At 60.1% G+C, this 55,964-nt stretch carries 49 protein-coding genes and 11 pseudogenes; 37 read left to right on the forward strand and 23 right to left on the reverse strand.

Annotation, left to right across the window (positions count from 1 at the left end; genetic code table 11):
- The 4 genes and pseudogenes from B4968_RS01240 to B4968_RS01255 all read left to right on the forward strand — a co-directional run.
- Nucleotides 1–544 (forward strand): annotated as a pseudogene (locus B4968_RS01240) (aminotransferase class I/II-fold pyridoxal phosphate-dependent enzyme); the annotation flags it as partial.
- 175 nt (nucleotides 545–719) lie between these two features.
- A complete protein-coding gene (locus tag B4968_RS01245) occupies nucleotides 720–926 on the forward strand; it encodes a hypothetical protein (RefSeq protein ID WP_241525491.1) in 207 nt (68 codons plus the stop codon).
- A gap of 127 nt (nucleotides 927–1,053) precedes the next feature.
- The gene (locus B4968_RS01250; protein ID WP_083095934.1) at nucleotides 1,054–4,509 is read left to right on the forward strand and encodes a chromosome segregation SMC family protein; all 3,456 of its coding nucleotides are present in this window, start codon (nucleotides 1,054–1,056) and stop codon (nucleotides 4,507–4,509) included.
- Between the two features lie 159 nt (nucleotides 4,510–4,668).
- The gene (locus B4968_RS01255) at nucleotides 4,669–5,142 is read left to right on the forward strand and encodes a YbjN domain-containing protein (protein ID WP_083095936.1); all 474 of its coding nucleotides are present in this window, start codon (nucleotides 4,669–4,671) and stop codon (nucleotides 5,140–5,142) included.
- 195 nt (nucleotides 5,143–5,337) lie between these two features.
- Here the strand turns inward: B4968_RS01255 and B4968_RS01260 are convergent.
- From B4968_RS01260 to B4968_RS01275, 4 genes and pseudogenes are all read right to left on the reverse strand, one after another.
- Nucleotides 5,338–6,507, reverse strand: a pseudogene (locus B4968_RS01260) (lytic murein transglycosylase).
- 40 nt (nucleotides 6,508–6,547) lie between these two features.
- Nucleotides 6,548–7,459: an adenosylcobinamide-phosphate synthase CbiB gene (gene cbiB, locus B4968_RS01265; protein WP_083096009.1), complete on the reverse strand. Its 912-nt coding sequence runs from the start codon at nucleotides 7,457–7,459 to the stop codon at nucleotides 6,548–6,550.
- 24 nt (nucleotides 7,460–7,483) lie between these two features.
- On the reverse strand, nucleotides 7,484–8,479 hold the full coding sequence (locus B4968_RS01270; RefSeq protein ID WP_083095937.1) for a threonine-phosphate decarboxylase: 996 nt from the start codon (nucleotides 8,477–8,479) through the stop codon (nucleotides 7,484–7,486).
- A 152-nt stretch (nucleotides 8,480–8,631) separates the two neighbouring features.
- Nucleotides 8,632–9,606 carry a glutathione S-transferase family protein gene (locus tag B4968_RS01275; protein ID WP_083095940.1) on the reverse strand — a complete coding sequence of 325 codons (975 nt, stop codon included), beginning with the start codon at nucleotides 9,604–9,606 and terminating at the stop codon, nucleotides 8,632–8,634.
- A 262-nt stretch (nucleotides 9,607–9,868) separates the two neighbouring features.
- Here B4968_RS01275 and B4968_RS01280 point away from each other — a divergent pair.
- Nucleotides 9,869–10,236: pseudogene (locus B4968_RS01280) on the forward strand (hypothetical protein).
- Between the two features lie 268 nt (nucleotides 10,237–10,504).
- Here B4968_RS01280 and B4968_RS01285 read toward each other — a convergent pair.
- On the reverse strand, nucleotides 10,505–11,677 hold the full coding sequence (locus tag B4968_RS01285; protein ID WP_083095942.1) for a MalY/PatB family protein: 1,173 nt from the start codon (nucleotides 11,675–11,677) through the stop codon (nucleotides 10,505–10,507).
- 168 nt (nucleotides 11,678–11,845) lie between these two features.
- Here B4968_RS01285 and def (B4968_RS01290) point away from each other — a divergent pair.
- The 6 genes and pseudogenes from def (B4968_RS01290) to B4968_RS01315 all read left to right on the forward strand — a co-directional run bounded on the left by def (B4968_RS01290) (nucleotide 11,846) and on the right by B4968_RS01315 (nucleotide 14,846).
- Nucleotides 11,846–12,363, forward strand: a pseudogene (gene def / locus B4968_RS01290) (peptide deformylase).
- Nucleotides 12,364–12,368: 5 nt separating this feature from the next.
- Nucleotides 12,369–12,875, forward strand: a complete 507-nt coding sequence (def, locus tag B4968_RS01295; RefSeq protein WP_083095944.1) for a peptide deformylase — start codon at nucleotides 12,369–12,371, stop codon at nucleotides 12,873–12,875.
- Nucleotides 12,872–13,369 carry a peptide deformylase gene (def, locus tag B4968_RS01300; RefSeq protein WP_083095946.1) on the forward strand — a complete coding sequence of 166 codons (498 nt, stop codon included), beginning with the start codon at nucleotides 12,872–12,874 and terminating at the stop codon, nucleotides 13,367–13,369. Before def (B4968_RS01295) ends, def (B4968_RS01300) begins: the two co-directional genes overlap by 4 nt.
- Before the next feature lie 15 nt (nucleotides 13,370–13,384).
- Nucleotides 13,385–14,305, forward strand: a complete 921-nt coding sequence (gene fmt, locus B4968_RS01305; protein WP_083096011.1) for a methionyl-tRNA formyltransferase — start codon at nucleotides 13,385–13,387, stop codon at nucleotides 14,303–14,305.
- Between the two features lie 13 nt (nucleotides 14,306–14,318).
- Nucleotides 14,319–14,555, forward strand: coding sequence for a hypothetical protein (locus B4968_RS01310; protein WP_083095948.1), 237 nt, complete (start codon nucleotides 14,319–14,321; stop codon nucleotides 14,553–14,555).
- A gap of 54 nt (nucleotides 14,556–14,609) precedes the next feature.
- Nucleotides 14,610–14,846 (forward strand): GlsB/YeaQ/YmgE family stress response membrane protein, encoded by a 237-nt coding sequence (locus B4968_RS01315; RefSeq protein WP_083095950.1) that lies wholly within the window; start codon nucleotides 14,610–14,612, stop codon nucleotides 14,844–14,846.
- A 28-nt stretch (nucleotides 14,847–14,874) separates the two neighbouring features.
- Here B4968_RS01315 and B4968_RS01320 read toward each other — a convergent pair whose 3' ends face one another.
- The 5 genes from B4968_RS01320 to ispH all read right to left on the reverse strand — a co-directional run bounded on the left by B4968_RS01320 (nucleotide 14,875) and on the right by ispH (nucleotide 18,532).
- A complete protein-coding gene (locus B4968_RS01320) occupies nucleotides 14,875–15,498 on the reverse strand; it encodes a trimeric intracellular cation channel family protein (protein WP_083095952.1) in 624 nt (207 codons plus the stop codon).
- 43 nt (nucleotides 15,499–15,541) lie between these two features.
- Entirely contained in the window at nucleotides 15,542–16,009 is a 468-nt protein-coding gene (rnhA, locus tag B4968_RS01325; protein WP_083095954.1) for a ribonuclease HI, read from the reverse strand.
- Entirely contained in the window at nucleotides 16,002–16,595 is a 594-nt protein-coding gene (locus B4968_RS01330; RefSeq protein ID WP_083095956.1) for a class I SAM-dependent methyltransferase, read from the reverse strand. The genes rnhA and B4968_RS01330 overlap by 8 nt, the downstream gene beginning before the upstream one ends.
- Before the next feature lie 93 nt (nucleotides 16,596–16,688).
- Nucleotides 16,689–17,303, reverse strand: a complete 615-nt coding sequence (locus B4968_RS01335) for a LysE family translocator (RefSeq protein ID WP_083095958.1) — start codon at nucleotides 17,301–17,303, stop codon at nucleotides 16,689–16,691.
- 263 nt (nucleotides 17,304–17,566) lie between these two features.
- Nucleotides 17,567–18,532 carry a 4-hydroxy-3-methylbut-2-enyl diphosphate reductase gene (gene ispH / locus B4968_RS01340; protein ID WP_083095960.1) on the reverse strand — a complete coding sequence of 322 codons (966 nt, stop codon included), beginning with the start codon at nucleotides 18,530–18,532 and terminating at the stop codon, nucleotides 17,567–17,569.
- 319 nt (nucleotides 18,533–18,851) lie between these two features.
- On the opposite strand from ispH, the gene B4968_RS01345 reads away from it, so the two are divergent.
- Complete coding sequence (locus B4968_RS01345) at nucleotides 18,852–21,122, forward strand: ATP-binding protein (RefSeq protein ID WP_083095961.1); 2,271 nt, start codon at nucleotides 18,852–18,854, stop codon at nucleotides 21,120–21,122.
- Nucleotides 21,123–21,421: 299 nt separating this feature from the next.
- On the opposite strand, the pseudogene B4968_RS01350 reads toward B4968_RS01345, so the two are convergent.
- Nucleotides 21,422–21,993 (reverse strand): annotated as a pseudogene (locus tag B4968_RS01350) (LabA-like NYN domain-containing protein).
- A gap of 124 nt (nucleotides 21,994–22,117) precedes the next feature.
- Here B4968_RS01350 and folK point away from each other — a divergent pair.
- The 12 genes and pseudogenes from folK (at nucleotide 22,118) to recO (ending at nucleotide 31,465) form a co-directional block, all read left to right on the forward strand.
- Nucleotides 22,118–22,699 carry a 2-amino-4-hydroxy-6-hydroxymethyldihydropteridine diphosphokinase gene (folK, locus tag B4968_RS01355; protein ID WP_173907522.1) on the forward strand — a complete coding sequence of 194 codons (582 nt, stop codon included), beginning with the start codon at nucleotides 22,118–22,120 and terminating at the stop codon, nucleotides 22,697–22,699.
- Nucleotides 22,700–22,793: 94 nt separating this feature from the next.
- Nucleotides 22,794–23,147: a DNA-directed RNA polymerase subunit omega gene (rpoZ, locus tag B4968_RS01360; RefSeq protein ID WP_083095963.1), complete on the forward strand. Its 354-nt coding sequence runs from the start codon at nucleotides 22,794–22,796 to the stop codon at nucleotides 23,145–23,147.
- A 36-nt stretch (nucleotides 23,148–23,183) separates the two neighbouring features.
- Complete coding sequence (locus B4968_RS01365) at nucleotides 23,184–25,316, forward strand: RelA/SpoT family protein (RefSeq protein WP_083095965.1); 2,133 nt, start codon at nucleotides 23,184–23,186, stop codon at nucleotides 25,314–25,316.
- 32 nt (nucleotides 25,317–25,348) lie between these two features.
- The gene (locus B4968_RS01370) at nucleotides 25,349–26,059 is read left to right on the forward strand and encodes a DUF2062 domain-containing protein (RefSeq protein ID WP_083095967.1); all 711 of its coding nucleotides are present in this window, start codon (nucleotides 25,349–25,351) and stop codon (nucleotides 26,057–26,059) included.
- A gap of 84 nt (nucleotides 26,060–26,143) precedes the next feature.
- Nucleotides 26,144–26,890 (forward strand): pyridoxine 5'-phosphate synthase, encoded by a 747-nt coding sequence (locus B4968_RS01375; RefSeq protein WP_083095968.1) that lies wholly within the window; start codon nucleotides 26,144–26,146, stop codon nucleotides 26,888–26,890.
- Nucleotides 26,887–27,330 carry an ABZJ_00895 family protein gene (locus B4968_RS01380; RefSeq protein WP_083095970.1) on the forward strand — a complete coding sequence of 148 codons (444 nt, stop codon included), beginning with the start codon at nucleotides 26,887–26,889 and terminating at the stop codon, nucleotides 27,328–27,330. The genes B4968_RS01375 and B4968_RS01380 overlap by 4 nt, the downstream gene beginning before the upstream one ends.
- Complete coding sequence (gene acpS / locus B4968_RS01385) at nucleotides 27,327–27,818, forward strand: holo-ACP synthase (protein WP_083095972.1); 492 nt, start codon at nucleotides 27,327–27,329, stop codon at nucleotides 27,816–27,818. Before B4968_RS01380 ends, acpS begins: the two co-directional genes overlap by 4 nt.
- 61 nt (nucleotides 27,819–27,879) lie before the next feature.
- Nucleotides 27,880–28,716 (forward strand): signal peptidase I, encoded by an 837-nt coding sequence (lepB, locus tag B4968_RS01390; protein ID WP_083095974.1) that lies wholly within the window; start codon nucleotides 27,880–27,882, stop codon nucleotides 28,714–28,716.
- Complete coding sequence (gene rnc / locus B4968_RS01395) at nucleotides 28,713–29,399, forward strand: ribonuclease III (protein ID WP_083095976.1); 687 nt, start codon at nucleotides 28,713–28,715, stop codon at nucleotides 29,397–29,399. The genes lepB and rnc overlap by 4 nt, the downstream gene beginning before the upstream one ends.
- Nucleotides 29,396–30,304, forward strand: a complete 909-nt coding sequence (era, locus tag B4968_RS01400) for a GTPase Era (RefSeq protein WP_083095978.1) — start codon at nucleotides 29,396–29,398, stop codon at nucleotides 30,302–30,304. Before rnc ends, era begins: the two co-directional genes overlap by 4 nt.
- On the forward strand, nucleotides 30,301–30,630 hold the full coding sequence (locus tag B4968_RS01405) for a DUF1491 family protein (protein WP_083095980.1): 330 nt from the start codon (nucleotides 30,301–30,303) through the stop codon (nucleotides 30,628–30,630). The genes era and B4968_RS01405 overlap by 4 nt, the downstream gene beginning before the upstream one ends.
- A gap of 110 nt (nucleotides 30,631–30,740) precedes the next feature.
- Nucleotides 30,741–31,465 (forward strand): annotated as a pseudogene (gene recO, locus B4968_RS01410) (DNA repair protein RecO).
- A 13-nt stretch (nucleotides 31,466–31,478) separates the two neighbouring features.
- Here the strand turns inward: recO and B4968_RS01415 are convergent.
- From B4968_RS01415 to B4968_RS01425, 4 genes and pseudogenes are all read right to left on the reverse strand, one after another.
- The gene (locus B4968_RS01415; protein ID WP_338153184.1) at nucleotides 31,479–31,979 is read right to left on the reverse strand and encodes an META domain-containing protein; all 501 of its coding nucleotides are present in this window, start codon (nucleotides 31,977–31,979) and stop codon (nucleotides 31,479–31,481) included.
- A gap of 9 nt (nucleotides 31,980–31,988) precedes the next feature.
- Nucleotides 31,989–32,429, reverse strand: coding sequence for an SGNH/GDSL hydrolase family protein (locus B4968_RS23925; RefSeq protein ID WP_241525492.1), 441 nt, complete (start codon nucleotides 32,427–32,429; stop codon nucleotides 31,989–31,991).
- Between the two features lie 30 nt (nucleotides 32,430–32,459).
- Nucleotides 32,460–32,741: a hypothetical protein gene (locus B4968_RS23930; RefSeq protein WP_241525494.1), complete on the reverse strand. Its 282-nt coding sequence runs from the start codon at nucleotides 32,739–32,741 to the stop codon at nucleotides 32,460–32,462.
- Between the two features lie 215 nt (nucleotides 32,742–32,956).
- A pseudogene (locus B4968_RS01425) lies at nucleotides 32,957–34,643 on the reverse strand (acyl-CoA dehydrogenase family protein).
- A 159-nt stretch (nucleotides 34,644–34,802) separates the two neighbouring features.
- Here B4968_RS01425 and B4968_RS01430 point away from each other — a divergent pair.
- The 3 genes from B4968_RS01430 to dgt all read left to right on the forward strand — a co-directional run bounded on the left by B4968_RS01430 (nucleotide 34,803) and on the right by dgt (nucleotide 38,051).
- Nucleotides 34,803–35,594 (forward strand): sulfite exporter TauE/SafE family protein, encoded by a 792-nt coding sequence (locus tag B4968_RS01430; RefSeq protein ID WP_083095981.1) that lies wholly within the window; start codon nucleotides 34,803–34,805, stop codon nucleotides 35,592–35,594.
- Nucleotides 35,595–35,654: 60 nt separating this feature from the next.
- Nucleotides 35,655–36,551 (forward strand): cation diffusion facilitator family transporter, encoded by an 897-nt coding sequence (locus tag B4968_RS01435; RefSeq protein ID WP_173907523.1) that lies wholly within the window; start codon nucleotides 35,655–35,657, stop codon nucleotides 36,549–36,551.
- Between the two features lie 129 nt (nucleotides 36,552–36,680).
- Nucleotides 36,681–38,051 carry a dGTP triphosphohydrolase gene (gene dgt, locus B4968_RS01440; RefSeq protein WP_083096018.1) on the forward strand — a complete coding sequence of 457 codons (1,371 nt, stop codon included), beginning with the start codon at nucleotides 36,681–36,683 and terminating at the stop codon, nucleotides 38,049–38,051.
- A gap of 95 nt (nucleotides 38,052–38,146) precedes the next feature.
- Here dgt and B4968_RS01445 read toward each other — a convergent pair.
- Nucleotides 38,147–39,744 (reverse strand): annotated as a pseudogene (locus tag B4968_RS01445) (phosphoenolpyruvate carboxykinase).
- A 387-nt stretch (nucleotides 39,745–40,131) separates the two neighbouring features.
- Between B4968_RS01445 and B4968_RS01450 the strand changes: the two are divergent.
- The 7 genes and pseudogenes from B4968_RS01450 to B4968_RS01480 all read left to right on the forward strand — a co-directional run bounded on the left by B4968_RS01450 (nucleotide 40,132) and on the right by B4968_RS01480 (nucleotide 45,574).
- Nucleotides 40,132–40,836 carry a response regulator transcription factor gene (locus B4968_RS01450; protein ID WP_083095983.1) on the forward strand — a complete coding sequence of 235 codons (705 nt, stop codon included), beginning with the start codon at nucleotides 40,132–40,134 and terminating at the stop codon, nucleotides 40,834–40,836.
- Nucleotides 40,837–40,869: 33 nt separating this feature from the next.
- Nucleotides 40,870–42,583, forward strand: a pseudogene (locus tag B4968_RS01455) (sensor N-terminal transmembrane domain-containing protein).
- A 3-nt stretch (nucleotides 42,584–42,586) separates the two neighbouring features.
- On the forward strand, nucleotides 42,587–43,039 hold the full coding sequence (locus B4968_RS01460) for an HPr kinase/phosphorylase (RefSeq protein WP_083095985.1): 453 nt from the start codon (nucleotides 42,587–42,589) through the stop codon (nucleotides 43,037–43,039).
- Nucleotides 43,040–43,071: 32 nt separating this feature from the next.
- Nucleotides 43,072–43,950, forward strand: coding sequence for an RNase adapter RapZ (gene rapZ / locus B4968_RS01465; protein WP_162843556.1), 879 nt, complete (start codon nucleotides 43,072–43,074; stop codon nucleotides 43,948–43,950).
- 21 nt (nucleotides 43,951–43,971) lie between these two features.
- A pseudogene (locus B4968_RS01470) lies at nucleotides 43,972–44,378 on the forward strand (PTS sugar transporter subunit IIA).
- Entirely contained in the window at nucleotides 44,379–44,648 is a 270-nt protein-coding gene (locus tag B4968_RS01475) for an HPr family phosphocarrier protein (RefSeq protein ID WP_083095989.1), read from the forward strand. It begins immediately after the preceding pseudogene.
- Nucleotides 44,649–44,680: 32 nt separating this feature from the next.
- Entirely contained in the window at nucleotides 44,681–45,574 is an 894-nt protein-coding gene (locus tag B4968_RS01480) for a lysophospholipid acyltransferase family protein (protein WP_083095990.1), read from the forward strand.
- A gap of 112 nt (nucleotides 45,575–45,686) precedes the next feature.
- Here B4968_RS01480 and B4968_RS01485 read toward each other — a convergent pair whose 3' ends face one another.
- On the reverse strand, nucleotides 45,687–46,562 hold the full coding sequence (locus B4968_RS01485; RefSeq protein WP_083095992.1) for a 3-hydroxybutyryl-CoA dehydrogenase: 876 nt from the start codon (nucleotides 46,560–46,562) through the stop codon (nucleotides 45,687–45,689).
- Nucleotides 46,563–46,719: 157 nt separating this feature from the next.
- Here B4968_RS01485 and B4968_RS01490 point away from each other — a divergent pair, with 157 nt between their 5' ends.
- Nucleotides 46,720–47,559: a DUF6473 family protein gene (locus B4968_RS01490; RefSeq protein ID WP_083095994.1), complete on the forward strand. Its 840-nt coding sequence runs from the start codon at nucleotides 46,720–46,722 to the stop codon at nucleotides 47,557–47,559.
- Nucleotides 47,560–47,672: 113 nt separating this feature from the next.
- Here the strand turns inward: B4968_RS01490 and B4968_RS01495 are convergent, their stop codons facing one another.
- From B4968_RS01495 to B4968_RS01520, 6 genes are all read right to left on the reverse strand, one after another.
- Nucleotides 47,673–48,602 (reverse strand): electron transfer flavoprotein subunit alpha/FixB family protein, encoded by a 930-nt coding sequence (locus B4968_RS01495; protein ID WP_083095996.1) that lies wholly within the window; start codon nucleotides 48,600–48,602, stop codon nucleotides 47,673–47,675.
- Nucleotides 48,602–49,360: an electron transfer flavoprotein subunit beta/FixA family protein gene (locus B4968_RS01500; protein WP_083095998.1), complete on the reverse strand. Its 759-nt coding sequence runs from the start codon at nucleotides 49,358–49,360 to the stop codon at nucleotides 48,602–48,604. The genes B4968_RS01495 and B4968_RS01500 overlap by 1 nt, the downstream gene beginning before the upstream one ends.
- Before the next feature lie 419 nt (nucleotides 49,361–49,779).
- On the reverse strand, nucleotides 49,780–50,352 hold the full coding sequence (locus tag B4968_RS01505) for a cob(I)yrinic acid a,c-diamide adenosyltransferase (protein WP_083095999.1): 573 nt from the start codon (nucleotides 50,350–50,352) through the stop codon (nucleotides 49,780–49,782).
- A 3-nt stretch (nucleotides 50,353–50,355) separates the two neighbouring features.
- Nucleotides 50,356–50,562, reverse strand: a complete 207-nt coding sequence (locus tag B4968_RS01510) for a twin transmembrane helix small protein (protein WP_083096001.1) — start codon at nucleotides 50,560–50,562, stop codon at nucleotides 50,356–50,358.
- 71 nt (nucleotides 50,563–50,633) lie between these two features.
- Nucleotides 50,634–51,464: an SDR family NAD(P)-dependent oxidoreductase gene (locus tag B4968_RS01515; RefSeq protein ID WP_083096003.1), complete on the reverse strand. Its 831-nt coding sequence runs from the start codon at nucleotides 51,462–51,464 to the stop codon at nucleotides 50,634–50,636.
- 49 nt (nucleotides 51,465–51,513) lie between these two features.
- Complete coding sequence (locus B4968_RS01520; protein WP_161492543.1) at nucleotides 51,514–52,179, reverse strand: SH3 domain-containing protein; 666 nt, start codon at nucleotides 52,177–52,179, stop codon at nucleotides 51,514–51,516.
- Between the two features lie 504 nt (nucleotides 52,180–52,683).
- On the opposite strand from B4968_RS01520, the pseudogene parC reads away from it, so the two are divergent.
- Both parC and B4968_RS01530 read left to right on the forward strand, forming a co-directional pair.
- A pseudogene (parC, locus tag B4968_RS01525) lies at nucleotides 52,684–55,027 on the forward strand (DNA topoisomerase IV subunit A).
- Nucleotides 55,028–55,184: 157 nt separating this feature from the next.
- Nucleotides 55,185–55,793 (forward strand): hypothetical protein, encoded by a 609-nt coding sequence (locus B4968_RS01530; RefSeq protein ID WP_083096007.1) that lies wholly within the window; start codon nucleotides 55,185–55,187, stop codon nucleotides 55,791–55,793.
- Nucleotides 55,794–55,964: the final 171 nt, after the last annotated feature.

The following is a 55,964-nucleotide window of genomic DNA, read 5'->3' on the forward strand; positions in this document are numbered from 1 at the left end:
TCTGGCGCTTGAGATCCCGCGGCGGGGAAAAATTTAAGCCTGCCGCACGGTCTATTGCGGCTCCGTTTTGAAAACCCTGTCACCGGGGCTGCGGGTGGGCTGGGTGGTGGCGGCAAAGCCGGTGATTGCGCAGCTGGTGCTGATGAAGCAGGCGGCAGACCTGCATTCCCCCACGATCAACCAAATGGCGGTGCATCAGGTGGCAGAACAGGGCTTTGCCGCCCATGTTGCAACGCTGCGGCGGGCCTATGGCAGCCGCCGCGATGCCATGCTCGCAGCCCTGCAAGAGACTATGCCAGAGGGCGTGAGCTGGACGCGCCCCGAAGGTGGGATGTTTGTCTGGCTGACCCTGCCAAAGGAGAGTGATGCGGCAGAGCTTTTGACGCGGGCGCTCGAGAGCGAAAACATCGCTTTTGTCCCGGGTCAGGCCTTTTTTGCCGATGGAGCCGGGCGCAATACGCTGCGCCTCAGCTTTTCGGCTCTGAATGAGGCGGACATCCGCACCGGCATCAGTCGTTTGGCGCGGCTGCTTCGCCACCCGTGAGGCGCGGATTTCCCAAAGGGCGGCATGTTTTTGTGGTATTCTCGCTCTGATTGCATCAGGGTTCAGGGGTCATGCGTATCCTGTCGTTCATCCTGCCCATTGGTGTGCTGTGCAGCCTTGCTGCCTGCACCGACCCCTCGCCGCATTTTCAGGGCGTCAGTCCACGCGGGTGAGCGTGGGGGGCAGCACCTTTGATATCCGGGTGCGGGGCAACCTGGCCGAGGCGATCCGGATCAATCCGCAATATGCACCGCGTCTGGGACCCCTGCGCCAGCAGGCCGCGCAGGCGATGGCGGTGGTTAGTGGTTGCCCTGTTACGGGGGTGCTGGGGGATCAGGCGCTGATGACAGGGGTGCTGGACTGCCCGGAAACAGCGTCCTGACATCAGCGTTTTCCACCAGATAGGGCCGACTTCGGGCGCCAGACAGGCCTTGGCCCCACCGTTAGCGTTGACAGCTGCGCTGAGAAGCTGCTGGACTCATGGCAATAAGAATCAGGCAGGGGCGAAATTGCGCTTTTCCAAACTCAGGCTGACGGGCTTTAAGAGCTTTGTAGATCCGACCGATTTGATTATCGGCGACGGCCTCACGGGTGTGGTGGGTCCAAATGGCTGTGGCAAGTCAAACCTGCTGGAGGCGCTGCGCTGGGTGATGGGCGAGACCCGCGCCAAGGCGATGCGCGGCGGCGGCATGGAGGATGTGATCTTTGCCGGCACCACCTCGCGCGCGGCGCGCAATTTTGCCGAGGTGAACCTGCTGATCGACAATTCGGACCGGCTGGCGCCCTCTGGGTTCAATGAGGCGGATCAGCTGGAAATTGTGCGCAGGATCACCCGTGATGTGGGCAGCGCCTATAAATCCAACGGCAAGGACGTGCGGGCGCGCGATGTACAGATGCTCTTTGCCGATGCCTCAACGGGGGCGCATTCCCCGGCGCTGGTGCGTCAGGGGCAGATCTCAGAGCTGATCAACGCCAAACCCAAGGCGCGCCGCCGTATTCTGGAAGAGGCGGCAGGCATCTCGGGTCTGTACCAGCGCCGCCACGAGGCCGAGCTGAAGCTGAAAAACACCGAGCAGAACCTGCTGCGGGTTGAGGATGTGGTGGAGCAACTGGCGGGCCAGTTGGGGCAGCTGTCGCGGCAGGCCCGTCAGGCGCAACGCTACCGCGACATTGGCGAAAAGCTGCGTCTGGCTGAGGGAATGCTGCTGTACCGCCGCTGGCGCGAGGCGGATGACGCGCGCCTGAGTGCAGAGCAGGATCTGACCATTCGCCTCACGCAGGCAGCCAAGGGCGAGGCACTGTCGCGCGCCGCCGCTGCCAATCGCGCCGAGGCCGAAGAAGGCCTGCCGCCGCTGCGCGAGGAGCAGGCGATTGCCGCCGCCATCCTGCAGCGACTGGTGGTGCAACGGGATTCCCTTGGTGATCAGGAAGCGCAGGCGCGCCAAGCCATCGAGCGGCTGGTCAGCCGCATCCAGCAGCTGGGCAATGACATCGACCGCAAAGGCAGCCTCAACCGCGATGCCGGCGAGACCATCGAACGGCTCGACTGGGAGCAAAAGGAGCTGGCAAAGGCGGCAGAAGGCCATGACGACCGGCTGAGCGAGGCGGCAGAGCTGGCGCGCGAGGCGGCTAAAATCCTGGAGGCCCGCGAGGACCATCTGACCCAGCTGAACGAGGATGCGGCGCGGCTCTCGGCGCGCTACCAGTCGGCGCAGCGGCTGGTCGAGGATTGTCGCCGCACCCTGAGCCGCGCTGAAACGGAAGGGGCGACAGCCCGGAACGCACAGGATCAGGCCGGTGAGGCGCTGGAGCTGGCAGGCGAGGCGTTCGAGGCGGCTCTGGCGACCGAAGAAGAGGCCCGCGAGGCTGTCGAGATGGCAGAAGAGGCGCTGGCGGCGGCAGATGAGACCCGCACCGAGACCCAGTCGCTTGAGTCGGCGGCACGGGCGCAACGCTCTGAGGCCGAGGGCGAGCTGGGGGCGATCCGCGCCGAGGTGACGGCGCTGGCCAAACTGCTGGAACGTGACACTGCCGAAAGCGGCCAGATCCTCGATGCACTCAGCGTCTCACCCGGCTATGAAAAGGCGCTGGGAGCCGCATTGGCGGATGATCTGCGCGCGCCGCTGGCAGCTGTGGACGGGCCAAGCGGCTGGATAGAGCTGCCAGGCTATGCGCGTGATGTGCCGCTGCCGGACGGGGTCGAACCCCTTGCCAAACATGTCTCGGGCCCAGCGGCCCTGGCGCGGCGCATCGGCCAGATTGGTCTGGTCGACAGTGATACCGCCCGCGGGCTGCAGGCAGATCTGCAACCGGGCCAGCGGCTGGTGACGCTGGAGGGCGATATCTGGCGCTGGGACGGCTACCGCGCCTGGGCCGAAGATGCGCCAAGTGCTGCCGCCCTCAGGCTGGAACAGCTGAACCGGCTGGAGCAGCTGAAGCAGGAACTGGAACGCATCAGTGCCAGGGCGGAGGGCACCCGTGCCGCCCATGAGGTGCTGATGCGGCGCCTCGAAGAGGTCACTCAGGCGGATCAGAACGCACGGCAAGCCCGCCGGGTGGCGGACCAGCGGGTTGCCGATGCCGCCCGCGCCCTCAGCCGCGCCGAAGCCGAGCGCAATCTGGCCGAGGGCAAGCTGGAAACCCTGGGGATTGCCGTGGCGCGCCACAGCGAGGATGCAATGGGGGCGCGGTTGCAACTGGCCGAGGCCGAAAGGGCGCAGGCGGATCTTGGCGATCTGGAGGCTGCCCGCGCAGCTGTCGAAGACAGCAAACATGCGGTTGAGGCGGCCCGGATCACCATGCTCACCCATCGCTCAAGCCATGATGAGCTGCGCCGCGATGGCGAGGCGCGCACCAAGCGGGCGCAGCAAGTGACCAAGGATCTGTCGGGGTGGCGTCACCGGTTGGAGACCGCCGAACGCCGCATCGCTGAGCTGGCAGAACGCCGTGAGGCCTCGCAGGAAGAGCTGGAGGACGCCCATGCGGTGCCGATGGAGATTGCCGAAAAACGCGAAGAGCTGAGCGAAGCGATCGAGGATGCGCAAGAGCGCAGGACTGCGGCCTCGGAGGCGTTGATCACCGCTGAGGCGGAGCTGCGCGAGCGGGTGCAGATCGAACGCGACGCCGAGCGTCTGGCCTCGGAAGGGCGCGAGGCGCGGGCCCGTTCAGAAGCGCTGTGTGAAGCCGCGCGCGAGACCGTGACGCATGCCGCCGAACGGATCAGCGAGGATCAGCACTGCACACCGGAGGCGCTGCTGCAGCAGCTTGCGGTGAACCCGGATGAGATTTCGGGGGCTGATGAGCTGGAAGCCGAGGTCAACCGCCACAAGCGCCAGCGGGATGCTTTGGGGGCTGTGAACCTGCGCGCCGAAGAGGACGCCCGCGAAATTCAGGTGGAACATGATGAGCTGGTTTCAGAAAAATCCGACCTGGAAGAGGCGATCAAAACGCTGCGCAGCGGTATTGCCAGCCTGAACCGCGAGGGGCGCGAGCGGCTACTGACGGCCTTTGAGGAGGTGAACGCCAGTTTTGCCAATCTCTTTACGCATCTGTTTGGCGGCGGCGAGGCGAATCTGGTGATGGTCGAAAGCGATGACCCCCTTGATGCCGGGCTCGAAATCATGTGTCAGCCGCCGGGCAAGAAGCTATCGACCCTGTCGCTGCTGTCGGGCGGCGAGCAGACCCTCACGGCCATGGCATTGATCTTTGCGGTCTTTTTGTCAAACCCGGCGCCGATCTGCGTGCTCGACGAGGTGGACGCGCCGCTGGATGATGCCAATGTGACGCGGTTTTGCGATCTGCTGGATGAGATGTGCCGCCAGACTGACACGCGGTTTCTGATCATCACCCACCACGCGGTTACCATGGCGCGGATGGATCGGCTTTTTGGCGTCACGATGCAGGAAAAGGGTGTAAGCCAGCTGGTTTCCGTGGATCTGAAAAAGGCCGAGGCTCTTGTCGCCTAGGCCGCCGGGCAGGGATGTAAAGAGAGAGTACGGGCTTGCTCCCGGAAGTGCTTTTGGGGAAAACAGAGAAAAACAGACCCTTATCTTTTACGTTGAAAGCTTTGTATGGAAGGCGCAAGACATCAGGGCCAGCGTTGGAAAATCCTATTGGAGGAAACTATGAAACTTGCGAAACTCATCGCAGCGGCAATTCTTGCGGTCAGCCCTGTCGCCAGTCAGGCTGAGACGCTGACGGCAAGAACGTCCAGCAGCATTGAGGGCTTTTTTCTGAACGAAGGCGCCGAGGTTGAGGTGCTGGAAGACAATGTTGGCGACCCGCAGCTGGAGGTTGACTACTATGGCACCGAGTTCACGGTTTTCTACTATGGCTGCGACAATGGCGCGGATTGCGATTCCATCCAGTTCTACTCAGGCTATGCAATGGGCGGCAGCGTACGGCTGAAAACGCTCAACGAGTATAATGCGGAAAAGCGCTGGGTGCGCGCCTATGTGGCGGAGGATGGGGCGGTAAAGCTGGAAATGGACGTCTTTCTGGGCAAGGACGGCGTGAGCGCCGATGATTTTGCCACCATGGTCAGCCTCTGGTCGCGGCATATGGCCGATTTTGAAGGCGTTATTGGCTTTGTAAACTAGCACCGCTGGCGGTCTTGATCAGAGCTTCGGCGCCCGGGCGGCGCTGTTGAGCCTTCTGATTTACGCGCGACGGTCCACGATGGCACAGGTGATTTGGGGGGGGCATGAGAGATTTCATGCCCTTTGTTTGTTTGGCACTGAGGACACAAGGATCAGCTGCAAAACGCACCGTGCCCTCGAGGGGGCACAGCGCTGCTAGAGGCGTTTGAGCAGAGCAGGTGTTGGCCAGGCATCGGCGGGCAGGCCGAGGCGCTGCTGTTCGCGCTGGATCGCGGCCCGTGTCTTGGCGCCAAGAATACCATCTATCTTGCCCACATCATGGCCAAGGCTCTGCAGTTTTTGCTGCAACTGCTTCATCTGGGCGCCGTTTAGCCCCTGTTCGGGGTTACCCTCATCCTAGATCGCCGCGCCCCCCAGGCGATTGGCAAAATAGGCCGCCGTCAGCACATAGGTAAAGCTTTGATTCCACTCAAAATAGACGTCAAAGTTTGGATAGGCGAGAAAGGCCGGCCCCCGGTGGCCCTGTGGCAAAAGCAGCGAGGCCTGCATGTTTCTGGCGGCCAAAGAGCCGTGCTTGGCGCGCAGCCCCAGGTGCTGCCAGTCCTTGACCGAAAGTTTGCTATGGGTGCCTGATTTTGCCAGATCAAGGCCCGCAGGAATGGTGACCACCGGCAGCCAGGGCTGCCCCGCCTGCCAGCCCAGATGCGACAGCATTTTGGCACCAGACATCAAGGCATCCGGGGCCGAGGTCTTGAGGCTGACCTGGCCATCACCGTCGGCATCGACGCCATTGTCGATGATGTCTTGCGGCAGCATCTGCACCATGCCGATCTCGCCTGCCCAGGCCCCCGTGGTGCGGGCCGGGTCAAAATTGCCCCGTTTGTACAACTCCAGGGCCGAAAAGATTTGCGGGCGGAACAGCTCGGGCCGGCGGCAATCATGGGCCAGGGTGATCAGCGCGTTGCGGGTGTTGAAATCACCCTGAAAGCCGCCGTAATCGGTCTCAAAGGCCCAGAAGGCCAGCAAAACCCCCCGGTCGATACCATAGGTCGTCTCAATACGGCGAAAGGTGCTGTCATATTTTTTCGCCATGGCACGGCCCTGATCAATGCGGTTTTGCGAGATCAGGCGGCGGGAGAAATCAATGAAGGGTTTTTGGAACACACCCTGGGCACGGTCGGCCTTCAGAACCTTGGGATCCTGCTGCGCGCCTTTGAAGAACCCATTGACCGTGGCGGTGTCATAGCCTGCAGTGACGGCCTCTTGTTTCAGGGATTTGACAAAGCCTGAAAAGCTGCCACCGCACTGGGCAAAAACCGCGCCCGGCATCAAGAGGGCGGCAAGGGTGAGGGGCAATAGGCGCATTGGGGGCAATCCTTCTGGAAACTCTCAAACACCGTATGTGCTAAAAGATGAGCGCAATAGCAACCGTTAGCGCCAAAGCAAGCGCCCATGTTTTCCACAGGATCTCGCAGCAGCGCAGGATGGCGGGGCCGGTAATGCCCTTGGCGCCGGTCTCATTCACCCAGGGAAAATCCCGCATTTTGCCGTCATAGGAACGCGGTCCGGCCAGCGAGAGGCCAAGAGCGCGGGCCATGGCGGCCTCGGGCCAGCCTGCGTTGGGCGAGCGATGCTTGCGGGCGTCGCGGATGATGCCGCGCCAGTCGCGCAGGCAGCCGCCCACGATGGCCATCATCAGACCGGTGAGACGCGCCGGGATCAGGTTGACCAGATCATCCAGTCGCGCCGTGGCCCAGCCGAACTGGGCATAGCGGGCGTTGCGATAGCCAATCATACTGTCGCCGGTGTTGATCATTTTATAGGCCAGCAGACCGGGCAGGCCAGCGACAAGAAACCAAAAGGCCGGGGCAATAACCCCATCCGACATGTTTTCAGCGCCGCTCTCGATGGCCGAGCGGGTGACCTGCGGGCCCGTCATCCTGTCGGTGTCGCGGCTGACGATCATGGCCACCGCGTCGCGCCCCTGAACCAGGGATTGGCTGAGCCCCAGTGCCACAGCGCGCAGATGGTCGACCAGCGAGCGCTGCGCCAAAAGGATCGCGGCGATGATCACCTCAACCAGTTGCCCAAACAGCGACAAGAGCCCTCCCAGAGTGAGCCCGATGGCGACCAGACAGGCAGCCGTCACAACGCCTTTGACGCGCCGGGCGCTGCCGGTGTTCAGGCGTGTTTCCAGCCAGGAGACGCATTTTCCCATCAAGACCGCCGGGTGGGGCAGGCGCGACCAGAGCCAGTCCGGCTCTCCCAGCAGAGCGTCCAGCAGCAAGGCCAGCATCAGGAGTTCAGCGGTGTTCATCAGGCGGTGTCCATCAGGCAGCACTCATAGGGCGGTTTCAAGACGGTCCCAGCCGTCTTGCGGTGGCAGGCCGAGGCGCAGATAGGTTTTGGAGTAGGGAAAGATGCGGCTCCAGATATGGGCATGCGCCAGCCGGTCCTGCCAGGCGGCAGCTTCGCTCACCTCGTAGAGACGAAACAGGTCGGTGCCGCCCACCAGTCTGGCCCCGCGGGCGGCGGCAAGCTGGTCCAGCCGCAGGGCGTCACGCGCCAGATTCTGTCGCGTGGTGGCGGCCCAGTCCTGATCCTGCAGCGCCTTTAGGCCGGTCTTGAGCGCCGGGCCAGAGACGGCCCAGGGCCCCTGCAGATTGGACAGCTTTTGGATCAGGGCTGGGCAGCCAATGGCAAAACCCAGCCGCATGCCGGCCAGCCCCCAGAACTTGCCAAAGCTCTTGAGAGTGATCACGCCGGGCCTTGCGGCCAGGTGAATGAGGCTCTGATCCGGGCAGACATCGCAGAAACTCTCGTCGATAATGGTGAGCGGCGCTGCCAGCTCGTGCTCCTGCCAGAGGCGGCCATCCGGGTTGTTGGGGTGCACCGCAACACGGGCCTCGGCGGGCTCGCTTTCGGCAATCGCCCAGCCATGGTTGGCAAAGGCCGCCGCATGTTCATTGTAGGTGGGCGTCTCGATCTTGACCCAGCGCGGATCCGCGAGGCCAGGGATCAGCGCAATCAGCGCCGATGCACCGGGGGCGGGCAGCACGGCAGCGCTCTCGGGCACCTGCCAGAAATCGCGGGCCGCAGCGATCAGCGCCGTGCTTGCGGCTGTATCCGGCAGCTCGGTCCAGTCCGAGGCAGAGAGCGCAGGAAGGGGGTAGGGGGTCGGGTTGATGCCGGTGGAGAGGTCGATCCAGTCGGCGCGGCTGCCACCATAGCGCAGAATGGCTGCGCTCAGATTGCCGCCGTGGTCCCGCTGGGTGGCACCCGTTTCGATCTGGGCAGCACTCGTGTGATTTTGGTTTTCAACAGCACTTGCCGACATAAAAGAAGGCCCCGACCCAGGAGTTCCGTCAGCGCAACCTGCGCCCATTCAGTGTGGTATGAAACAGTGAGCCCCATAAGGCAAGCACGCGTCACAATCTATTGGTGCGCTTTTTACGAGCTTCGGTCCCGTATACAAGGCCGTAGGACGACTTAACCGCGCCGATGTGGTTCCAGCCAGTTTATATCCGGATTTACCGGTATGATCCGGTAGGGATTTATGGTGTCGTGGCTGTAGTGGTAGTGCCGCACGATATGCGCCATGCCGATGGTCGCGGCCACGCCGGGATATTGGTATAGCTCACGGCAATAGGCCCAGAGATTTGGGTAGTCGACAATCCTCTTATGATTGCATTTGAAGTGCAGATGATACACCGGGTCAAACCGCACCAGGGTGGTGAACAGCCGCCAATCGGCCTCGGTCAGCTGCGCCCCCATCAGATAGCGGTGCTGCGACAGCAGATCCTCAAGCCAGTCCAGCGCGGCAAACAGCGGCTGGACGGCGGCATCATAGGCCGCCTGACTGGTGGCAAAGCCACATTTGTAGACGCCATTGTTGACCGCGTCATAGACCCGCGCATTCACCGCCTCGATGGGCTCGCGCAGCTCTTCCGGCCAAAAGTCCAGATCATTGCCTGTCACCGTGTCAAAGGCCGAGTTGAACATGCGAATGATATCGGCGCTCTCGTTTGACACGATGGTTTCGCGCGTCTTGTCCCAGAGGATCGGCACAGTGACACGGCCGGTGTATTTGGCATCGGCGCGGGTATAGATCTGATGCGCATGGCTGCTGCCAAACAGATGATCGCCAGTGGCGCCATGGGCGTCGCGCTCAAATGTCCAGCCTTCGCCCAGCATATCTGGGTGCACCACCGAGATGGAGATATGATCCTCCAGACCTTTGAGGGCGCGAAAGATCAGGGTGCGATGGGCCCAGGGGCAGGCCAGCGACACATAGAGATGATAGCGGCCGCTCTCTGCCTTGAAGCCATCCTGACCGGTTGGCCCGGCGCTGCCGTCTGCGGTCACCCAGTTGCGGAACTGCGCCTCGGAGCGCTTGAAAGCGCCGCCGGTGGATTCGGTATCGTACCATTGGTCGTTCCAGACCCCGTCAATCAGCAGTCCCATGAGCGCCTCTCCTCAACATATGTGGCTGACCAGCTAGATAGGCGCAGACGCCTCCCCAGCCTATCTTTTTTGTCGCGCAGTGGCTCTGCATGGCTGCACAGCCTGTCTCTGCAAGGCTGCCTGCGTCTATTCGTTTTGCCGCAGGCTGTTTCAAAATGTTCACTTGATTTTATCTGGTTGTCGGGCACCCTGAAGGCGAAGATACAAAGCCGACCCTGCTGCGATTCTCGTCGTTCCACTGCTTGCTCAAAGGGCCACTGCCATGACCACCTATGTTCCAAAAGCCGTTCAAGAGGCGCTGGACGCTGCCCGCGTTTCGGGATTGAAAAAGAAAAGCCGCCTGCGGGTGGCTGTGGATGGCGGGTTTTGTCCGGTGTTGCGGGTCTGGAAAACCGGGTTTCGGTCGAGGAAGAAAACGCCCCCCAACTGCGCGGCCTGGTGGATCTCTACGATGGATCCCGGCATTTGTCGCAGTGTCTGATTGTCGCCTCCGAGGCCGAGGGCGGCGAGATGCGCTATGAATTCAAACGCTCCACTGCAGCCTCCGACAGCGCACCAATTGATTTCTACCGCGCCCCGGATGCGCCGGTTGGCCTGTTGGGCCATGACGGAGCCGAGGGCCGTCTCTGACCTGCAGGGGCAGGGCATTCGTCAGATATTGCGCCGCTGAACATGTTTCACAGCAGGTTTTGGCTCTGTCCGGCCTCTGTCCCTCCCCTGTCTTTCCAGATCGTATACCCGGCTGGATCAGGCTCTGATCAGGAGGGGATCCACCCGCGCGACCAGCGCGGTGCGGTCAGGCGCAGCGGGTTGCGGGCCATAGCGATGCCATAGCCCGCAGCCAAGAGCCGCGACAAGACAGTGCGCGACGCCGGTTAAGCCCCGGCGTATTGCGCGCCTACTGCAGATCGGCAAAGGCCTTGGCCAGACGGTCTGCGGCCTCAATCACCCGGCTGCGCTGGGTGCCCATGTTAAAGCGCAGAAAACTCTCGCCGCCGGTGCCAAATGTGGTGCCGTGATTGGCAGCAATGCCCGCGCCCTGTTCCACCCGTTTGGTGAACTCCTCGCGGCTCATGCCGGTGCCGGAGAAATCGACCCAGGACAGGTAGGTGGCCTGCAGCTTCATCGAGCTGAGACCGGGGATTTCGGCAATGGCGGCATCAAACACCTGACGGTTGCCATCAATGTAGGCGACCAGCGCATCAGCCCATTTGGCACCTTCAGGGGAGTAGGCCGCGGCGGTGGCCATCTGACCGGCAGAATTGGCCGCCAGCGCCAGCGCCAGCATGCGGCGGCGGAATTTTTCGCGCAGATCCGGGTCTGGAATGATGACCTGGCCTGTGTGCAGCCCGGCAAAGTTGAAGGTCTTGGAGGGGGCGGTCAGCATCAGCAGCCGGTCGGTAATGTCAGGCACCGCGTTTTGCATCGGAATATGGGTCGCGCCCTCAAAGACCAGATCGTGGTGGATCTCATCCGACAGCAGAATGAGATCGTGCCGCTTGGCAAAATCGGCCACCGCCTGCAGCTCATCCTGGGTCCAGACCCGGCCACCGGGGTTATGCGGCGAACACAGGATGACCATCTTTTCAGTGCCGGTCATCTGCGCATCATAGGCTTCCATGTCCATCTCATAGCGGCCATCGCGATTGATCATCTCGCATTCGACCACCTTGCGGCCGGCATTTTTGATCACCTTGGCAAAGGCATGGTAGACAGGGCTGAACACCACAATGCCGTCACCCGGCTGGGTAAAGCTGTCGAGACACATGCCAACACCGTTCACGAGCCCAGTGGTGGTAAATATGGCATCGGCCTCAACAGCCCAGCCATGGCGGTTTTGCATCCACCAGCGGATGGCATCCTTATAGGGGGTGTCGCAGTTCACATAGCCATAGATGCCATGATCCGCCATTTCGCGCATTTTGTCGCTGACCATCGGGGGCACGGCAAAATCCATGTCGGCAACCCACATGGCCAGCCCGGTGTCGGGCGAGACGCCATAGAGGCTCTCCATTGAATCCCATTTGATGCAATGGGTGCCGCGACGATCAATGATGCTGTCAAAATCCATGAGGGAAAACTCCGCTTGATTGCCAGCGAAGCTAACGGCAAATGCGCCATGTGCAAGAGGATCCGCGTCTCAGCCAGCAACAGAGGGGCAGGTAGCGGAGAAAAGCGGCATAGGACTCGATGTCACGCAGGCGTTGCAGTGCGGGGGGCAATGACCTAAATCACCCTGATGAAACACCCGATCCTGATCCATCCCGATCCCCGTTTGAAAAAGATCTGTGCCCCGGTCACGGATCTGTCGGATAAGCTGCGCCTGCTGGCTGACGATATGCTGGAAACCATGTATGCCGCGCCTGGCATCGGTCTGGCCGCGCCGCAGATTGGCGTGCTGGAACGTCTGATCGTGCTGGACTGCGAAAAAGAAGAGGGTGTGGCTGCCAAACCTCTGGTGATGTTCAACCCGGAAATCATTGCCGCCTCAGACGAGACCAACGTCTACGAGGAAGGTTGCCTGTCGATCCCCGATCAATACGCCGAAGTCACCCGCCCCAAGAGGTTGAGGTGGAATGGCTGAACCGCGACGGCAATCTGCAGCGCGAAACGTTCGACGGGCTCTGGGCCACCTGCGTGCAGCATGAAATCGACCATCTCGATGGCAAGCTGTTCATTGATTACCTGAAACCGCTCAAGCGGCAGATGATCACGCGCAAGATGCAAAAGCTCAAACGCGAACAGGCGCGGGGCTGAGGGCGATGGCGCGGATGCCGATCCTGCAATGGCCCGATGCCGGTCTGTCCACGCGCTGCACCCCGGTGGGCGACGAGGATCTGACCGGCCTTATCGCCGATATGTTCGAGACCATGTATGCCGCCCCCGGCCGTGGGCTGGCGGCGCCGCAGGTCGGCGTGCTGAAGCGGCTGTTTGTGATGGAAGCCACCTGGAAAGAGGGCTTGGCAACGCCGCTTGTCATGATCAACCCCGAAATCCTCTCGTTTGGCGATCTGCAAGAACCCGGCGATGAGGGCTGCCTGTCGATCCCCGGCGTGGTGACGCCGGTGCTGCGCCCGACCACTGTTGTGCTGCGCTGGCAGGCTGCAGACCGGCACTGGCAGCAAGAGGCGTTTGATGGTTTTGCCGCGCGGTGCATTCAACATGAATATGACCATCTCGACGGGCTTGTGACCTTTGACCGGCTCACGCCTCAGGCGCGTGCCAAAGCCGAAGCCACCTATGCCCGCCAACTGGAGAGCGAAACATGACCGCACGCATCTGCCTGCCCTGGCCTGATAAGCACCTGCGCACCCCGGCTGCCGAGGTGGGCGAGATCACCGACGAGATCCGCGCCATCTGGCAGGATATGATCGACACCATGGAGGCGATGCCCGGCGTTGGCCTTGGCGCCAATCAGATCGGGGTGATGCTGCGGCTTGCGGTGGTGGATGGCTCAAAGGCGCGCGGCCGTGTCGTGCGCATGGCCAACCCCGAGGTGCTGCATGCCTCTACCCAGCTGCGCGAACACGAAGAAGCCAGCCCCAATCTGCCCGGCGTGTCGGCCAAGATCAAACGCCCGCGCGCCGTCACGGTGCGCTACATGGATGAGACCGGCGCCACGGTTGAACGTGATTTTGTCGGGGTTGAGGCCACCAGCGTGCAGCACCAGATCGACCATCTGAATGGCAAGCTCTACTTTGATCACCTGAGCAAGATGAAACGCGACATGCTGATCAAGAAATCCAAGAAACTGAACGGCTAGGCCGGGGAGCATATGATGCGGGTTATCTTTATGGGAACGCCGGATTTTTCGGTGCCGGTTCTGGATGCGCTGGTCGCAGCAGGCCACGAGATTGCCGCCGTCTATTGCCAGCCACCCCGCCCTGCCGGGCGCGGCAAAAAGGACCGGCCCACCCCGGTGCATGCCCGCGCGCTTGAGCTGGGATTTGAGGTGCGCCACCCGGTTTCGCTGAAGGGCACGGCCGAGCAAGAGGCTTTTGCCGCGCTGCAGGCGGATATTGCCGTTGTTGTCGCCTATGGGCTGATCCTGCCGCAGGCGGTGTTGGATGCACCCAAACGCGGCTGCCTCAATATTCACGCCAGCCTGTTGCCCCGTTGGCGCGGCGCAGCACCTATTCACCGCGCCATTATGGCCGGCGATGAGGAAACCGGCGTCTGCATCATGCAGATGGAGGCCGGGCTGGACACCGGCCCCGTTTTGTTGCGTGAGGGCACCCCGATTGGCGATGAGGAAACCACCGATCAGTTGCACGATCGTCTGTCTGCGATGGGGGCCTCATTGATTGTCACGGCGCTGCGCCATCTCGATGGGCTGACGCCCGAGGTGCAGCCCGAAGAGGGCGTCACCTATGCTGCCAAGATCGACAAGGGCGAGGCTGAGATCGACTGGAGCCAGCCGGCCGTCGAGGTGGATCGCAAGATCCGCGGCCTCTCGCCTTTTCCCGGAGCCTGGGTTGAGATTGACGGCCAGCGCGTGAAACTGCTGGCCTCAAAACTGGCATCTGGCGCGGGTGCTGCCGGTGAGGTTCTGGACGGTGACAGCCTGACCGTGGCCTGTGGATCCGGCGCGGTCGAGCTGTTGCGCTTGCAAAGGGCCGGCAAAGGCGCGCAGGATCGCGAGGTGTTCACGCGGGGCTTTCCCCTTGTGACGGGGCGACAGCTGACGCCACAGCAGTGACGGGAGGGCCGGGATGTTTCTGACCATGATAGGCACCGTGGTGATTGCCGGGATCACCGGCTACGCCTCTGAGAAAAGCGGCTTTACCCGGAACGGCTATCTGCCCTCGATCATCATCTGTGTCGGCGGCGCCTTCCTGTTTTACTTTGTGCGCATTATGTTTGGCCTTGGCTTTGCCTCGCCGGGCATAAATGCCATCCTGTCGTCTGTTGGTGCCTTGATCATCGTGCCGTTTCACTGGAGGCGCTAAACTGGAGACGTTAGACAGGCGGCGTAACATAGGCGACCTTAACGGAGAGCGGTCATGAGCATAATATTCCTGGTCATCATAGGCGCTGCAGCAGGGTTTCTGGCGACGCGGCTGATGGGGATCGAATCTGATATCATCACCACAGTGGCCATTGGCATTGCCGGCGCGCTGATTGGTGGCTTTTTGCTGCGGGCGCTGCTTGCGGTCATGGGCATGGCGGCCGGATTTGTCGGCGCGGTGCTGGGCGCATTGGTGCTGATCTGGCTCTGGCAGACCTATATCAAGCGCTGATGCAAGCGATAGCTGCGGGCAGGGCGTGTTAGCTGCGCGGAGGGCGGCTTTTGTAGACCGGCAGGTGCCAGCCAAAGGCGATAGAGCCCGCCCGCAACACCCAGCACACCACCGCACAGAGGATCAGCGCCAGGCCTGAACTGACGCCAAAGGTGACAGCGCTGACCGCAACAATGGCGCCGCTCATGGCGCAGGTGACATAGAGTTCACCCTGTTTCAGCACCAAAGGCACCTCACCAACCACCACATCGCGCATCAACCCGCCCAGGCTGCCGGTGGTCATACCCATCAGCACCACGATGACAGCGGGCTTGTCCAGCGCCATGGCGGCGCCGGTGCCGGCAGAGACTGCAATGGCGAGGGCAAAACTGTCGAGCCAGATCACCCAGCGCATGCGGCTTTCGACCAGATGCGCGGTGAAGAACACGACAACCGCAGCCATACTTGCCAGCAGGATATGATTGGGGTCAGACACCCAGAACACCTGTTCACGGTTCAGCACAAGATCCCGCACCGTGCCGCCGCCCACGGCCGTCAGGCAGGAGATAAAGGCAAAGCCGACGATATCCAGCTGGGCGCGGCTGGCGACCAGCGCGCCAGAGAGGCCAAAGACCAGAACCGAGGCATAGTCGAGCAGGGTGACAAAGCTCATTGTTGCTGGCCTGTGGAGTCCGGTCGGGGTTCCGGCGCGGCGCTCATGATCTGGCTTTGCCCTTTTTGAACGGGGCCATGCCGGCACGGGCGAGCTCGTCGGCGCGCTCGTTCTCGGGGTGGCCTGCATGGCCCTTGACCCATTCCCAAGTGACCTGATGGCGGCTTTGGGCCTCGTCCAGGCGCTGCCACAGCTCGACATTTTTCACTGGCTTTCTGGCGGCGTTTTTCCAGCCGTTCTTTTTCCAGCCATGGATCCAGCCGGTGATGCCATTCTTGACGTAATTGCTGTCGGTGACGATAGTCAGCGCCGAGGGACGCGCCAGGCTTTCCAGCGCATTGATCGCCGCCAACAGCTCCATCCGGTTGTTGGTGGTATTGGCCTCGCCGCCCTTGAGTTCGCGTTCCGTGACGATGCTGTCGCCCTCTTTCGCCTGCAACAAGGCACCCCAGCCGCCGGGGCCGGGATTGCCGGAGCAGGCGCCATCGGTATAGGCATAGAGATCAGCCATGTGTGGCCACCGAAATCCAGCGCGCCAGTGCGCCATCCATACCTTCGCTTTCGCCAAACGCGCAGTTCAGCACGGTAAACCCGGCGGTTTTGAGCAGGTTTTTCAAGTCGTCTTCCTCGTAGTAAGTATAGAGCCGCCCAAGGGCGTCACGGGCTTCGCCTTTACCCAGCTTGAGGGCGATATAAAAGACTCCCTGTGGTTTCACCGCGCGTTTTATCGCAGCCAGATGGCCGGGCATGGCGTCCCGCGCGGCATGCAGCAGGCTGAAATTGGCCCAGACCCCGTCATAGACGGCCTCTGCCCCGAGCGCATCAAAACTGGCCTGCCAGGCGGTCACCCCGGCCAGAGCATTCGCCAGAGTGACCATCTCGCCCGAGGCATCCATAGCTTCGGCCCGCAAGCCTGCCGCTGCCATGACAGCAGCCGATGTGCCGGGGCCGCAGCCCAGATCCAGCACCCGGCCCCGTGCCGGGCAGGCGGTAATGAACTCAAGCAGGCGCGGATCATTGCTGAGATAGTCCTGATTTCGCGCGGCATAGTCTGCGGCCCGGTCATCATAGATACGGAGGGTTTCTGCGTCGCTCATCACGGGGCCTTACGGTTGGAACGTTTCATCAGGGCAGGGCTTTGGTCCGGCGCGTTCTGATTTATGCGCGTCCGGGGCTATGCGCACTCAGGGCTATGCGCGTTCAAGCGCCAGCCGCGCGGCGAGGGCGGCAAAGATACCGGCAAAGCCGCGGTTGAGCCATTTCACCACCGTTTCAGAGCCCAAAACGAAGTGCCGCGCCTGGGCGGCAAAATAGCCGTAGAGCACAAAGATCACAAAGGTCAGCGCCATGAAGACAGCCCCAAGCAGTGACATCTCCAGAGTGGCCGCGCCAGGGTCTCCGGACAGAAACGGCGGCAGCAGAGCAAGGAAGAACACGGATAATTTGGGGTTCAGAATATTGATCAGGGCGCCGCGCTGGGCGATGCGCAGCGGCGACTGTGCTTTGGTCTGCGAGGAAATCGTCAGCGCGCCCCCGGAGCGCAGCGCCTGCCAGGCCAGATACAGCAGATAGAGCACCCCGAGAATTTTCACCACCTGAAACAACACAGCCGAGCTGTGCAACACGGCTGCCAGTCCCAGAGTGGCCGCCACGAGATGCGGCAGAATACCAAAGGTGCAGCCCAGTGCCGCCCAGAGGGCAGCGCGGGCGCCCTGTCCCAGACCCAGGGCTAGCGTGTAGAGCACACCGGTTCCAGGCGCGAGAACCACAACAATTGCCGTGATCAGAAAGTGCATGGAAATCACAAGTTCATCCTCTCCATCGGGACTGCTGCACGGGTCAGTTTTCACCGGCTGGTTTTAGCAGGCCCGTATTCACAAGCCTGTATTCACAAACCCACATTTACAGGCCCGTTTTAACTGACCAGCCCACGCAGCCTAAGGCGAAGAGGCGCAGGCGTAAACAGGTTGGCGTAGCAGGACGCCGTGTCAGGTGCAGAGATTTGGGTGGGACCAGATGTTCACTTGGCCAGTTGGCGACCAGGCCAGTTGGCGACCAGGCTAGTTGGCTAGTTGGCGACCTGGCGAGTTGGCTGGCGCAATACGCGCGGTACTTTGAATTCGACGCGCTCTACCGCTGTTTCGACCACCTCTACCGTGACATCATAGCGGGCGCGAAAGGCGTCGATGACCTCGTTGACCAGCAGCTCGGGGGCCGAGGCGCCGGCCGTAATGGCCACCGAAGAGATCCCCTCCAAAGCGCGCCAGTCGATGTTTTCGGCCCGTTGAACCAATTGCGCATAGTTGCAGCCTGCCTTGGCGCCCACCTCGACCAGTCGGCGCGAGTTTGACGAGTTTGGTGCCCCAACCACCAGCAGGGCATCAGATTTTGGTGCCACGGCCTTGACCGCTTCTTGCCGGTTGGTGGTGGCGTAGCAGATGTCTTCTTTGTGCGGCCCGACAATGGCGGGAAACCGTGCCTCAAGGGCGGCAACGATCCCCTTGGTGTCATCCACCGACAGCGTGGTCTGGGTGACATAGGCAAGCTGGTTCGGGTCGCGCACCTGCACCTCGGCCACATCTTCGGGAGTTTCCACCAGGATCACTTCGCCCTCGGGCAACTGCCCCATGGTGCCGACGGTTTCAGGATGGCCCTTATGGCCGATCATGATCATCTGCAGTCCCTGGTCAGCATGGCGCTGCGCCTCAATATGGACCTTGCTGACCAGGGGGCAGGTGGCATCCACATAGACCATCTTGCGGGCCTCAGCTGCGGCCGGTACCGATTTTGGCACGCCGTGGGCGGAAAAGATTACCGGGCGATCCTCGGGGCATTCATCCAGCTCTTCGACAAAGATCGCGCCCTTGGCCCGCAGCCCGTCCACCACATATTTGTTGTGCACAATTTCGTGGCGCACATAGACCGGTGCGCCCCATTGTTCCAGCGCCAGCTCCACAAGCTTGATGGCGCGGTCAACGCCGGCACAAAAGCCGCGCGGCGCAGCCAGATACAGTGTGAGGGCAGATTGGGTCATGGGCGTCTCCTTGGGGGCAGAAGTAAGGCTTTGCCGGGCCAAGGTCCAGTCCGGGAAGACGCGCTGGGCTGGATGTGACCTTTCACGATGTGGTTCCCGCTGCGGTGAGGCGGCCAGGAGGCCGAAACGCAGTTGTTTATGGGCTGTTCACAAATGTTATTCAGAAAGGAGAATATTAACAGATCTTCTGCATTCTCTCCGCGAAACGGCTTGTGGTCCGGCTCCCGGACCGCAGGCGATTCTATGCGTGTTTAGGTGTTTGGGTGAGTGCTGGTCGTGTTTCCAGTGAAAAGGCCAGTGAAAAGGACAGAGAAGCGGCATGTCTGAAGAAATGGGTCACAGTGAAAATAAGCTTGCGACCAGCCGGGACAATTTTCAGATTGAGGCCCATCGGGTCACCATGGAGCGCCGGTTTAAAACCGTTAGCGCGGCTTCCAATGGGGTGGTGGTTCTGGGCCTGTTGTGGGCGTTTGTCGGCATTGTCGTAAACGAGCCCCTCATGGTGGGGATTGCGTCGATTGCCGTTGGCGGCTCGGCTGCTGCGCGTATGCTGATCCTGACAAAGCACAAACTGATCGCACGTCTCATTTGGTACTGCACCGGATTGACTGCGGTAATGTGCTCTGTTTTCACCATGCCGCCGTCGAGCAATGTAGAGCTGTTTTTTGCGGTGCTGCTGGGAGGGCCCTTTATGACGTTCTCGCTGCGGCGGGAAAAACCTGTGATCATTGTGTTGCTCGCGATCGTTCTGCTGAGCTGGCTGTTGTTCCGGTTTCTTGGGCATGACTTTTTTTTCCCACCGATTCTGGGAGGGGGCATTCCGGAACGCTATCTGTCAGGCGGCGTTCTGCTAACGATCTTTACCATTCTGATAGTCGAGATGATGTCGTTTGGTCAGTTGGCAGAGAGCTATAGCGACGACCTGTTGCTGGCGCATCAGGTAGAAAGCAAGGCCAACCGCGCCAAGAGCGATTTTCTGGCCGCGATGAGCCATGAAATCCGAACGCCGATGAACGGTGTTCTTGGCATGGCTGAGGTGCTTGAGAAAACCGATCTTACCCCCGAGCAACGCCGCATCCTGCACACCATTCAGGACTCCTCGACATCATTGTTGTGGATCATTGATGACATCCTCGATGTGTCACGCATTGAGGCGGGCAAGATGGAGTTGTTTCAGGCCCCGATGCGCCTGTTGCCGCTGATCGAAGGCGCCATGGCCACCCTGCGGCCGCACGCCAGCCAGATGCAGGTGGAGCTGTCGCTTTCGGTGCAGGCCGACCTGCCGGATACGCTGACAGGGGACGCGGGACGGCTGCGGCAAATCCTGCTTAACCTGCTGGGCAATGCGATCAAGTTTTCTGAACCCTCAATCGGAGGCAGCGCCGGAAAAGTCAGGCTGCGTGTCGAAATCAGCGAGCCAGGCAGTATTGATTTCGTGGTCGAGGACAACGGCATCGGAATTGAGCCGGAAGTACAGGGGTCCATTTTCTCACCGTTTGAGCGCTCCGCCATCGTGGCAAAGCGTATGATCAAGGGCAACGGTCTTGGCCTGACAATCGTGCGGCAACTGGTCACCAAAATGAACGGCAATATCACCGTCGAGAGTGCTCTGGGCAAAGGCAGTGTGTTTTCGGTGCGCTTGCCCGTTATTGCGCCATCAGGCCCCATAAAAGGTCCCAAACTCGCAGGGATCCAGGTGGTTGCGATGATGCCGCGGCGGTCCCAGGACTGTGCCTGGGCCTCTTACGTGCTGGCCGCAGACTGTGACATGAAATGGGTGTCCAATCAGGACGAGTTTCTTGCCCTCGCCCGTTCAGCCGGGCGGGACACGATTTTCATCCTGCCTGCAGAAGATCCGGATGACCGTCAGCAAAACTGGTGTCGCAAGCTTATTCTTGAGGAATTTCCGGATCTCAATGTGCTGGAATTTGGCTATGGCGGATCGGCACAGCCTACCAGGGCAACCAAGCGCTGGGCAATTGTCCAGTCTGGTCCTGTTTTGCCAAGCGAATTCTGGGAGGCCATGGCAAATCTCTGTGGTCGCAAGAAGGACGGTGACGCGCAGGGGCCTTCCCTGGAGCAGCCGACCTCTTTGGATCAGACCGGTGGCCGCATTCTGGTGGCCGAGGACAACGAGATCAATCGGGCCGTTATCGAAAGCCAGCTGGCTTTGCTTGGCTGCGAAGTCACGCTCACCCGGGACGGAGCCGAGTGCCTTTCGGCCTGGAGCAAAGGGTCTTTTGATCTGGTCCTGACAGATTGTCAGATGCCGGTAATGGATGGTTTCGAGCTGACGCGCGCGATCAGGCAGATCGAAAAGGAACAGAACCTGCGACATACGCCAATCATCGCAGTGACCGCCAATGCGCTGGAAGGGGAGGCTGAGAAATGTCTGACCGGGGGGATGGATGACTATGTGTCCAAACCGGTTACCATCGCCGCGTTGGAGGCCGCAATCCGACATCAGCTGTCTGCCTCGTCCAGCGACATCTCTAAGGGCAAGCGACGGGGCGCAGCACCAGACTCGCAGAACACAGACTCGCAAAAAACAGATACCCACAAAACAGATATCCACAAAACGGGAAGCTAGAAAGGCGCGCGGCTAAGATCTGCCCTGTTTTCAGCCCTCCGCTGCGGGACTGGCGTGCTGGCCTGGAGCGTTTTGATGTGGCCTGCGGCGTTTTGGTGCGGATGACAGGGTCATCTCAGGGTGCCCAAGGCGGGTCGGAGTGGAAACCCGCCTTGATGGCAGTTTGATATTCAGCAGTGATAATCAGCGGTGTTCTTCAGTGGCGCAAAAGCGCCGCCTGAAAGGCCCGGAGAGACCCGGAGAGAAATGTCTCCCATAGCCGCCTGCACTGATCAGCCTGCACTGATCGCATTTTGACCTTAGCCAGGAACCGCAGTCACGGGCCGGGCTTCGACAGGGTGTTCCCGCGGCGGACGGCCAATGACATCCTTCAGTTCTTCCAGTTCGATGAAATTGTCAGCCTGACGGCGCAACTCATCAGAAATCATCGGCGGCTGGCTGCGAATGGTCGAGACCACGGAGACGCGCACGCCCTGCCGCTGCAAGCTGGCGATCAGTGGGCGAAAATCGCCATCGCCTGAGAACAAAACAATGTGATCCACGCGTGGGGCCAGTTCCATGGCGTCCACTGCGAGCTCAATATCCATATTCCCTTTGACTTTACGACGCCCCATGCTGTCGGTGTATTCTTTGGCGGGCTTGGTCACCATGGTGAACCCATTGTAGTGCAGCCAGTCGACCAGCGGACGGATCGGAGAATACTCGTCATTTTCCAGCAGAGCCGTGTAATAGAAGGCCCGCAAGATCTTTCCACGCGCATAAATTCCTGCCGCAAAAGCTTATAGTCGATATCAAAACCCAGCGCTTTGGCAGCGGCGTAGAGGTTTGAACCGTCTATGAACAGCGCAAGCCGTTCGTCTTTGTAAAACATTGTAAAGTGTCCTTCTGATAAATCCGATTGCGCCAAATGATCCGTGAGTGAATTTCGTGCGGCGAAACGGGTGGACATATTGTAAGTACTTTGGCACCTGCTTCAAGTATCTGACTTTTCCTAAATGGGGTCAAAAGTGACCAATTCTCGACTAAAAGCGATCATTGCACTGGGTGGCAACTTGCCCTTCGGCGATATGTTGCCGCGAAACACCCTTGAGGGTGCTGTTGAGGAACTTACTCTCCCTTTGGGGGAATCATGCCAAGTTTCGCGACTTTTTCAAACCCCTAGTTTTCCAGCGGGCAGCGGGCCGGACTATATTAATGCTGTGATGGTGTTGGAAACGGATCTCAACCCTACGGATTTATTGCAGCATTTGCATGAGGTTGAGCAAAAATTTTCGCGTCAGCGCGATCAAAGATGGGGGATGCGGACGCTGGATCTGGACCTGATTGCACTGGGTGATTGGGTGTTGCCAGACCGGCCGGGCTATCAGCGCTGGCTTGATTTGCCGCTTGAGCGACAAATGACTGAGACCCCGAATGAGCTGATTCTCCCACATCCGCGCGTGCAGGATCGCGCCTTTGTCCTGGTGCCGCTTTGCGACGTCTTTCCGGATTGGGTACATCCGATTCTGGGCAAAACCGCGGCTGAGCTCTGTGCGGAGAGGCCAAAAACCGAGCTGGAGGCCATTGTGCCGGTTTAATCCGGGCAATGCGGCACTTTCAGCGCTTGTCAACAAAAAGATTTGAGCGTAAAAGTCGCCCTTCCGGACCCACATTGATTTTGGAGAGTCGCCTATGGCCCGCGTGACGGTTGAAGATTGCGTAGACAAAGTACCCAACCGCTTTGAGCTGGTGATGCTGGCGGCCCATCGTGCCCGCGAAATCGCTGCTGGAGCGGCGCTCACAGTTGAGCGTGACAATGACAAGAACCCAGTTGTGTCGCTGCGCGAGATTGCTGATGAGACCCAGCGCGCGGACGATCTGCGCGAGCGTCTGATCGAGAGCAATCAGACCCAGATCGAAGTCGATGAGCCCGAAGAAGATTCGATGGCTTTGCTGATGGGGGCCGAGAACGACAAGCCAGCAGACGACGATATGTCGGAAGAAAAACTGCTGCGCGCACTCATGGAGGCCCAGGGGCAGGGCTGACACCGGCACTACCCAAACTGAGGCTGCGGACTGGAAATGATTACACCAGAAGACCTGATTGCTCTGGTCCGCAACTACAACCCAAAGACAAACGCCGATAAAATCGCTGCTGCCTATGCCTATGGCGAAGAGATGCACGAGGGGCAGTTTCGTCACTCTGGTGAACCCTACTTCACCCATCCCGTCGCGGTTGCGGCGCTGCTGACAGAACAGCACCTGGATGATGCCACCATCATCACCGCGCTGTTGCATGACACCATCGAAGACACCAAGGCCTCCTACGAGGAGGTCGCCTCGCGCTTTGGCAACGAGGTGGCTGAGCTGGTCGATGGCGTGACCAAGCTGACCAATCTGCAGCTGTCCAGCCGCGAGACCAAACAGGCGGAAAATTTCCGCAAACTGTTCATGGCCATGTCCAAGGATCTGCGGGTCATTCTGGTCAAGCTGGCCGACCGGCTGCACAATATGCGCACCATCAAGGCGATGCGCCCGGAAAAACAGGCGCAAAAGGCCCGTGAGACCATGGATATCTATGCCCCGCTGGCCGGGCGCATGGGGATGCAATGGATGCGCGAAGAGCTGGAAGACCTGGCCTTTAAGGTGCTGAACCCCGAGGGGCGCCAGTCGATCATCCGCCGCTTTGTCACCCTGCAGCGCGAAACCGGCGATGTGATCCATCGCATCACTGGTGACATGCGCATCGAGCTGGAAAAAGCCGGTATCGAGGCCGAGGTCTTTGGCCGCGCCAAAAAGCCCTATTCGATCTGGCGCAAGATGCAGGCCAAGGATCAGGGCTTCTCCAGGCTCTCAGACATCTACGGCTTTCGCGTCATTACCCAGTGTGAAGAGGACAGCTACCGCGCCTTGGGGGCGATCCATCAGCGCTGGCGCGCGGTGCCGGGGCGGTTCAAGGACTATATCAGCCAGCCAAAATCCAACCGCTCCCGCTCGATCCACACCACGGTGTCGGGGCGCGATGGCAAGCGGGTCGAGGTGGAGATCCGCACCCGCCAAATGCATGATGTGGCCGAAACTGGCGTGGCGGCGCATTGGTCGTACCGCGACGGGGTGCGCTCGCAAAACCCCTTTGCGGTGGACCCGGCGAAATGGATTGCCTCGCTCACCGAACAGTTTGACGCCGAGGAAGACCACGATGAGTTCCTCGAAGCCGTCAAGCTCGAGATGTATTCGGATCAGGTATTTTGCTTCACGCCCAAGGGGGATGTGACCAAACTGCCCAAGGGCGCGACGCCAATTGATTTTGCCTATGCCATCCACACCCGGATTGGCCATGCCTGCGTCGGGGCCAAAATTGACGGGATCCGGGTGCCCCTGTGGACGCGCATCCGCAATGGCCAATCTGTCGAGGTAATCACAGCCGAGGGGCAGACCCCTCAGGTGAGCTGGCTGGAGATCGCCACAACGGGCAAGGCCCGGACCGCCATTCGCCGGGCCCTGCGCGAGGCAGACAGGGCGCGATTTGTCAAACTGGGACGTGAACTTGCGCGCTCTGCTTTTGAGCATGTCCACCGGAAAGCTACCGACAAGGCGCTTGAGACAGCCGCGCGGGCGCTGCGCATCAGCAGCGTGAATGAACTGCTGGCAAGCCTGGGGGCCGCCGAGCTCACCACTCATGATGTGGTGCAGGCGGTCTACCCCGAGCTGACCTCGCAGGATGGTGATGTGGTGTCGCCCCGGCGCGCCGTGATTGGTCTTGAGGCGGGGCAGAGCTTTGAGCGTGCGCCCTGCTGCCAGCCGCTGCCGGGTGAACGGATCATCGGCATCACCTACCGCGGGCGCGGCGTTGTGGTGCATGCGGCAGATTGCGACCGGTTGGGCGAATATGAGAGCCAGCCCGAGCGCTGGGTTGATGTGCACTGGCACAGCGGCACCCATGCGGCGGCCTATGGGGTGACCCTCGGGCTGACCATTGGCAATGACGCGGGGGTCCTGGGACGTATTTGCACATTGATTGGCGAGAAAAAGGCCAATATCTCCGATCTTGAATTTGCTGATCGGAAACCAGACTTTTACCGGCTGATGATAAATGTCGAACTCAGGGATGTAGAGCAGCTGCATTCCCTGATGCTGACATTGGAGGCCGAGAGTGATGTCGCCGAAGTTGCGCGTTTCCGGGAGAAGCCGGAGACACGCTTGATTTCGGGGTAATGCTCGGTTGGAACTAGGAAGGACGCAGGCTTTTGGTATTCAGGCGCCGGGATAGACGCCCGCTCTTTCGGGCGGTTGCGGATTTCATCTGGCCCCGTGGGGGCTGGAAGCGGGCGTTTCTGTACGTAAAGCACCGGGTACGCCGTCTGCCTGATTCGCCAGAACGCATCGCGCGCGGGGTCTGGGCCGGGGTCTTCACCACCTTTACGCCGTTTTACGCCATGCATTTTGTCGTCGCAGCCCTGATCGCGCGCCTGATCAATGGCAATATCCTGGCCGCCCTGAGTGGCACGTTTTTTGGCAACCCGCTGACCTATGTGCCGATTGGTATTGCGGCCCTGCAGACCGGGCACTGGATGCTGGGCACGGAATTTGACGAAGAGCTGGATACCTCTTTGGTTGGCAAATTCATTGATGCGGGCAAGGATCTGAAAGACAACCTCTTTGCGCTGTTCCGGGACCGGCCTGCCGACTGGGACGGGCTGCATCTGTTTTACGATGAGGTGTTTTTTCCCTATCTGGTCGGCGGGGTTATTCCCGGCGTGATCACTGCCACCATCTGTTATATGCTCAGCCTGCCGGTGATCCGCGCCTATCAGCAGCATCGCCGCTCGCGCATCAAGGCCAAATTTGATGCCATCAAGAAACGCGCCGAAATGGAAGCCGCCGGGATCACCCCGGTTGTCGAGGCCAAAACGCTGAAAGCAAAACTGACGCTGCCACGGGTGCGCAAGGTAAAATAGCCGTCACGGCCCTCGCAGGGGGTTGCCCTTACCGATGCGCTGTCTAGTCTCTGTTGGCCCGAGACTGATTTCAGGACAAATGACATGGCTCAGAACGCTTTGCGGTTGGGTGTGAACATCGACCACGTGGCCACGGTGCGCAACGCCCGCGGTGGCAACAATCCCGATCCGGTGCGCGCCGCGATCCTGGCCCAGAATGCCGGAGCAGACGGGATAACGGCGCATCTGCGCGAAGACCGCCGCCATATTATCGACAGCGACATCGACGGGCTGATGGCGGCGCTGCGTATTCCGCTGAATTTCGAGATGGCCGCAACGGAAGAAATGCAGGCGATTGCGCTGCACCACAAACCACACGCGGTCTGCCTGGTGCCGGAAAAGCGCGAGGAACGCACCACCGAAGGCGGGCTGGATGTCGCGGCCAACGACAATGCGCTGGCTGACTATATCGCGCCGCTGCGCGAGGCGGGCAGCCGGGTTTCCATGTTCATCGGTGCCGACAGGGCGCAGGTGGAGGCCAGCCGCCGTATTGGTGCACCGGTGATCGAGCTGCATGCCGGCGCCTATGCCGACGCCTGGGCCGAAGGCCGTTGGGCCGAACGCGACGCGGAACTTGCCAAGATCACCGAGATGGCTGCCTATGCCCATGATCTTGGGCTTGAGGTGCATGTGGGCCATGGTCTGACCTATGAAAGCGTCGGCCCGATTGCGGCTCTGCCTCAGGTCAAAGAGCTGAATATCGGTCATTTCCTGATGGGCGAGGCAATGTTTGTCGGCCTGCCTGCGGCCCTGGCTGAAATGCGCCGCAAGATGGACGAGGCGCGCGTATGAGCATCAATCTGAAGCGCTATGCCCTGATCTATGTGGCGACGGTCGTGGTGCTGATGCTGGTGACGACCCTATTGTCCCTTGCGGGGATTACTTTGCCTGCCAGCCTGTCAACGCTGCTGCCGACGATGATGGCGGCAATGACCGAGGGACGGCAGCAGGCAGGCACTCAAAAACAACCGCTGGGCTGGGGGGCGGCCTGGAAGGCAGCCATACCGATGACGGTTTGCGGTGTTGCTGTGGCATTTACTGCAAGTGTCCTGTTCCTGTTCGTTGCCGGCGGTGTGAGGGATATACGGATCATCACCACGATAGGCTTTTCAGGCTGGGCGTTTGCCCTCATCCTGATCGCCACGGTGACGTATGTGTGTAATGCAGTTTTCCTTCGCATTGGTCTCAATAATCAACTTAAGGCACGCGCCAAAGCGGCTGCTGGGAAATGATCCTCGGCATCGGAACCGATCTCGCCAATATCGAGCGTATCCAGCGCACGCTGGACCGTTTTGGCGACCGGTTTCGCAACCGCGTGTTCACCGAGGTTGAGCAGCGCAAGGCCGAGCGTCGGCGCGATGTCGCCGGAACCTATGCCAAACGCTGGGCCGCAAAAGAAGCCTGTTCCCAGCGCCTGGGAACAGGGCTGCGCATGGGCATCGCCTGGAAAGATATGGCGGTAAGCAACCTGCGCCCCGGTCAGCCAGTGATGCATGTCACAGGCTGGGCCGCCGAGCGTCTGGCCAAGATGACACCGGCAGGCCCTCAGGCCATCATCCATGTGACCCTGACCGATGATCACCCCTGGGCGCAGGCCTTTGTGGTTATTGAGGCGCATCCAATTGCCCCTCAACCTGAGGGCCAGGCAGAGGAGCAGACAGAGGATCAGACAGAGGATCAGGCAGAGGATCCGGCACCTGAAAAAGCCAGTGGCGCTTGACTCGCGTCCCTTGCGCGCTCATGTAGCGCCGGTCCCTTTATTTTAAACCCCGGAGAGCCTGATTACGGCAAAACCTACCGCCGGCCAATCGATCCTCGAAACGGTAAAGACCATTGTCTATGCGCTGCTGATTGCCGGGGTCTTTCGGACCCTGTTTTTCCAACCTTTCTGGATCCCGTCGGGGTCGATGAAAGAGACGCTGTTCATTGGTGATTTCCTGTTCGTCAACAAGATGGCCTATGGCTATTCCTATGCGTCCTGCCCCAGCGTGCGCATCGGCGCCATCGGGCTGAACATCGACGCCGAGGATATCTGTGGTTTTCTGGATAGCGACAACTCCCGTTTGCTGGGCTCTGACCCGGAGCGCGGCGATGTTGTGGTCTTTCGCCACCCGGTTTCGGGAACCGACTATATTAAGCGCCTGATCGGCTTGCCCGGTGACAAAATCCAGATGAAAGAAGGGGTTTTGTTCATCAACGGCGAGGCGGTTGGCCTTGAGGATGCGGGCAACTTTGAGGAAGCGATGGCGCCACAGGGGCCGCAGAGATCCTATCCGCGCTGCGAAAACCAGCCGGTTGGCCAGGGCGGAACCTGTCTGAAATCGCGTCAGATCGAAACGCTGCCCGGTGGCAACAAACATGTGATCCTCAATATCGGCAGGCAGACGTCTGATCATACGGGCGTCTTTCATGTGCCCGAGGGTCATTTCTTCTTTATGGGGGATAACCGCGACAACTCCAGCGACAGCCGTCTGGCGCAAACCGCTGGAGGTGTTGGCTTTGTGCCGCTGGAAAACCTGATCGGGCGCGCTGACCGGATCATGTTCTCGTCCTCCGGTCGCTCCATGCTGTTTTTCTGGACCTGGCGCAGTGATCGCTACTTCAAGGGGATCAATTGAAACTTTCCAAAGAGATGCGCGCCTTTGAAGAGCGGATCGGGTATCATTTCACCCGACCCGAGCTCTTGGTGCGGGCCCTGACCCACCCTTCGGTGTCCTCGCCCAATCGCAAAGACAACCAGCGACTGGAATTTCTGGGCGACCGTGTGCTTGGCCTTGTTATGGCGACGGAACTGCTGGAACATGATAAGCAGGCCAGTGAAGGCCAGCTGGCGCCGCGGTTCAACGCGCTGGTGCGCAAGGAGGCCTGCGCCGATGTCGCCCGCGAGATTGACCTCGGCGAGGTGCTGAAACTGGGCCGTTCCGAGATGATGTCCGGGGGGCGCCGCAAGCTTGCGCTGCTGGGCGATGGCATGGAAGCGGTGATTGCTGCGGTCTACAAGGATGGCGGCTTTGAGGTGGCGCAACAGATGATCCTGCGCCTCTGGGGCCAGCGGGTGCATCAGGTCGAGGACGACGCGCGCGACCCCAAGACTGCGTTGCAGGAATTTGTTCAGGCCCGCCGCGAATCGCCGCCGGACTACGTGCAGGTGGCGCGCGAAGGCCCTGATCGCCAACCCATCTTCACCATTGCCGTTCGGCTGGAAGATGGCACTGAAGAACGCGCCACTGCGGGCTCTAAGCGCCTGGCAGAGCAGGCCGCAGCCAAGGCGCTCTTGGCACGTTTGGAGCAAAAAACATGACAACACGCGCCGGATTCGTCGCCCTGATCGGAGAGCCCAACGCGGGTAAATCCACCCTGATGAACCGCATGGTGGGGGCCAAGGTCTCGATCGTGACCCATAAGGTTCAGACCACCCGCACCCGTGTGCGCGGTATTGTGATGGAGGGGGAGAGCCAGATCGTTTTTGTCGACACGCCAGGCCTGTTTCAGCCCCGTCGCAGGCTGGATCGCGCCATGGTCGCCGCCGCCTGGGGTGGTGCCGCTGATGCGGATGTCGTGATGCTGCTGATCGAGGCCACCCGTGGCGTCACCGAAGGCGTTGAACGGATCCTGGAAGGGCTCGCAGAGCTCGGCAAGGGGCGCAAAGTGGCGCTGGTGATCAACAAGATTGACCGGGTTCAGTCCGAAGCGCTGCTGGGCCTGACCAAAGAGCTGAATGACCGCTATGATTTTGCTGAGACCTTCCTGATCTCGGCTGAGCGGGGCCACGGCGTCGACACCCTGCGTCTCTGGCTGGCCAATGAGTTGCCCGAAGGTCCGTGGTTCTACCCGGAAGACCAGATTTCTGATCTGCCAATGCGGATGATCGCGGCAGAAATGACCCGCGAAAAGCTGACCCTGCGGCTGCACCAGGAGCTGCCTTACCAGATGACGGTCGAGACCGAGAACTGGGAAGAGCGCAAGGATGGCTCGGCCAAGATTGACCAGGTGATCTATGTGATCCGCGACGGCCACAAAGGCATCGTTCTGGGCAAGCGCGGCGAGACCATCAAGGCGGTATCGCAGGCCGCCCGCGAAGAGCTGACAGAATTCCTCGGCCGCAAGGTGCATCTGTTCCTGCAGGTCAAGGTCCGTCCCAACTGGCTGGAAGAGTCTGAACGCTACTCTGAGATGGGGCTGGATTTCAAAGACGGCAACGAATGAGCCGTCTGACAGCTGAGTTCTGGGTGCAGGCCTATCTCACCCGGCTGCGGCTGATTGAGATACCCGCCTTTGTCACCGCTCATGGTGACAATACGGCGGGGGCTGTGCTTGTGAAGCTCAACACTCTGGACGGGCAGGCGCAGTCGTTTCACCGCTCCTATGACCTGATGAGCGACGCGCGCAAATGGATTGAACATGCCAGCGGTGTTGAGGCGGATGTTGATGCCGCAATTCGCCGCCAGCAAGAGTTTGACCCGGACCTCTGGGTGATCGAGGTCGAGGACCGCGCTGGCCGCCATCTGCTGGATGAGCCGGGGCTGGAGTAGCGCGCGCTGCCAGTGTCGCTGAGACTGTTTTCCGGCGGCTGGCTTGCCGTTTTGCCTGTATTAGGCTCTGATACCTATGGGCGCGGCAGTACAATCAGGAGAGTGACAAGGTGGACTGGCGTGATCATGGCATCCTGTTGACCAGTCGCCGCCATGGCGAGTCTGCGGTGATCATTGATGTTTTCACCGAAAGCCACGGTCGTCACGCCGGCATCGTGCATGGGGGCGCCAGTCGCAAAAAATCCCCGGTGCTGCAGCCCGGCGCCCAGTTGGATCTGTTGTGGCGCGCCCGGCTGGAGGATCATCTGGGCAGCTATCAGGCCGAGCCGCTGCGCAGTCGGGCTGCTGCTGCTCTGTCCGGGCGGCTGGCGCTGGCGGGGCTGAATACGGTGACTGGGCTTTTGAGCTTTTGCCTGCCGGAACGAGAAGCCTATCCCGATCTCTACAAGCGCAGCGAGCAGTTGCTGGACCTGCTGGAGGAAGAGGAAATCTGGCCGCTGGCCTATCTGCGCTGGGAGATGGCGCTGCTTGAGGCAATGGGCTTTGGGCTGGATCTCAGCGCCTGCGCGGTCTCGGGCGCAATGAGGATCTCGCCTATGTCTCTCCCAAAACCGGGCGCGCGGTCTCAAGGCAGGAGGCCGGGCAATGGGTCAGCCGCCTGCTGCCACTGCCGCCGGTGATGCAGGGGGCTGGTTATGCGCCGGATTACGAGGTGGCCGAGGGGTTGCGCACCACGGGTTACTTTCTTGAGACGCATCTGGCGCGCAGTCTTGGCAATCGGCCGCTGCCAGAGGCGCGCGGCCGCTTTATCGATGCCTTCAGCCGCCGAGTATAGTCAGCCACCGGTTTTAATCCGCCTTTAGTCCTCGGACGTGGAACACCATTTCCAGACCCGCCTCGTTGCGCAGGATCAGCACATCTCCGGCAACCTCTGCCTCGGTCATTTCCGCAAGGGTCTGAAGATATATATCCTCGGCTGGCTGGTCGGGACATATCATCCGGGTGGCGATCAGCGCGCCCGCCTGAAACCAGGGATAGGGCGCCGTCTGGTCGCCCTGGTAGCTGTTGCAAGGCGCCTGCCCTGACAGTTTGCCGGCTTCCGGAAAGGTCAGCGTGGCACGGGCCTCAAAGGGCTCCTGGTTCAGCGTGCTGAGGACCCATGTCTTGTCAGCTGCGCCATATCCGGTGAGCGTTTCATCGCGACAGGCCGCGAGCAGGGCCGTGGCTGCCATCAACCCGCTGACAACGGCGGCCCGGTACAGCCGCGTTGCGGTTTGTTTGGCAAGGGGTTGGCCGGATTGGCGCTGGCTGGGGCGGCGAGCCCGGGTTGAGGCTGGAGCATTACTCATCTGAAAAGACTACTCTGTCTGTTGCGCGGTGCGGCGGGGATATTGCCGGGGACTGTTGTCCTGTATCAGCTCGGATATCCGATGGCCGATTGCGGCACTGCCCTTGACCGAGGGGTGGATCATGTCCACCGCATGATAGGAGCGATCTCCATGGGGCACAAGATTGGCCAGCGAGAGGAAGAACACTGCCTCGTCCTGCGCGGCCATGCTGGCTGCCCGACGGTCAAGCTCTTCGCCGTTGTCTTTGCAATATTCAATTGGTGAGCCCATGCCGGGGCTGCGCAGATAGCCGGTGTAGATCACCTTGCTGCCGCTGGTTCGCAGTTTGGCGACAAGATCGGGGATGGCCCCGCTGCGACCATCCTGCGAGATGAGCCGGTTCATTTTTCGGGTGCAGGCGCCACAGCCACAGCCCAGCCAAAGATCATTGCCGCCGCCACTGACCACCACCCAGTCCCATTCGCCCCAGTCCCATTCGCCCTAGTCCCATTCGCCCCGGGGCACCTGTTTTGGGATGCTGAGCCCCGCCGCACCAGTGATTGCCAGATGATAGATCATCCGCGCCGCAGAGGCCGGCCGGTCCACCACCGAAACACCCAGCTCTTGCTCCATCACGTCCGACACCGCGCGTTTGGTGCCGCCATTCCAGGCCAGAAGGGAATCACCAATGACCAGAATGGCCCCGTCTGTGTTCTTTGGCACAGGCTCCGCGCAGCCAAAAAGCGCCAAGAGGGCGACGCAGGTCACAAGGAGTTTCGACACAAACTGGCGCATGGATTGAGACTATCTGAGTGGATTGGAAAGACAACCAAAGCCCCCACAAGAAACCGTACCTTCAGACCTGCGCAAAAATGCGAGGAGATGGCCACCGCCCTGTCTGGTGAAAAGTCTAAGGAAGCACAGAAATATGCCCGACCATTGGCCGGGCATGTGCAATTTTTCTCAGGTGAGGCTGAACAGATCAGGCCTAAAGAAGATCAGGCCAACAAGCGGCGGGCGATGACCTGGGCCTGAATCTCTGCCGCGCCTTCAAAAATGTTGAGGATCCGCGCATCACACAGCACCCGGCTGATTTTGTACTCAAGGGCAAAGCCGTTGCCGCCGTGGATTTGCAAACCGTTGTCGGCAGCCGCCCAGGCGACCCGCGCGCCCAGCAGTTTGGCCATGCCAGCCTCAAGGTCGCAGCGGTGGCCGTTATCTTTTTCCCGGGCAGAGAAATAGGTCAGCTGACGCGCCACCATGATCTCAACTGCCATCATCGCCAGTTTGCCAGAGACGCGCGGGAAGGCGATCAGGCTTTTGCCGAACTGTTTGCGGTCCTGCGCGTATTGCATGGCGATATCCAGCGCCGACTGCGCCACGCCAATGGCGCGGGCTGCGGTCTGGATGCGGGCGCTCTCAAAGGTCTCCATCAGCTGCTTAAAGCCCTTGCCCTCGACGCCGCCCAGCAGGTTGGCCTGTTTCACGGCAAAGCCGTCAAAGCCAAGCTCGTATTCCTTCATGCCGCGATAGCCCAGCACCTCGATCTCACCGCCGGTCATGCCGGGGGTTGGAAAGGGTTCTGCATCGGTGCCGGGGGTTTTTTCCGCCAGAAACATCGACAGGCCCCGGTGGTCTGTGGTCTCGGGGTCGGTGCGCGCCAGCAAGGTCATCACATGGGTGCGGGCCGCGTGGGTGATCCAGGTTTTGTTGCCGGTCACCTCATAGTCGCCAGCCTCGGTTTTCACCGCGCGGGTGCGCAAAGAGCCAAGATCAGAGCCTGTATTGGGCTCGGTGAACACAGCCGTGGGCAGGATTTCGGCGCTGGCGATCTTGGGCAGCCACTGGGCCTTTTGATCGTCGGTACCACCGCAGAGGATCAGCTCGGCGGCAATCTCAGAGCGGGTGGCGAGGGAGCCAACACCGATATAGCCGCGTGACAGTTCTTCTGAGACCACAACCATCGAGGCCTTGGAGAGGCCAAAGCCGCCAAACTCTTCGGGGATGGTCAGACCAAAGACGCCCATTTCGGCCAGCTCTTCGATCACTTCCATCGGGATCAGCTCATCCTTCAGGTGCCAGTCATGGGCGTGGGGCTCGACCTTTTCCGAAGCGTAGCGGCGGAACTGGTCGCGGATCATCTCCAGCTCTTCTTCCAGACCCGAGGTGCCAAACATGGTGGCGCCGGCCTGTTCCTGCATCAGCTCAGCCAGGCGGCTGCGGGCGGCCTGCGTGTTGCCGCCCTCGGGAAGGGCCACCACAGCCTCGGTGCGCAGCGCCGTCAGGGTGTCCTGACCCAGGCCCAGATCCTGCAGCCGCAGAATTTCGCCCTGGTTCATCTGGATGCCGCCCTGCACCTGGGCGAGATATTCGCCAAAGGCAATCTGGTGGATCAGCTGTTCCATCTCATTAAAGGCGCCATCGCTTTGCAGCTTGTCGGCCCACTGCTGCATCTGACGCAGGGAGTAGACATAGGTCGCAAGCCAGGACAGCCCATGCGCGGCGGTCTGGTTCTCCTCGATCAGCTGCCCAGAGACGCGTCCCTCCTGGCTGACCTGATCGCGTACAGCAATACGGGCCGCCTCCAGGGTGGCTTCAAGGGGAGCAATTGCCGCCGCGGTGAGCGTCAGCAGGTCTTGGGAGCACAATCGGTTTCATTTGCAGGTCCTGTCCGTCATGAGCCATTGAATCACGTCCTTCTGTGGTGGCTTGGTGGTAAATCACTTTGCAGGTGCAGCGCAACAAAAATACGCCGCACTGCGGCAATTTGATAATAAGTTGCGTGACGGAATTTTGGGCGCGGCTGCTGTTCTCTCTGCTCGATTGGAGTGATAGGGCAGGGGTATGGACCAGTTTTTCAGCCTCATCTCACCCTCCATTTCACCCTCCATTTCTCCGGCGGATCTCGGCATCGCCTTTGCGATTGCCCTGCTTGCCGGTACGGTCAAGGGCATGGTTGGCTTTGCTCTGCCGATGATCCTTGTGTCGGGGTTGAGCCTGTTCATGTCGCCGGAGCTGGCGCTGGCCGGGTTGATTCTGCCGACGCTGGTCACAAACTGGATGCAGGCATTGCGGCAGGGTGCCGGTGCAGCCCTGGGGTCGATCAGGCGGTTTCGGATCTTTTTGCTGGCAGGATTGGTGTTTTTGCTGCTGAGCGCCCAGATGGTGCGCATCCTGCCGCAGCACATAATGTTTCTGGCCATTGGCGTGCCGGTCACGCTTTTTGTCCTGTTGCAGCTGCTCGGCATCGCGCTCACCCTGGCGAAACCGACGCCGAGGGTTGAAATCTTTGTCGGCGCCTTTGCTGGGCTGATCGGCGGCGTATCCGGTGTCTGGGGGCCGCCTACGGTGGCTTACCTCACGGCGCTGGGGACCGAAAAGAGCGAGCAGATCCGGGTGCAGGGGGTGATCTACGGCCTTGGCGCCTGTGCTTTGCTGCTGGCGCATATTGGCTCTGGCGTGGTGCGGGCCGAGACCCTGCCGTTCTCGATTGTGCTGGTTGTGCCTGCCGTGTTGGGCATGTGGATTGGCGGTCGGCTGCCTGATCGGATTGATCAAAGACTTTTTAAACAGGCTACCCTTATTGTGCTGTTGGTGGCGGGGTTGAATCTGGTGCGGCGTGGACTGATGCTCTGACACGCAACTGAAAATGTGGCTCTGGTATGGGGCAAAGACCATAAAGGTGCGTTGGGTGTGATGCAGGGGATGAACGCGGAAAGGCTGGCTCTGGGCACGATCCTGATCGCGCTTTTGGTGCTGGCACTGAAACTGACGGCCTGGTGGCTGACAAATTCAGTGGCGCTGCTGTCTGATGCGCTGGAATCTTTTGTCAATGTGGGCGGTGCGGTGATGGCCTGGATGGCGGTCCACTATGCCAAAAAGCCGGCCGATGCCGGCCATCCCTTTGGTCACTACAAGGCCGAGTATTTTTCAGCCGTGCTCGAAGGCATCATGATCATTATCGCCGCCCTGCTGATTGTTGAGCAGTCGGTACATGCCCTTGGCAATCTCAGATCAACGGCAGAGTGGGGCCGGGCCGGGCTGTTGATCAACGGGGTCGCTCTGGTGCTGAACCTGATCTGGGCGCGGCTTTTGATTGGTCGCGGTAGGCAGCTGAGCTCTCCGGCCCTGACAGCGGGCGGGCGGCACCTGATGAGCGATGTCTGGACCTCGGTCGGGGTTCTGCTGGGTCTGGTGCTGGCGATGCTGACCGGTTGGACCATATTAGACCCGCTTTTGGCGCTTTTGGTGGCGGTGAATATCCTGCGCGAAGGCTACGGCGTTGTGGTCTCGTCGGTAAATGGCCTGATGGATTCCGCCGCCCCCAAGGAAGAGCGCGCCAGGATCGAAGAGCTGTTGCATCAATCGGCGGCAGGGGCCCTGCAGGTGCATGATCTGAAAACCCGTCGCGCAGGCGTCGCACTGTTTGTCGAGTTCCATATGGTGGTTGATGGCGCGATGACGGTGCAGGCCTCGCATTGCATTTGCGACACCATCGAAGAGGCCATTCAGCAGGCGTTCCCCGAAGCGCAGGTCATCATTCATGTGGAGCCCGAGCATCAGCTTGAAGCCTCTGGAATTGAACCGGGCTGAGCCAGTGGGGTTGAACCGGGCTGAGCCAGAGTTCTGCGGTGAAGCGTTTGCATTTCGCGCAGCACTGCCGTTTAAGCGCGCCCAAGAGACACAGGTTTTGCGCAGGCAAGGGGAGCAGCTGAGATGGCGATGCAATGGGACAGGTTGTTGAACGCAGGGCGGCTGTGTCGCCCGGATTTCCCCGAGCCCCCCGGTCGCCCCGCCTATCTGCAGGACTATGACCGCATCCTGTTTTCGGAACCCTTTCGTCGTCTGGCGCAAAAGACCCAGGTGCATCCGCTCTATGAGCACGACCATGTGCATCACCGCATGATCCACAGTCTGGAAACCGCCAGTGCAGGGCGCTCGCTGGGCACGCTGGCCGGGCAGGCGATGCTAAAGCAGGGCTATATCCATGAGGCGCAGCGTGAGGTGATTGCCGGCACCATTCAGGCCGCCTGTCTGGTGCATGACATCGGCAACCCGCCCTTTGGCCATTCCGGCGAAGACAGCATCGGCGAGTGGTTTGCCACGCCGTTTCGCACGGGCGCCGATGTCGCCGGATCTGTTGCCGGATCAATTGCCAAGGCGCAGCAGGGCGAGTTTGCCGCCTTTGAGGGCAACGCCCAGGGCTTTCGCATTGCGGCACGGCTTGAGATGGCCCGGCGCGAGGGCGGCATGCGGCTGTCCTACGCTACCCTTGGGGCATTTATGAAATACCCCTGCACTGACGAAGCACGCCAGCTGGCGCGGCAAGGCAGCGATGGCAGCTATGTGGGGCTGAAGAAATTCGGCGTCTTTCAGTCCGAGGCAGCACTGTTTGCCGAGGTGGCCGAAGCCACGGGGATGCGGGCTGATGGTGCGGGAGCGGGCGCATACTGGCGCCGCCACCCGCTGGCCTTTCTGGTCGAGGCGGCGGATGACATCTGCTACCGGATCCTTGATCTCGAAGACGCCGCCACAGTGGGCGACCTCAGCACGCGGCAGGTGATCGCCTGTCTGGAAGACATTGCAGGCAAACCCAATCGCGAAGACGGCGATGCGATGACCGCGCGCGAGGTGGTCGCGATGCGCCGGGCTGGCGCCATCCATCAGGCGATCGAGGCGGCCGTTGCGGCCTTTATGGCGCAGTATGATGCGATCATGGCTGGAGAGTTTAGCGACGGGCTGATGGAGGTCTCCTCCAAGGCAGAGGCCTTTAGTCAGATGAAAGAGATCTCAAACGCGCGGATTTTCACAGCGCAGCGCAAGACCGAGCTGGAGATATCTGGCCGTCAGGTGATCTTTGCGGTGCTGGATCATTTTCACGCGCTTTATGCCGATCTGCGCGACAGTGGTTGGGATGTTGAGCTGTTTCTGGCGCAGCATGGCTATTGGGCCAAATTGGTCCGGGCGGTGGGTCTGGACCTGCGGGGCATCACGGATGAGTACACAGCGATGCATAATCTGGCGGATTTTGTTTCAGGTATGACGGATCGCTACGCGGTGAAAGTGCGCGACATGGTGGCAGGCCGGATCTGAGCCGATTGCAATGCGGCAGCTGCGTCACGCCTTGGAAATGAAAAACCCGGCCAGTGCGTGGCCGGGTTTTTTTGGTTTGTGATAAAACGCAGGCCTTAGCTGATCGCGGCGGCTTTTACGTCTTTGTCGATATAGGGCAGATACTGCTGGAAGTTGTTCGAGAACATCTCAACCAGTTTTGCGGCCTGTTTGTCATAGGCGGCCTGATCGTCCCAGGTGCGGCGCGGGTCCAGCAGGACTTCGGCAACGCCAGGAACAGAGACAGGCACGTCAAAGCCAAAATTGCTGTCTTTGCGGAACTCAACCTCGGCCAGTGTCCCTTCGAGAGCGGCGGTCAGCAAGGCGCGGGTGGCGCGGATTGGCATGCGCGAGCCAACACCGTAGGCACCACCGGTCCAGCCTGTGTTGACCAGCCAGCAGGTGGCTCCATGCTGGGCGATCTTTTCACGCAGCAGGTTGCCGTAGACCTCAGGGCGACGCGGCATGAAGGGCGCGCCAAAGCAGGTCGAAAATGTCGGCTCGGGCTCGGTCACGCCGCGCTCGGTGCCGGCAACCTTGGAGGTGAAACCAGACAGGAAGTGATACATCGCCTGCGCCGGGGTGAGGCGGGCAATGGGAGGCAGCACGCCAAAGGCATCACATGTCAGCATGATGATGTTCTTGGGGTGGCCACCCATCGCGCTCTCAGAGGCGTTGGAGATATAGTGCAGCGGATAGGCGCAACGCATGTTGGCCGTCAGGCTGTCGTCCTCGAAATCCAGCTCTTTGGTCTCTTCATCATAGACCATGTTTTCGATCACGGTGGCGAATTTTGAGGTGGTTGCGTAGATCTCGGGCTCGGCCTCGGGGTTGAGGCTGATGGTCTTGGCGTAGCAGCCGCCTTCAAAGTTGAAGGTGCCATTGTCAGCCCAGCCGTGCTCATCATCGCCGATCAGCACGCGGTCAGGATCAGCTGAGAGCGTGGTCTTGCCGGTGCCGGAGAGGCCAAAGAACACGGCCGTGTCAACAGGGTTGCCCTTGGCGTGGTTGGCCGAGCAGTGCATCGGCATGATGCCTTTTTCTGGCAGCAGGTAGTTCAGCAGGGTAAAGACAGATTTTTTGTTCTCACCGGCATATTCGGTGCCACCGATCAGGATCAGCTTGCGCTCAAAGTTCATCGCGATGACGGTTTCCGAGCGGCAGTTGTGACGCTTGGGATCCGCCAGGAAGCTGGGGCAGTTGATGACGGTGAAATCCGCGATAAAGTCGTTCAGGTCTTCGCGGTCAGGACGGCGCAGCATGGTGCGGATGAACAGCCCGTGCCAGGCGAGCTCAGTGACCATGCGCACATTGATCGAATGTTTGGGGTCAGCGCCGCCGACCAGATCCTGTACGTGGTAGTCGCCACCCTTCATGTGCTCAAGCATGTCGGTGTAGAGAGCATCAAAACCCTCAGGCGACATCTCGGCGTTGTTTTCCCACCAGATGGTATCCTTCACGCAATCGGTTTTGACCACGTGCTTGTCTTGGGAGAGCGACCGGTGAACTTGCCGGTTGTCACCAGAAAGGCGCCGCCTTTGCCCAAGGTGCCTTCATCGCGCTTCAGAGCGGCTTCGACAAGTGCCGGCTCCATGAGGTTGTAATGGACATTGCCCAGACCCTCGATACCTTGATCCTCGAGGCGGAAATTCGGGTTAACCCGTCCAGATGCCATGTGTTCTCTCTCCTGTGGCGACTGTCATCAGCCGCATACATTAAAAGCTGCGCCCCAAGGCAGATCGGGGCAGAAGTGCCGGTAGCGACACCGGTTGTCCGGGTCATAACATGACGTTTCCATGACTGAACAGGAGGGTTTGACGCAGTTAGCGCCATCAAGTCCGAGTTTAGCGCAACCATTATTGGCAATGCCCTATCCCGCCCGATCTCTGCCCCGATCCCCGCCCGATCTCTGCCCGGTATTCAGCAGATGATAAGACATTTTTGCCCTAATCGGGCCCAAAGATGGCCGTGATTCGCCAATGGGGATTGATTCGACGCGTAAGACGGGCGATTAAGAGACAAAAATACTGACAATAAAAGAGCAGGTTTAGGGGCAAGTCCGATGTCGAAGATCGCTTTGGTGGATGATGACCGCAACATTTTGACTTCTGTAGCGATGACGCTCGAAGCCGAAGGGTTTGAGGTGGAAACCTACAACGATGGGCAGGCCGCACTGGATGCCTTTAACAAGAAATTGCCGGATATGGCTGTGCTCGACATCAAGATGCCGCGCATGGACGGGATGGATCTGTTGCAGCGCCTGCGGCAGAAAACCCAGATGCCGGTGATCTTTCTGACCTCCAAGGATGATGAAATCGACGAGGTCCTCGGCCTGCGTATGGGGGCGGATGACTACGTCAAAAAGCCCTTCTCGCAGCGCCTCCTGGTTGAACGTATCCGGGCTTTGCTGCGGCGTCAGGAGGCCCTCAACAGTGATGAGGCCGGAACCGAGCCGCCTGAGACCAAGGTGATGGACCGTGGCAATCTGTGCATGGATCCGCTGCGGCACGCGGTCAGCTGGAAGGGCAAGGATGTCTCGCTCACCGTGACTGAATTCCTGCTGTTGCAGGCACTGGCCCAGCGGCCCGGTTTTGTCAAAAGCCGCGATCAGCTGATGGACGTGGCCTATGACGATCAGGTCTACGTGGATGACCGGACCATCGACAGCCATATCAAACGTCTTCGCAAGAAGATGCGAACAGCGGATACTGACTTTGCAGCGATCGAGACCCTCTACGGGATCGGGTATCGCTACAATGAAGAATAGGCTCTGCAGGCTTTTCCAGGGAGGCATGCACCAATGCGTGACACTGGTCTGACCACAGGTCAGCAAGACGGCGATGTGGTTCTGGGCGACGATTGGGTCGCACCGGATCAAACCGTTGCTGCCGAAATGCAGGTGCGGCGGGCGCGGCGTGGGTTTCCTCGTTAAAAAGTCGCCCCTGACGCGCAAGATCATCACCTTCAATCTGATCGCCCTGATCATTTTGGTTGCCGGCATTCTCTATCTCAACTCATCACGCCAAAGCCTGGGCAAACAGCGCGCCGGGGCCCTGTTGGCCGAAGTGTCACTGATTGCCGATGTTTTTGAGGCTGTTCTGCCGTCCTCAGGGGCGGTGAGCCTGTCGACCGGGGATGGGATTGACGTGGCCGAGACGCTGGATGGCCTGACCCTGCGGGGCGGGGTTGAGGCCTTTGTCTTTGATTCTTCTGGGCTTCTGGTGGCACAGGTGACCGGGGTGGATCGCCCGGATGCCTTGAATGCGCTGAACGAAAGGGTGCAAAACCGCACCCTCATTTCTGATGGGTTGTCGGCCCTGTGGTCCGCCCTTGGCGGGGTGTTTCAGTCGGAGCAGCCAGACAGTGCTTTGATCAAGCCGCTGCAGGATCAGGTGCGCGTGCTGGCGCAAAAGTCCCTGACCGGCACCGCAAATATCGAGGTCGTGGTGGATACCAGCGGCGGCACGGTGTTCTCGGCAGTTGCGCCGATCCTCAGCAACGGCACCACCATTGGCGTGGTGGCTTTGGCCTCACCGGCCGGTGAAATCGACGCTCTGGTGCGCGGTGAGCGCGAGCGGGTGCTGCAGATCTTTATCATTGCCTTGTTGGTCTCTGTGGGGCTCAGCCTGGTGCTGGCGTCGACCATTGCCAACCCGCTGGCCGATCTGGCCGAAGCGGCAGAACTGGGACGGGACCGCGACACCCGCCGGGCGCAGCCGGGCCGCATCCGCATTCCTGATCTTTCGGCCCGCCCGGACGAGATCGGGCGTTTGAGCCGCGCGCTGCGGGGCATGGTCAAAGCGCTCTATAGCCGGATTGACAGCAATGAACAGTTTGCCGCTGATGTGGCGCATGAAATCAAAAATCCGCTCGCCAGCCTGCAATCGGCTGTTGGCACGCTGCGCATGGTCAAACGCGATGACCAGCGCGAACAGCTGATGGAAGTGATCGAGCATGACGTGCGCCGTCTGGACCGTCTGGTGAGTGATATTTCCAATGCCTCCCGTTTGGACGCAGAGCTGGTGAAAGAGGAAGAAGAAGAGTTCGATCTCCTCACCATGCTCAACAATCTCAACCAGTATCTGGGCGAAGATGCGCGCGCCAAGGGCATCGACTATATCACCGACCTGCCGCAACGCGCGGTGGTGGTGCAGGGCCTTGAGGCGCGGCTTGCGCAGGTGTTTGTCAACCTGATCACCAATGCGATTTCCTTTTGCGAAGAGGGCGATGCCATTCGTGTCTGGGCGCGTCGCCGCGATAACCGGGTGCTGATCGTGGTCGAAGACACCGGCCCCGGCATTCCGGAACAGGCGCTGGCAAAGATCTTCAACCGGTTTTACTCGCAGCGCCCGGTCGAGCATTTTGGCAATAACTCTGGTCTTGGCCTTGCCATATCAAAACAGATCCTCGAGGCGCATGGTGGCGTGGTCTGGGCTGAAAACATCCGGCCCACCGAAGCCGACGTGACCTCAGAACCATTGGGAGCACGCTTTGTTGTCGGCATACCTGTCTGACCCATGAGCAGCGCACCGATCGAGGCTGGCCTCACGCTGCACGCCAGCTGCGTGGCACTTGGCGGCCGCGGGGTGCTGATCCGGGGCCGCTCTGGCAGCGGCAAATCGGCCCTAGCGCTGCAGATGATGGGGTATGGCGCCGATCTGGTTGCCGATGACCGGGTGCAGATCCGGCGCGAGGCCGATCAGGTGAAGGCCGCGGCACCCGCGGGACTGTCAGGCCTCATCGAGGCGCGCTACATGGGCATTTTGAACGCGGAGACCAGCGGGGTCGCGACAATCTGTGCTATCGTTGATCTGGACCACCTTGAAACTGAGCGCCTTCCGGTACCCAGATATGAAAGACTGCTGGACCAGAGGATTGTGGTGTTTCGCCGGGTAGAGGGCGCATATTTTGCCGCGGCCCTGATACAATACCTCAAAGCCGGAGCTATAGACCCTGATGCACACCCCTGATCCTCTCACCACCCATATCTGTGGTGCCTGTTATGTCTGCGACGCTTGTGATGTCTGAAGTGCAACCCATCCCCATTGTCCTGGTGACCGGACCCTCAGGGGCAGGGCGCACCACCGCGATCAATGTGCTTGAGGATCTTGGCTTTGAAGCCATCGACAATCTGCCTCTGCGGCTATTGCCGGGGCTGGTCACGGCGGTGGGCGTTGCTGGCCCCATGGCACTGGGGCTGGACAGCCGGAACCGGGATTTCTCTCCGGCGGCCCTGCTTGAGGTGATTGATCTGCTGGAGGCGCAGGCGAGCTGTGATTTGTCAGTGCTCTATCTGGACTCGCGCCCCGAGGTTCTGCTGCAGCGCTATTCGGAGACCCGTCGTCGCCACCCGCTGGCGCCGGCGGAGACGCCAGCCGTTGGCGTGCAGCGCGAGATGAGCCTGATGGCGCCAATCCGCGAGCGGGCCAGCATGCTGCTGGACACCTCTGACATGAACGTGCATCAGCTGAAGGCCGAGATTGAACATCTCTTTGCCCCCGGCGGGCGCAGCCTGGCGCTCTCTATCCAGAGCTTTTCCTATAAACGCGGCGTGCCGCGCAGCATCGACATGGTGTTCGACTGCCGGTTTCTGGACAACCCATACTGGAATGCGGATCTGCGGGCGCTAAACGGCTGCGATGCGGCGGTACAGGCGCATGTGAAGGCGGATGCGCGCTATGAGGGCTTCTTTGCAAGAGTGCTGGACATGACCCAATTCTTGTTGCCAGCCTACCGGGACGAGGGGAAATCGCACCTTTCGATTGCTTTTGGATGCACCGGCGGCCAACATCGCTCGGTTACACTGGCAGAAACCCTCGCAAAAGCCCTTGCAGAAGAGGGCCAGCAGGTGTCAATTAGACACCGCGAGCTGCAAGGCTAGCACAAATACGGAGTGGCAGGGTTGATCGGGATCGTGATCGTGGCGCATGGCGGGCTTGCCAGGGAATACCTGGCAGCTGTTGAGCATGTTGTGGGCCCCCAGCCCAGTCTTATGGCCATCGCCATCGGCCCTGATGACGACCGTGATGACAAGCAGCGTGAAATATGTGCGGCGGCGGATAAGGTCGACACAGGGGGCGGAGTTGTTGTGGTGACAGACCTCTTTGGAGGCTCACCTCAAACCTTAGTTTGCGCGCCTGTGAGCCAGCTAATCGCCGCATTCTCTATGGGGCGAACCTGCCGCTTTTGATCAAGCTCGCCAAATCCCGCCACCTCACGGTTGGGGAGGCTGTGCGAAAGGCAATGGAAGCGGGACGCAAGTATATCAACTCGCAAAACATTAACCCCGAAGGGGAGCAGGCGCGTTAAATGACTTTGAAGACATTGAAAATCGTGAACGAAAAGGGGCTGCATGCGCGCGCCTCAGCCAAGTTGGTAGAAGTTGTGGATGGCTTTGACGCCACGGCTGAAATCTCAAAGGATGGAATGTCTGCCTCGGGAGACAGTATTATGGGGCTTTTGATGTTGGCAGCCTCGAAAGGAACGACTATTGACGTCGAGACTTCGGGGCCAGATGCCGGTGCTCTTGCTGACGCAGTGGAGGCTCTGGTTGCGGACAAATTCGGCGAAGGCTTTTAGGTTAGGGCCTTTGAACTGACGGGAATGGTACAGTGGCTGATACCTCACATGATCGCAACACCGGCGTCGCGCCGGAGGCTGAAGAGGCAAATGGCGAGGTCTATGACCGCCGTACGCTGACCTATGCCAATTCCTTTGATGACCGCTGGACCTCTTTGGCGATCAAGGCCATCGAATGGATGACCGGCAAGCTGACCATTCTGCGCATGGTCAAGAAATTCGAAAAACAAAACGCTGAATATCGCGGCCAAAAGTTCTGGCGCGGTGCTCTTAATATCATGGGCATCAATCTGATGACCCCGGAAGAGCAAATCAAACGCATCCCCGGCGACGGCCCTGTGGTGATTGTCGCCAACCATCCTCATGGCATGGTGGACGGGATGATTTTTGCCGATCTGATCGGCAGGGTGCGGCAGGACTACCGCATTCTGACCCGCTCGGTGCTGACTGGTCTGGACGAGGCGGCGACCTCTTTTATGATCCCCGTGCCCTTTCCGCATGACCCTGAAGCGCAGCGGCAGATGGTTGAGATGCGCGCCAAACCCATGGCTCACCTGAAAGAGGGCGGCGTTGTGGGGCTGTTTCCATCGGGTGTGGTGATGACATCTGAAACCTGGTTCGGCCCGCCAATCGAGCAGGAGTGGAACGTCTTTACCGCCCAGCTGATCCGCCGCTCCGGTGCGCGTGTGGTGCCGATTTTCTTTCCGGGCAACAACTCCCGCAGCTATCAGATCGCCAACCAGATCTCTCCGGTCCTGCGTCAGGGGCTGCTGCTGCACGAGATCGTCCGCGCCTGTAACAAGCCGCAGGCCCCTGTGGTGGGAGAGCCTCTTACCGCAGCGCAGATGCAGCAGTTGCAAAGCGATCCACGCGGTTTTATGGCCTGGCTGCGCGAACATACCATCGGTTTGGGAAAGACCACCTGAGGCCGTATTTGCCCCTTAGTACCCCTGTAACAAAGAAGCGCCCCTTGGGGCGCTTTTTGCTTGTTGAGGGCGTGGTACACTAGGCTGTTGCGCCGGGTGTCGATTTTACGACCTAGCGGGTCGGAACGGGCTCTTCCCCGCGATAGTCATAAAAGCCACGTTGTGTTTTACGGCCCAGCCAGCCGGCTTCGACATATTTGGTCAGCAAAGGGCAGGGGCGATATTTGGTGTCCGCCAGACCCTCATGCAGCACGTTCATGATCGCAAGGCAGGTGTCGAGACCGATGAAATCAGCCAGCTCCAGCGGACCCATCGGGTGATTGGCGCCCAGCTTCATGCTTAGGTCGATTGATTTGACCGAGCCGACACCCTCGTACAGCGTGTAGACCGCCTCGTTGATCATCGGCATCAGAATGCGGTTGACGATAAAGGCAGGAAAATCTTCGGCGCTGGCGGCGGTTTTGCCCAGCTTCTCGACCACAGTGCGACAGCTGGCAAAGGTCTCTTCGTCGGTGGCGATACCACGGATCAGTTCGACCAATTGCATCACCGGAACCGGGTTCATAAAGTGGAAGCCCATAAAGCGCTCGGGGCGGTCGGTGCGGCTTGCCAGCCGGGTGATCGAGATCGCCGAGGTGTTCGAGGTGAGAATCGTATGCGGCAGCAGATGCGGCTGCAGGTCTTCAAAGATCGCCCGCTTAACAGTTTCACGCTCAGTTGCGGCCTCGATCACCAGATCGGTGGCGCCAATGTCGGCCAGTGACAGCGTTGTCGTAATGCGGGCAATTGCCTCGGTAACGTCGCTTTCAGAAATCTTGCCCCGGCTCGCCTGACGCGCCATGTTTTTGTGCATGGCAGTCATGGCAGCATCCAGAGACTGCTGATTTATGTCATTTAAAACAACGTCATATCCCGCCAAAGACATGGCATGAGCGATGCCATTGCCCATCTGGCCTGCGCCGATGATGCATATCTTTTTGATATCCATGCCAGTGGCTCCCAATTTGCCTGCGCCGCGATCTTATCGGGCGCTTTGGGGCAGACACAAGGCTGCACTCCCGGAATTTTAGGCGAAATTTAACTTTAGGGAATTTGCAATCTTTGGCCACCAAAGTGATCTTTGGGTGAATACATTGGTGGGAACTATGAGCTACGAACTCAAAAGCGCAGGAGCGCTTTCGGGGGGCACGTGCTGTTATGCCGGATCGCGGCTGCCGGTACGTGGCCCTAAAAGAGATTTGACGACTCCATATATCGCATTCCTGGGGGGGACTGAGGTTTTTGGACGGTTCGTTGAGACTCCATTTGTTGATGTTAGCGAGGCTTTGTTAAAAACGCCTTGCATTAATCTGGCAGCTGTCAACGCGGGGCTTGATACCTTTGCGGGCGATGAGGCGCTGCTGGGTGTCGCGCGGGCTGCAAGGTTGTCTGTGGTACAGCTGTTGGGCGCACAGAACGTTTCAAACCGCTACTACCGGGTGCATCCACGGCGCAATGACCGATTTTTACAGGCACAGGTGCCTCTAAAGCAGCTGTTTCCCGAGGTGGATTATACCGAGTTCCATTTCAACAAGCACCTGTTGACGACGCTGCAGGCGCTGTCAGAAGAACGCTTTGACGAGGTGCGGCGGCATCTGCAAGAGACCTGGCTGACCCGCATGCAGCAGGTGATCCACGCCTTGGAGGGCCGGGTGGTGATGCTGCAGATGTCTTATGATCTCAAAGGCAGTGCCGCCTTCAGTCATGAGCCGGTGCTGGTGTCCCGACAAATGATCGAGGCGCTGCAGGCAAAGACCAAGGGCCTTGTCGAGGTTTCCGTCGATACGGCTGGTCTGGTGGATGATTTTGATGGCATGATCATGGGAGAGCTGGATTTCCCGGCCGCGCAGCACATGCTTGGCCCAAGAGAGCACGCCCGGATCGGCTGTGCCCTGGCCGAGAAACTGCAGGACATTTCCCTTCAGGACATTGCTCAATCTGGCTAGGCATCCTTGCCAGTTGGGGTTTTCAAACGGAAACGGGGCCCGCATTTGCTGCGGGCCCCGTTCCAATTTACTGATCTGTCACAGGATCTGCTCCTGTGACAGGCTTTTCAGCTTCAGCCGAGTTTCTCGGTCAGTTCGGGCACAGCGGTAAAGAGATCCGCAACCAGGCCAAAGTCGGCAACCTGGAAGATGGGGGCTTCTTCGTCCTTGTTGATCGCAACGATCACCTTGGAGTCCTTCATGCCGGCCAGGTGCTGAATCGCACCGGAAATACCGATAGCCACATAGAGATCCGGCGCCACAACCTTACCCGTCTGGCCAACCTGCCAGTCGTTGGGGGCGTAGCCGGAATCAACCGCAGCACGCGAGGCACCAACTGCCGCGCCCAGCTTGTCAGCCAGACCTTCGATCAGTTTAAAGTCTTCCTCGGAGCCAACACCACGGCCACCAGAGACCACAACGCCAGCCGAGGTGAGCTCAGGACGGTCAGAGGCGGCAACCTTGTCTTCGACCCACTCAGAGAGGCCGGGGTTCTCGGCAGCACCAATGGGGTCAACAGCAGCCGAGCCGCCATCGCCAGCGGCGTCAAATGTCGCGGTCCGGAAGGAGATGACCTTCTTTGCGTCCGAAGATTTGACGGTCTGGATGGCGTTGCCTGCGTAGATGGGGCGCTCAAAGGTAGAGCCGTCCACAACAGCCGTCACATCCGAGATCACCATGACGTCAAGCAGTGCCGCCACGCGGGGCAGAACGTTTTTGGCGTCGGTGGTGGCAGGGGCGACGATGTGCTCGTAGTCACCCGCGAGCGAGACGATCAGCGCCGCTGTGGGTTCCGCCAGGCGGTGGCCAAGAGATGCATCTTCGGCAACCAGAACTTTGGCAACGCCAGCGATCTTGGCGGCCTCGGCACCGGCTGCAGCAGCAGATGCGCCAGCAGCCAGAACGGTGACATCACCCAGAGCCGCAGCAGCCGTCACGGCCTTTGCGGTTGCGTCCAGCGCCAGGGCGCCATCGGTCACTTCAGCAAGGAGAAGAACAGCCATTACACAGCCCCCGCTTCTTTGAGTTTCTCGACCAGCTCGTCAACCGAGCCAACCATGATGCCAGCCGCACGCGAGGCGGGCTCGGAGGTGGAGACCACTGTCAGGCGCGGTGTGACATCGACGCCGTAGTCGGCGGCAGTCTTTTCGGCCATCGGCTTTTTCTTCGCCTTCATGATGTTTGGCAGCGAGGCATAGCGTGGCTCGTTCAGACGTAGATCAACAGTGACGATGGCAGGCATGTTCACTTTGATGGTCTGCAACCCGCCGTCAACTTCGCGGGTCACAACAGCTTTGTCGCCGTCGATGTCCAGCTCAGAGGCAAAGGTGCCCTGCGACCAGCCCAGCAGGGCCGACAGCATCTGACCGGTGGCGTTCATGTCGTTGTCGATCGCCTGTTTGCCCGCAAGAACGAGACCAGGCTGCTCTTCATCGACGATGCCTTTGAGGATCTTGGCAACGGCGAGGGGCTCAATGTCGTTGTGAACGTCATCAGCGGCAACAACCAGGATGGCGCGGTCTGCGCCCATGGCCAGCGCGGTGCGCAGGGTTTCCTGGGCCTGTTTCACGCCGATCGAAACAGCAATGATTTCGTCAGCCTTGCCTGCTTCTTTGAGGCGGATGGCCTCTTCCACAGCGATTTCGTCGAAGGGGTTCATCGACATTTTGACGTTGGCGAGATCGACTCCGCTTCCGTCCGCTTTGACGCGGACCTTCACGTTATAGTCAATCACGCGCTTGACAGGCACAAGTACCTTCATTTTACGTTCTCTCCTTAACAAACGGCATGCCGCAAACGCGGCTACCCTCTATGCTCTCGCGCTGTTGATACCGGCTCAGTCCGGGGCACAACAGGGAAAAATCGTCACGTTGCAACTCGCAGACGTCATGTTTCGTCTTTTGTCACGACAATCTTGCAAGAATGTTTCGTGATGGCTGCCCGTTTTTCGTATGATGGCACGAAACGCAAGCTGGCGGTCTGTTCCGGTGTGACGGGAACCGGAACAAGGATTTGGTAGGCCCGAATCGTCTCCCTGTCGATGGCAGAGTGGCCAAGGTGACGCTGCGACGCAGCATGTGACGCAGGGTGCCTTTGCAGCGCTTTTGTCCAAATGCAGCAATCGGGCCCAAATCGCGTCGAATTCGGCCCGGTCTGGTCAGGCTGATCTGGTCTGGGGGCTCAGCGGTTGGCGCCGGGCACCCAAAGCACGTCTTTGGCGCCGTTGTCATTGGCCTGGCGCGAGGCGACAAAGAACCAGTCGGACAGACGGTTGAGATAGGTCACAACCACCGGGTTTATCGCTTCGACAGTGGCCAGTTCTGTTGTCAGGCGTTCGGCCCGGCGCGCCACGGTGCGGCAGACATGCAGATGGGCGGACAATCTGCTGCCCCCGGGCAACACAAAGCTGCGCAGAGCCGAGAGCTCTTTGTTCATGACATCAATTTCCGCTTCGAGCCGGTCCACCTGAGAGGCGATCACCCGCAGCGGGGGATAGTCCGCATCGGCGTCTTTCTCCATCTCCGGGCGGCAAAGATCGGCGCCAAGGTCAAACAGGTCGTTCTGGATGCGCGACAGGGCCGCGTCCATATCTTCTGGGGCCTCCAGGCGGGCGACACCGATAAAGGCGTTCAGCTCATCCGAGGTGCCATAGGCGTTGACGCGGGCGTCGTGTTTGGCGACGCGGGCCCCATTGCCCAGGGCAGTGTCTCCTTTGTCGCCCGTGCGGGTGTAGATTTTGTTCAGAAAAACCATGGATCACTGGCCTCCCTGGCTGCGAAAGTAGACATAGGCCACCAAAAGCACCACGGCGATGAACTGAAACAACAGCCGCATCCGCATCAGTTTGTTGGCGTATTTGGCATTGAAGGCGCCGCCTTTGGCAAAACCGCCAAGACCGAGAATCAAAACCACCACAACAGCGGCCATCGCCAGCACTGCGAGTAAATAAAGCGGATCACCCATTTGATGTCTTCCTTCTCGTTTTCATGCTGCAGGTCTAGCCGCTGCCAGAGGCCTTGGCGACAGGCAATTGCCTATCTGAGCCGGGCCAGGATGCGGTCAATTGACCGGGTTGTCAGCAGGCGACGCAGAATTGCCGCAACATGGGTTGGGGTGGTGACGCGGTAGCGCGGCCTGGGGCGCGGCGATTCGCAGGCATGGATCAGCTTGGCGGTCACAGCCGAGGCCGGCAGCTCGAACCGGTCCGGCCCGCTGCTCTCATATAGTCGTTTGAGCAGGGTTTTCTCATAGAGCGGCCGCAGGGCAGAGCTGCGCCAGTCTATCGAGCGCTCAAAATGCGGAATGGCGTTTTCGCGGAACTTTGAGGTCACGGGGCCCGGCTCAATCAAAATGACCTTGATGTCGGTGTCACAGAGCTCGACCCTGAGCGTATCAGACAGGCCTTCGATGGCGTATTTGGTGGCGACATAGGCGCCGCGCCAGGGAAAGGCGACAAACCCGAGGATAGACGAGTTCTGCACAATACGCCCATGCCCCTGGGCGCGCATCACCGGCAAAACCTGCCGGGTCAGCTCGTGCCAGCCAAACACATTGGTTTCAAAGATTTCGCGCAGCCCCTCGGTTGCCAGATCCTCAACCGCGCCGGGCAGCCCATGGGCGCCATTGTTGAACAGGGCGTCAAGGGTGCCACCGGTGGCCTCAAGCACCTCGGCCAGTCCAGAGGTGATGCTGCCCGCCTCGGTGTAGTCAATCCGGGGGCTGTCAAAGCCCTCAGCGCGCAGGCTCTCGCAGTCTTCTTCCTTGCGACAGGAGGCAAAGACCCGCCAGCCGCGCTCTCGCATGCTGCGTGCGGCGTCGAGACCGATCCCCGAAGAGCAGCCCGTGATCAGGATTGTTTTTTGCATCTGGTGACCCTGTTTGCTGATGGCCCAGCCCCAGGACCTGTTCAGAGGGTTATGACCGTTTCTTGCTCACCAGGGAAGCGGCAACCCAGCCGATTTTGTTGCCCTTGCGGGTGCGCAGCTGCAGCCAGCCGGTGCCGCTGTCCTCGAGAATCAACACCTCGTCTCCGGCCAGCAGCCGTGACATCACCGGGTAGATGGTGCCCGGACCCTGACGCATATTGACCCGAGAGGCGCGGATTTCACGGATGTCGAGATAGCTTTCGCTGGCGACGGCGGGTGTCGCCTCAGGAGAGGTGAGGTCGGCATTCTGCGCCAGCCCATCAGAGCCAAACTGCGTTGTCATGGCCTCCAGCCCGCCCTGGATCGAGTTCAGCTGCAGTGTGCCGGTCCCGGCGCCGGGGGCAAAGGCTGTGCCTGTGCCTTGCAGGGCGAGACCGGCGGAGGCGATTTGCGGCTGTCCTATTTGGGCCTGTGCAATTTTGGCCAGGGCGATGGCCTGACGGGATTCCGGGTCTGCTGCAGGGCGCGGAGCGGGGTCGGTCTGGATCAGCTGTGTGTCCACCAGAGAGGCAGCGCGGACTTTGGCCGTGCGTTGGAATTTCGTCGTCGTGGTCACAGGAAGCGAGGTCGACAGCTGCGCCTGCTGGTGTGTTGCCTCGACATGGCCTTCAGGGGCGGGGCGTTCGGGGGCTGTGAAATCGCGCCCGCCGCTCAACTCGTAAAATCCCCAGCCCAAAACGCAAAAGACACAATAACAAAGCGCGACATGGCGCATCCCCCGGGTAACAAATTCAGTAACGGCAATGAATGGCGGCAGGCCCAATAGAGCTGGAACACGGCATTGGACCACAACGGCAGCATATGAGCCGCCAAAACCTATATAAGTTACCTTAATATAGTCCGAAGCGGCTGAAAGCACAGGGGAGAGTGCTGCGGCTTCTCCCCTTTGGGCGGGATCTGCGAGCGATCTGTGCGCTATCTGTGCGAAATCCTGTGACAAGAATCTGTCAAACACTGGCCTGAAGTGGGCCTGAAGCGGCCTGAAGCGGGCCCGGAACGGGTCTGAAAGGCGCGGGAGGGGCCGCGCTCCGGGGCGCCTGTGTGGGCTGAGGGCTGCTGTGTGGCTGAAAGGTGCGGAAATGCGGGGCTGGGTGGTAAGATGGTGGATAAATCAGAACCATAGCTTTACCGCGGCATGTGGGGGAAGTATCACCAAAGCATGAACGACACCGTAGACAATCCCGATGCCCCGCTGCCGCAAAACGGCGAGATCCTGGAACCCCTGCGCCGCGCCATTGGCGAGCGCTACCTGACCTATGCGCTCAGCACGATCATGCACCGGGCGCTGCCGGATGCGCGGGATGGTCTGAAGCCGGTGCATCGGCGCATTCTTTACGCCATGAACCGCCTGCGTCTCGGCTCAACAGGTGGGTTTCTGAAATCGGCCAAAATCTCGGGCGATACCATGGGGGATTTCCACCCGCATGGCGACGCGGCCATTTATGATGCCATGGCGCGTCTGGCGCAGGACTTTAACGTGCGCTACCCGCTGGTCGACGGCCAGGGTAACTTTGGCAATATCGACGGCGATAACCCGGCGGCCTCGCGCTACACAGAAGCGCGCATGACCTTTGTCGCCGAGGCGATGCTGGAAGGGCTGAGCGAGGACGCGGTTGATTTTCGCGACAACTACGATGGCCGCCTGACGGAACCTGCGGTGCTGCCTGCGACCTTCCCCAATATACTGGCCAATGGCTCAACCGGGATTGCGGTGGGCATGGCAACAAATATCCCGCCGCATAATATTGCTGAACTGATTGATGCCTGTATCCATCTGATCAAGTCTCCAGGTGCCGATGATGACACCCTGCTGAAATACGTGCCGGGACCGGATTTCCCCACCGGCGGCATTATTGTTGAGCCGCGCGACAGTATCGCCAAGGCCTATCGCACCGGCCGGGGCTCGTTCCGTCTGCGCTGCAGCTATGAGGTCGAGGATCTGGGCCGGGGGCAGTGGCAGATCGTGGTCACAGAGATCCCTTATCAGGTGCAAAAGTCCAAGCTGATCGAGAAGATCGCTGAGCTGATCCAAACCAAAAAGGTGCCGATTCTTGCGGATATCCGCGATGAGTCAGCCGAAGACATCCGCATTGTGCTTGAGCCGAAGTCGAAAAATGTCGACCCGGATGTTCTGATGAACATGATGTATCGCAACTCAGACCTTGAGGTGCGCTTCAGTCTCAACATGAACGTGCTGATCGACGGGGTCACCCCCAAGGTCTGCTCGATGAAAGAAGTGCTGCGCGCCTTTCTGGATCATCGCCGGGACGTGCTGCAACGCCGCTCTGAATACCGCATGGCCAAGATCGACCACCGGCTCGAAGTGCTGGATGGCTTTATCATTGCCTTCCTCAATCTGGACCGGGTGATTGATATCATCCGCTATGATGACGACCCCAAGGCTGCCCTGATGCGGGAAAACTGGGATCTGGATCATCCGCGGGCCTTTGAGGAGAGTGACTATATCACGCCTGCCGCCGGAGAAGGTCAGCTGAGCGAAGTGCAGGCCGAGGCGATTCTCAACATGCGTCTGCGCTCTCTGCGTCGCCTCGAAGAGGTGGAGCTGACAAAGGAACGCGATGCGCTGCGCGACGAGCGCGCTGGGCTGGTAGAGTTGCTGGCCTCGGATGATCTGCAGTGGAGCAAGATCACCGGGCAGCTGCGCGAAACCAAAAAGCAATTTGGCAAGGACTACGAGGGGGGCGCCCGCCGTAGCCTTTTGCCGAGGCGGGAGAGGTTGAAGATGTGCCGCTGGAGGCGATGATCGACCGCGAGCCGATCACCGTTGTCTGCTCGCAAATGGGCTGGATTCGGGCGATGACCGGCCATATTGATCTGGCGCGTGAGTTGAAGTTCAAGGATGGCGACGGACCGCGCTTCATTTTCCACGCGGAAACCACCGACAGGCTGCTGGTCTTTGGCAGCAATGGCCGGTTCTACACTGTCAGCGCCGCCAACCTGCCTGGCGGGCGGGGCATGGGGGAACCGCTGCGTCTGATCGTCGATCTGCCCAACGAGGTGGAGATCGTCGATATCCTGATCCATAACCCCGAAGGGCGCCTGCTGGTGGCCTCCTCTGCGGGCAATGGCTTTATCTGCGCCGAAAAGGAAATCGTGGCGCAGACCCGCAGTGGCAAGCAGGTGTTGAACGTCAAAGACGACGACCGCGCCCAGATCTGTATCCCTGTCTCTGGCGACCATGTGGCGATTGTCTCGGAAAACGGCAAATTCCTGGTCTTCTCGCTTGAGGAAATGCCGGAACTCAGCCGCGGCAAGGGCGTGCGGCTGCAGAAATACAATATGGCGCGGGGCAAGCAGGGCTCGCTCGAACTCGATGGCGGCCTCAGCGACATCGTGACCTTCAACTGGGAGGATGGCATTTCCTGGGAGATGGGCGGGGGCAAGCCCCGCCACAGGCCGATCTCAGCCAGTGGCTGGGCAAGCGGGCCGGCATTGGCAAGCGTCCGCCCTATGGGTTCCCGCGCAACTATAAGTTCAAGTGATGGGGTGCCTTGAGTGTCACAGGGGTTTTTCGCCTATGATATGTGACTCTTGCGCCACCGAAGCCTGTAGCGCCCTCCATCCCGGTTTGCCGGCTGGGTGGCTTTGCTTTAACTGACAACAGAGCCAAACCTGTATTACTCTCCTATGAGGCCCTTGATGATCCGAATTCTTGCTCTTGTGGCCGCGATGGTCCTGCTTGCCGCCTGCGAAGAAACAAAAGTCAACGAGGCGCCCGAGGATTTGGGGGATTTCAAGATGCGGGTCTCCTTTGTCTATACCGACAAGGCGCTGCAATGGCCGCTGTCGCGGGCTGCCAAACCCTCTGAGTGGAATGAGCCGATTGAACGCGCCCTTGAGGCGCGCTTGGGGCGCTATAAGGGCGCTGGGAAATACGATGTGGCCATCACGCTCGAGGGCTTCTTGCTGGCCACGGGTGGCATTCCGGTGCTGGTGAACCCCAAAAGTGCCGCTGTGGTGAACGTGTTTGTTTATGATGTGACAACAAAGACCTATCTGGCCAAAGAGCACCAGATGAAGATCTTTGAGGACACCACCGGGGAAAGCGCCATCATCGGCTCTGGTTACAGCCGCACCAAGGAAGAGCAGATCGACGGGCTGGCGCTGCGGATCGTTGATGGGCTTGAGGAATATATGGCGGAACAACATGCAGAACTGGGGTGGTTCAGCGGCGGTGTTACGCCTGATGCCCCGGCAAAAGACGCGGCCCCTGCGGTCAAACCTGCCCCCTCTGAGGTGGCAGAGTAGTCACCGGCAGGCCAGCCTTGGCCGAAATCGCGGGTGTCAAGCAGGAACGTCTTGATTTTTGTTCTCAAAGGGAATATGCGGCGCGCGCAGAGGAAATCTTGGGTCGGTTGTCGGCCCTCTCTTTCAAAAGGGCGCCTAGAGAATGGCTAAGGAAAAGTTTGAACGTAATAA

The organism is Pseudophaeobacter leonis (assembly GCF_002087335.1).
In the GTDB taxonomy this organism is placed as follows: Bacteria; Pseudomonadota; Alphaproteobacteria; order Rhodobacterales; family Rhodobacteraceae; genus Pseudophaeobacter; species Pseudophaeobacter leonis.

Excerpts from the sequence above, each read along its gene's own strand:
- rnhA (WP_083095954.1), bottom strand. The coding sequence starts at position 16,009 with ATGGCTGATCTCTATGCCTATACCGATGGCGCCTGCTCCGGCAATCCC.
- B4968_RS01320 (WP_083095952.1), bottom strand. The coding sequence starts at position 15,498 with ATGAGCTTTGTCACCCTGCTCGACTATGCCTCGGTTCTGGTCTTTGGC.
- B4968_RS01490 (WP_083095994.1), top strand. The coding sequence starts at position 46,720 with ATGAGCTACGAACTCAAAAGCGCAGGAGCGCTTTCGGGGGGCACGTGC.
- B4968_RS01365 (WP_083095965.1), top strand. The coding sequence starts at position 23,184 with ATGATTACACCAGAAGACCTGATTGCTCTGGTCCGCAACTACAACCCA.
- dgt (WP_083096018.1), top strand. The coding sequence starts at position 36,681 with ATGCAATGGGACAGGTTGTTGAACGCAGGGCGGCTGTGTCGCCCGGAT.
- folK (WP_173907522.1), top strand. The coding sequence starts at position 22,118 with ATGGGGTCAAAAGTGACCAATTCTCGACTAAAAGCGATCATTGCACTG.
- fmt (WP_083096011.1), top strand. The coding sequence starts at position 13,385 with ATGCGGGTTATCTTTATGGGAACGCCGGATTTTTCGGTGCCGGTTCTG.
- B4968_RS01270 (WP_083095937.1), bottom strand. The coding sequence starts at position 8,479 with ATGTCGGCAAGTGCTGTTGAAAACCAAAATCACACGAGTGCTGCCCAG.
- B4968_RS01405 (WP_083095980.1), top strand. The coding sequence starts at position 30,301 with ATGAGCCGTCTGACAGCTGAGTTCTGGGTGCAGGCCTATCTCACCCGG.
- B4968_RS01505 (WP_083095999.1), bottom strand. The coding sequence starts at position 50,352 with ATGGTTTTTCTGAACAAAATCTACACCCGCACGGGCGACAAAGGAGAC.
- B4968_RS01255 (WP_083095936.1), top strand. The coding sequence starts at position 4,669 with ATGAAACTTGCGAAACTCATCGCAGCGGCAATTCTTGCGGTCAGCCCT.
- B4968_RS01495 (WP_083095996.1), bottom strand. The coding sequence starts at position 48,602 with ATGGCTGTTCTTCTCCTTGCTGAAGTGACCGATGGCGCCCTGGCGCTG.
- def (WP_083095946.1), top strand. The coding sequence starts at position 12,872 with ATGACCGCACGCATCTGCCTGCCCTGGCCTGATAAGCACCTGCGCACC.
- B4968_RS01285 (WP_083095942.1), bottom strand. The coding sequence starts at position 11,677 with ATGGATTTTGACAGCATCATTGATCGTCGCGGCACCCATTGCATCAAA.
- B4968_RS01430 (WP_083095981.1), top strand. The coding sequence starts at position 34,803 with ATGGACCAGTTTTTCAGCCTCATCTCACCCTCCATTTCACCCTCCATT.
- ispH (WP_083095960.1), bottom strand. The coding sequence starts at position 18,532 with ATGACCCAATCTGCCCTCACACTGTATCTGGCTGCGCCGCGCGGCTTT.
- B4968_RS01485 (WP_083095992.1), bottom strand. The coding sequence starts at position 46,562 with ATGGATATCAAAAAGATATGCATCATCGGCGCAGGCCAGATGGGCAAT.
- rapZ (WP_162843556.1), top strand. The coding sequence starts at position 43,072 with ATGTCTGCGACGCTTGTGATGTCTGAAGTGCAACCCATCCCCATTGTC.
- acpS (WP_083095972.1), top strand. The coding sequence starts at position 27,327 with ATGATCCTCGGCATCGGAACCGATCTCGCCAATATCGAGCGTATCCAG.
- B4968_RS01530 (WP_083096007.1), top strand. The coding sequence starts at position 55,185 with ATGATCCGAATTCTTGCTCTTGTGGCCGCGATGGTCCTGCTTGCCGCC.
- def (WP_083095944.1), top strand. The coding sequence starts at position 12,369 with ATGGCGCGGATGCCGATCCTGCAATGGCCCGATGCCGGTCTGTCCACG.
- B4968_RS01380 (WP_083095970.1), top strand. The coding sequence starts at position 26,887 with ATGAGCATCAATCTGAAGCGCTATGCCCTGATCTATGTGGCGACGGTC.
- B4968_RS01450 (WP_083095983.1), top strand. The coding sequence starts at position 40,132 with ATGTCGAAGATCGCTTTGGTGGATGATGACCGCAACATTTTGACTTCT.
- B4968_RS01415 (WP_338153184.1), bottom strand. The coding sequence starts at position 31,979 with ATGAGTAATGCTCCAGCCTCAACCCGGGCTCGCCGCCCCAGCCAGCGC.
- B4968_RS01475 (WP_083095989.1), top strand. The coding sequence starts at position 44,379 with ATGACTTTGAAGACATTGAAAATCGTGAACGAAAAGGGGCTGCATGCG.
- B4968_RS01500 (WP_083095998.1), bottom strand. The coding sequence starts at position 49,360 with ATGAAGGTACTTGTGCCTGTCAAGCGCGTGATTGACTATAACGTGAAG.
- B4968_RS01315 (WP_083095950.1), top strand. The coding sequence starts at position 14,610 with ATGAGCATAATATTCCTGGTCATCATAGGCGCTGCAGCAGGGTTTCTG.
- B4968_RS01345 (WP_083095961.1), top strand. The coding sequence starts at position 18,852 with ATGTCTGAAGAAATGGGTCACAGTGAAAATAAGCTTGCGACCAGCCGG.
- era (WP_083095978.1), top strand. The coding sequence starts at position 29,396 with ATGACAACACGCGCCGGATTCGTCGCCCTGATCGGAGAGCCCAACGCG.
- B4968_RS01515 (WP_083096003.1), bottom strand. The coding sequence starts at position 51,464 with ATGCAAAAAACAATCCTGATCACGGGCTGCTCTTCGGGGATCGGTCTC.
- rpoZ (WP_083095963.1), top strand. The coding sequence starts at position 22,794 with ATGGCCCGCGTGACGGTTGAAGATTGCGTAGACAAAGTACCCAACCGC.
- B4968_RS01435 (WP_173907523.1), top strand. The coding sequence starts at position 35,655 with ATGCAGGGGATGAACGCGGAAAGGCTGGCTCTGGGCACGATCCTGATC.
- B4968_RS01330 (WP_083095956.1), bottom strand. The coding sequence starts at position 16,595 with ATGAGCGACGCAGAAACCCTCCGTATCTATGATGACCGGGCCGCAGAC.
- cbiB (WP_083096009.1), bottom strand. The coding sequence starts at position 7,459 with ATGAACACCGCTGAACTCCTGATGCTGGCCTTGCTGCTGGACGCTCTG.
- B4968_RS01275 (WP_083095940.1), bottom strand. The coding sequence starts at position 9,606 with ATGGGACTGCTGATTGACGGGGTCTGGAACGACCAATGGTACGATACC.
- B4968_RS01510 (WP_083096001.1), bottom strand. The coding sequence starts at position 50,562 with ATGGGTGATCCGCTTTATTTACTCGCAGTGCTGGCGATGGCCGCTGTT.
- B4968_RS01460 (WP_083095985.1), top strand. The coding sequence starts at position 42,587 with ATGAGCAGCGCACCGATCGAGGCTGGCCTCACGCTGCACGCCAGCTGC.
- B4968_RS01310 (WP_083095948.1), top strand. The coding sequence starts at position 14,319 with ATGTTTCTGACCATGATAGGCACCGTGGTGATTGCCGGGATCACCGGC.
- B4968_RS01375 (WP_083095968.1), top strand. The coding sequence starts at position 26,144 with ATGGCTCAGAACGCTTTGCGGTTGGGTGTGAACATCGACCACGTGGCC.